Source organism: Aggregicoccus sp. 17bor-14, assembly GCF_009659535.1.
GTDB lineage: Bacteria > Myxococcota > Myxococcia > Myxococcales > Myxococcaceae > Aggregicoccus.
Genome location: NZ_VJZZ01000004.1, coordinates 114,242 through 171,245, shown reverse-complemented (window position 1 = coordinate 171,245; position 57,004 = coordinate 114,242). Strand labels below are relative to the sequence as shown.

General features: G+C 74.1%; 44 protein-coding genes and 1 tRNA gene (2 of these 45 cut by a window edge). 17 read left to right on the top strand and 28 right to left on the bottom strand.

The genetic code is table 11. The annotated features are described in order from the left end of the window. The 4 genes in view from FGE12_RS09445 to FGE12_RS09430 are tightly spaced (at most 53 nt apart) and all read left to right on the top strand, a layout consistent with a single transcriptional unit that may run on beyond the window. On the top strand, positions 1–2,579 hold the 3' portion of the coding sequence (locus FGE12_RS09445) for a methyltransferase domain-containing protein (protein WP_153866078.1). 2,332 nt of this gene lie to the left of the window's left edge; only the last 2,579 of its 4,911 coding nucleotides appear in the window; the start codon falls outside the window, past its left edge; it ends in the stop codon at positions 2,577–2,579. A 51-nt stretch (positions 2,580–2,630) separates the two neighbouring features. Next, on the top strand, positions 2,631–3,494 hold the full coding sequence (dapF, locus tag FGE12_RS09440; RefSeq protein WP_153866077.1) for a diaminopimelate epimerase: 864 nt from the start codon (positions 2,631–2,633) through the stop codon (positions 3,492–3,494). A gap of 53 nt (positions 3,495–3,547) precedes the next feature. Further along, the gene (locus FGE12_RS09435) at positions 3,548–5,398 is read left to right on the top strand and encodes a response regulator (RefSeq protein WP_194797737.1); all 1,851 of its coding nucleotides are present in this window, start codon (positions 3,548–3,550) and stop codon (positions 5,396–5,398) included. An 18-nt stretch (positions 5,399–5,416) separates the two neighbouring features. Continuing rightward, a complete protein-coding gene (locus tag FGE12_RS09430; protein ID WP_194797736.1) occupies positions 5,417–6,889 on the top strand; it encodes a DUF4388 domain-containing protein in 1,473 nt (490 codons plus the stop codon). Here FGE12_RS09430 and FGE12_RS09425 read toward each other — a convergent pair. From FGE12_RS09425 to FGE12_RS09400, 6 genes are all read right to left on the bottom strand, one after another. Beyond that, on the bottom strand, positions 6,846–7,574 hold the full coding sequence (locus FGE12_RS09425; protein WP_153866076.1) for a GDSL-type esterase/lipase family protein: 729 nt from the start codon (positions 7,572–7,574) through the stop codon (positions 6,846–6,848). The two genes, FGE12_RS09430 and FGE12_RS09425, sit on opposite strands and share 44 nt — an antisense overlap. 75 nt (positions 7,575–7,649) lie before the next feature. Continuing rightward, a complete protein-coding gene (locus FGE12_RS09420) occupies positions 7,650–9,638 on the bottom strand; it encodes a sulfatase-like hydrolase/transferase (protein ID WP_153866075.1) in 1,989 nt (662 codons plus the stop codon). Positions 9,639–9,722: 84 nt separating this feature from the next. Next, the gene (locus FGE12_RS09415; RefSeq protein ID WP_370458933.1) at positions 9,723–10,877 is read right to left on the bottom strand and encodes a serine hydrolase domain-containing protein; all 1,155 of its coding nucleotides are present in this window, start codon (positions 10,875–10,877) and stop codon (positions 9,723–9,725) included. A gap of 117 nt (positions 10,878–10,994) precedes the next feature. Continuing rightward, positions 10,995–11,360 carry a hypothetical protein gene (locus FGE12_RS09410; RefSeq protein WP_153866074.1) on the bottom strand — a complete coding sequence of 122 codons (366 nt, stop codon included), beginning with the start codon at positions 11,358–11,360 and terminating at the stop codon, positions 10,995–10,997. Positions 11,361–11,451: 91 nt separating this feature from the next. Then, on the bottom strand, positions 11,452–12,747 hold the full coding sequence (locus tag FGE12_RS09405; protein ID WP_153866073.1) for a pitrilysin family protein: 1,296 nt from the start codon (positions 12,745–12,747) through the stop codon (positions 11,452–11,454). Continuing rightward, the gene (locus FGE12_RS09400) at positions 12,744–14,300 is read right to left on the bottom strand and encodes a HAMP domain-containing sensor histidine kinase (RefSeq protein ID WP_153866072.1); all 1,557 of its coding nucleotides are present in this window, start codon (positions 14,298–14,300) and stop codon (positions 12,744–12,746) included. Before FGE12_RS09400 ends, FGE12_RS09405 begins: the two co-directional genes overlap by 4 nt. Positions 14,301–14,415: 115 nt before the next feature. On the opposite strand from FGE12_RS09400, the gene FGE12_RS09395 reads away from it, so the two are divergent. Beyond that, on the top strand, positions 14,416–15,954 hold the full coding sequence (locus FGE12_RS09395; RefSeq protein WP_194797735.1) for a kelch repeat-containing protein: 1,539 nt from the start codon (positions 14,416–14,418) through the stop codon (positions 15,952–15,954). A gap of 96 nt (positions 15,955–16,050) precedes the next feature. Here FGE12_RS09395 and FGE12_RS09390 read toward each other — a convergent pair whose 3' ends face one another. Continuing rightward, entirely contained in the window at positions 16,051–17,088 is a 1,038-nt protein-coding gene (locus FGE12_RS09390; RefSeq protein ID WP_228530685.1) for a cell envelope biogenesis protein TolA, read from the bottom strand. Between the two features lie 164 nt (positions 17,089–17,252). Between FGE12_RS09390 and FGE12_RS09385 the strand changes: the two genes are divergently transcribed. Both FGE12_RS09385 and epsD read left to right on the top strand, forming a co-directional pair. After that, positions 17,253–18,140 (top strand): 2-oxo acid dehydrogenase subunit E2, encoded by an 888-nt coding sequence (locus FGE12_RS09385; RefSeq protein WP_228530684.1) that lies wholly within the window; start codon positions 17,253–17,255, stop codon positions 18,138–18,140. 73 nt (positions 18,141–18,213) lie between these two features. Then, the gene (gene epsD / locus FGE12_RS09380; RefSeq protein ID WP_153866070.1) at positions 18,214–19,887 is read left to right on the top strand and encodes an exopolysaccharide biosynthesis glycosyltransferase EpsD; all 1,674 of its coding nucleotides are present in this window, start codon (positions 18,214–18,216) and stop codon (positions 19,885–19,887) included. A gap of 9 nt (positions 19,888–19,896) precedes the next feature. On the opposite strand, the gene FGE12_RS09375 is transcribed toward epsD, so the two are convergent. Together FGE12_RS09375 and FGE12_RS09370 are read right to left on the bottom strand one after the other, a co-directional pair. Beyond that, entirely contained in the window at positions 19,897–20,733 is an 837-nt protein-coding gene (locus FGE12_RS09375; RefSeq protein ID WP_153866069.1) for a DapH/DapD/GlmU-related protein, read from the bottom strand. Further along, the gene (locus FGE12_RS09370) at positions 20,730–23,186 is read right to left on the bottom strand and encodes an HAD-IIIC family phosphatase (protein WP_153866068.1); all 2,457 of its coding nucleotides are present in this window, start codon (positions 23,184–23,186) and stop codon (positions 20,730–20,732) included. The genes FGE12_RS09375 and FGE12_RS09370 overlap by 4 nt, the downstream gene beginning before the upstream one ends. A 154-nt stretch (positions 23,187–23,340) precedes the next feature. On the opposite strand from FGE12_RS09370, the gene FGE12_RS09365 reads away from it, so the two are divergent. Next, complete coding sequence (locus FGE12_RS09365; protein ID WP_194797734.1) at positions 23,341–24,906, top strand: flippase; 1,566 nt, start codon at positions 23,341–23,343, stop codon at positions 24,904–24,906. Between the two features lie 6 nt (positions 24,907–24,912). On the opposite strand, the gene FGE12_RS09360 is transcribed toward FGE12_RS09365, so the two are convergent. Then, positions 24,913–26,118 (bottom strand): cytochrome c peroxidase, encoded by a 1,206-nt coding sequence (locus FGE12_RS09360; RefSeq protein WP_153866066.1) that lies wholly within the window; start codon positions 26,116–26,118, stop codon positions 24,913–24,915. Between the two features lie 320 nt (positions 26,119–26,438). On the opposite strand from FGE12_RS09360, the gene FGE12_RS09355 reads away from it, so the two are divergent. Both FGE12_RS09355 and epsC read left to right on the top strand, forming a co-directional pair. Beyond that, positions 26,439–28,079, top strand: a complete 1,641-nt coding sequence (locus tag FGE12_RS09355) for a hypothetical protein (RefSeq protein WP_153866065.1) — start codon at positions 26,439–26,441, stop codon at positions 28,077–28,079. Between the two features lie 101 nt (positions 28,080–28,180). Further along, entirely contained in the window at positions 28,181–28,729 is a 549-nt protein-coding gene (gene epsC, locus FGE12_RS09350; RefSeq protein WP_153866064.1) for a serine O-acetyltransferase EpsC, read from the top strand. Between the two features lie 10 nt (positions 28,730–28,739). Here epsC and FGE12_RS09345 read toward each other — a convergent pair whose 3' ends face one another. The 12 genes from FGE12_RS09345 to FGE12_RS09290 all read right to left on the bottom strand — a co-directional run bounded on the left by FGE12_RS09345 (position 28,740) and on the right by FGE12_RS09290 (position 41,138). Beyond that, positions 28,740–29,549, bottom strand: coding sequence for a WecB/TagA/CpsF family glycosyltransferase (locus FGE12_RS09345; RefSeq protein ID WP_153866063.1), 810 nt, complete (start codon positions 29,547–29,549; stop codon positions 28,740–28,742). After that, positions 29,546–31,735: a glycoside hydrolase family 44 protein gene (locus tag FGE12_RS09340; protein WP_153866062.1), complete on the bottom strand. Its 2,190-nt coding sequence runs from the start codon at positions 31,733–31,735 to the stop codon at positions 29,546–29,548. Before FGE12_RS09340 ends, FGE12_RS09345 begins: the two co-directional genes overlap by 4 nt. After that, entirely contained in the window at positions 31,732–32,244 is a 513-nt protein-coding gene (locus FGE12_RS09335; protein ID WP_153866061.1) for a hypothetical protein, read from the bottom strand. The genes FGE12_RS09340 and FGE12_RS09335 overlap by 4 nt, the downstream gene beginning before the upstream one ends. Continuing rightward, a complete protein-coding gene (locus FGE12_RS09330; protein ID WP_194797784.1) occupies positions 32,241–33,419 on the bottom strand; it encodes a glycosyltransferase family 2 protein in 1,179 nt (392 codons plus the stop codon). The genes FGE12_RS09335 and FGE12_RS09330 overlap by 4 nt, the downstream gene beginning before the upstream one ends. A 38-nt stretch (positions 33,420–33,457) precedes the next feature. Continuing rightward, on the bottom strand, positions 33,458–35,011 hold the full coding sequence (locus FGE12_RS30905) for an O-antigen ligase family protein (protein ID WP_153866060.1): 1,554 nt from the start codon (positions 35,009–35,011) through the stop codon (positions 33,458–33,460). Beyond that, positions 35,008–36,465 carry a chain-length determining protein gene (locus FGE12_RS09320; protein ID WP_153866059.1) on the bottom strand — a complete coding sequence of 486 codons (1,458 nt, stop codon included), beginning with the start codon at positions 36,463–36,465 and terminating at the stop codon, positions 35,008–35,010. The genes FGE12_RS30905 and FGE12_RS09320 overlap by 4 nt, the downstream gene beginning before the upstream one ends. After that, positions 36,462–36,863 (bottom strand): response regulator, encoded by a 402-nt coding sequence (locus FGE12_RS09315; protein ID WP_153866058.1) that lies wholly within the window; start codon positions 36,861–36,863, stop codon positions 36,462–36,464. The genes FGE12_RS09320 and FGE12_RS09315 overlap by 4 nt, the downstream gene beginning before the upstream one ends. Before the next feature lie 20 nt (positions 36,864–36,883). Beyond that, the gene (locus tag FGE12_RS09310; RefSeq protein ID WP_153866057.1) at positions 36,884–37,054 is read right to left on the bottom strand and encodes a hypothetical protein; all 171 of its coding nucleotides are present in this window, start codon (positions 37,052–37,054) and stop codon (positions 36,884–36,886) included. A 3-nt stretch (positions 37,055–37,057) separates the two neighbouring features. Beyond that, the gene (locus FGE12_RS09305; protein ID WP_153866056.1) at positions 37,058–38,254 is read right to left on the bottom strand and encodes a hypothetical protein; all 1,197 of its coding nucleotides are present in this window, start codon (positions 38,252–38,254) and stop codon (positions 37,058–37,060) included. 2 nt (positions 38,255–38,256) lie between these two features. Further along, entirely contained in the window at positions 38,257–38,919 is a 663-nt protein-coding gene (locus tag FGE12_RS09300; protein ID WP_153866055.1) for a polysaccharide biosynthesis/export family protein, read from the bottom strand. A gap of 73 nt (positions 38,920–38,992) precedes the next feature. Then, entirely contained in the window at positions 38,993–40,390 is a 1,398-nt protein-coding gene (locus FGE12_RS09295) for a sugar transferase (protein WP_153866054.1), read from the bottom strand. Positions 40,391–40,694: 304 nt separating this feature from the next. Then, the gene (locus tag FGE12_RS09290; RefSeq protein WP_370458932.1) at positions 40,695–41,138 is read right to left on the bottom strand and encodes a hypothetical protein; all 444 of its coding nucleotides are present in this window, start codon (positions 41,136–41,138) and stop codon (positions 40,695–40,697) included. A 267-nt stretch (positions 41,139–41,405) separates the two neighbouring features. Between FGE12_RS09290 and fni the strand changes: the two genes are divergently transcribed. The 5 genes from fni (at position 41,406) to FGE12_RS09265 (ending at position 46,941) form a co-directional block, all read left to right on the top strand. Next, complete coding sequence (fni, locus tag FGE12_RS09285) at positions 41,406–42,464, top strand: type 2 isopentenyl-diphosphate Delta-isomerase (RefSeq protein ID WP_153866053.1); 1,059 nt, start codon at positions 41,406–41,408, stop codon at positions 42,462–42,464. A gap of 67 nt (positions 42,465–42,531) precedes the next feature. Then, a complete protein-coding gene (locus FGE12_RS09280) occupies positions 42,532–43,857 on the top strand; it encodes a hydroxymethylglutaryl-CoA reductase, degradative (RefSeq protein ID WP_153866052.1) in 1,326 nt (441 codons plus the stop codon). Positions 43,858–43,916: 59 nt separating this feature from the next. Then, the gene (mvk, locus tag FGE12_RS09275) at positions 43,917–44,876 is read left to right on the top strand and encodes a mevalonate kinase (protein WP_153866051.1); all 960 of its coding nucleotides are present in this window, start codon (positions 43,917–43,919) and stop codon (positions 44,874–44,876) included. Continuing rightward, the gene (gene mvaD, locus FGE12_RS09270) at positions 44,873–45,862 is read left to right on the top strand and encodes a diphosphomevalonate decarboxylase (protein WP_153866050.1); all 990 of its coding nucleotides are present in this window, start codon (positions 44,873–44,875) and stop codon (positions 45,860–45,862) included. Before mvk ends, mvaD begins: the two co-directional genes overlap by 4 nt. Continuing rightward, complete coding sequence (locus FGE12_RS09265) at positions 45,862–46,941, top strand: mevalonate kinase (RefSeq protein ID WP_153866049.1); 1,080 nt, start codon at positions 45,862–45,864, stop codon at positions 46,939–46,941. The genes mvaD and FGE12_RS09265 overlap by 1 nt, the downstream gene beginning before the upstream one ends. A gap of 15 nt (positions 46,942–46,956) precedes the next feature. Here FGE12_RS09265 and FGE12_RS09260 read toward each other — a convergent pair whose 3' ends face one another. From FGE12_RS09260 to FGE12_RS09250, 3 genes are all read right to left on the bottom strand, one after another. Beyond that, on the bottom strand, positions 46,957–49,488 hold the full coding sequence (locus FGE12_RS09260) for a S8 family serine peptidase (protein ID WP_153866048.1): 2,532 nt from the start codon (positions 49,486–49,488) through the stop codon (positions 46,957–46,959). A 334-nt stretch (positions 49,489–49,822) separates the two neighbouring features. After that, a complete protein-coding gene (locus FGE12_RS09255) occupies positions 49,823–51,010 on the bottom strand; it encodes an acyltransferase (protein ID WP_153866047.1) in 1,188 nt (395 codons plus the stop codon). 14 nt (positions 51,011–51,024) lie between these two features. After that, on the bottom strand, positions 51,025–52,422 hold the full coding sequence (locus tag FGE12_RS09250) for a BamA/TamA family outer membrane protein (RefSeq protein WP_228530683.1): 1,398 nt from the start codon (positions 52,420–52,422) through the stop codon (positions 51,025–51,027). A gap of 153 nt (positions 52,423–52,575) precedes the next feature. On the opposite strand from FGE12_RS09250, the gene FGE12_RS09245 reads away from it, so the two are divergent. Together FGE12_RS09245 and FGE12_RS09240 are read left to right on the top strand one after the other, a co-directional pair. Then, positions 52,576–54,150 carry an alkaline phosphatase family protein gene (locus tag FGE12_RS09245; protein WP_370458931.1) on the top strand — a complete coding sequence of 525 codons (1,575 nt, stop codon included), beginning with the start codon at positions 52,576–52,578 and terminating at the stop codon, positions 54,148–54,150. A 65-nt stretch (positions 54,151–54,215) separates the two neighbouring features. Then, positions 54,216–55,256: a lysylphosphatidylglycerol synthase transmembrane domain-containing protein gene (locus tag FGE12_RS09240; RefSeq protein ID WP_153866316.1), complete on the top strand. Its 1,041-nt coding sequence runs from the start codon at positions 54,216–54,218 to the stop codon at positions 55,254–55,256. A 50-nt stretch (positions 55,257–55,306) separates the two neighbouring features. On the opposite strand, the gene FGE12_RS09235 is transcribed toward FGE12_RS09240, so the two are convergent. The 3 genes from FGE12_RS09235 to hscA form a co-directional block, all read right to left on the bottom strand. After that, positions 55,307–55,390, bottom strand: a tRNA-Leu gene (locus FGE12_RS09235). Positions 55,391–55,470: 80 nt separating this feature from the next. Then, positions 55,471–55,848: a 2Fe-2S iron-sulfur cluster-binding protein gene (locus FGE12_RS09230; protein ID WP_194797733.1), complete on the bottom strand. Its 378-nt coding sequence runs from the start codon at positions 55,846–55,848 to the stop codon at positions 55,471–55,473. Positions 55,849–55,865: 17 nt separating this feature from the next. Continuing rightward, positions 55,866–57,004, bottom strand: partial view of a Fe-S protein assembly chaperone HscA gene (gene hscA, locus FGE12_RS09225; RefSeq protein ID WP_153866046.1) — the 3' portion only. The gene runs 712 nt beyond the window's last position; the window shows 1,139 of its 1,851 coding nt (coding positions 713–1,851); its start codon lies off the right edge, out of view; its stop codon occupies positions 55,866–55,868.

The following is a 57,004-nucleotide window of genomic DNA, read 5'->3' as shown; positions in this document are numbered from 1 at the left end:
TGCGCGAGGCCGAGGCGGCCTCCGCCCGCGCCGCGGATGCGCTGCAGCAGCGGCTGCAGAGCATGGACAGCGAGGTGGAGCAGCTGCAGGCGCAGCTCGCCGAGGCCCGCGCCTCGCACGCCCAGGCCCTGGCCGTGGCGGAGGCCGAGGCGCTGCGCCTGGGCGCCGCGCACACGGCGGCGGCGGGCGAGGCGGCGGCGCTGCGTGCGGAGCACGAGGCCCTCGCGGCGGCGCACGCGGTGGCCGAGCAGCAGCTCGCGCTCGCGCGCACCGAGGCGCAGGCGCAGGCGACGCGGCTCGAGGCGCTGAGCGCGGAGCTCGCCGCGCGCGAGCAGGCCGCGCGCGAGGCCGCCGAGCGCAGCGCCGTGGAGCTCGAGGCGGTGCGCGCCGAGGCGCAGCGCCTGCGCGAGCAGGAGGCGCACGCCCAGGCCGAGCACCGCGCTGCCCTCGAGCAGCTGCAGTCGGAGGCCGCAGGTCGGCTCACCGGCCTGGAGGCACAGGCGCTCGAGCGCGTGCGCAGCCTGGAGGCCACGCTCGCGCAGCGGGAGGCCGACCGCGCCGGGCTCGCCGCGCGGCTCGCGGAGGCCGAGGCGCAGCGCACCGCGCAGCGCGAGGAGGCGCAGCGCCAGACCGAGGCGCTCCAGCAGGCGCTGGACGCGGCGCTGGACCGGGCAGAGCAGACGGCGAACGCCCTCGAGGCCGCCCGCGCGCGCCAGGAGATGGAGGCGCAGGCCGCCCAGGCGTCGAGCGCCTCGCAGGCCGAGGCCCTGGAGGCGCTGCGCGCGGAGCTCGCGCAGGCCCGCTCAGAGTGGGGCAGCGAGCGCGAGGCACTCGCGGGCCAGGCCGGCGAGCTGGAGGCCGAGCGGGACGCGGCGCGCGCGCGGGTGGAGCAGCAGATGGCAGGGCGCGCCGAGCTCGAGCGGCGGCTGGAGGCGTTGGGCGCAGAGCTCTCCGAGGCGAAGGAGGCCCAGGCCGCGCTCGAGTCCCGCACGCGCGAGGCGCAGGCTGCCCTGCGCGCCGAGCTGGACGCCGCGCACGGCCGGGGAGGGGAGCTCGAGCAGGCGCTCGCCGCGGCGCGCGCGCAGGCGGCGCAGCTGCAGGAGGATGCGGGGGCCTCGCGTGAGACCCTCGGTGCCCAGCTCGCCGAGGCTCGCGCACGCGCGCAGCAGCTCGCCGAGGAGCATGCGGTGGCGCTGCAGACCGCGCAGCGGCACGCGCAGGAGACCGAGGCGCAGGGCGCGGCCGCGCGCGCGCAGCTCGAGGCGGAGCTCGCGCGGGCGAAGCAGGAGGCGGAGACGTCGCGCGCGCAGGAGGCGGCCGCTGCGGCCGCGCGGCTCGCCGAGGCCGAGTCCGCGACCCAGCAGCTGCGGGCGCAGCTCGCGCAGCTCGAGGCCGAGCGCACCCAGGCGGGGGCGCAGGTGGGCGAGCGCGAGGCGGCGCTTCGGCAGCTGCGCGAGGAGACGCAGCGCGCCGCGGCCGCGGCGGAGGCGGGCGCGCGCGCCCAGCTCGAGGCTGCCGAGACGGGTGCGCGCACGCGGCTCGAGGCGCTCGAGGAGGAGCGCCGCCAGGAGCGCGCGCAGCTGGAGGCGGCCCGCGCGTCGCTCGCCGGAGAGCTCGCGCGCCTTCGCACGGAGCTCGAGGCGGCGCAGGCGCGCGGCGAGCGGGCCGAGGGCGCGGAGCGCGAGCGGGCCGAGGCGCTGGCCGCGCTGCGCGCCGAGCTGGAGCAGGCGCGCGTGAAGGGCGAGCTCTCGGCGCTCGAGGCGCAGGGCCTGCGCACGAGCGCCGCCGAGGCGAAGGAGCGCGAGGCGCGGGCCGCGGCCTCGGTGAGTGAGCGGGACCAGAAGCTGGAGCTGCTGCAGCGCCGGCTCTCCGCGCAGGAGACGGAGCTCGCCGTGCTGCGCCGCTCCTCCCAGCGCGGCAGTCCCAACGCCGTGCAGCAGATCTACGAGCGGGCCAACGCCGAGCTCACCGCGGTGAAGAACGGGCTGAACAAGCGCGCTCCCGGCGAGCGCCCCGCTGCGCCCGCGAAGGCCGTGGCCCCGGTGCCGTCTCCGCAGTGGAACGACATGCTGGACGAGCTCTCCAGCGCGGACGTGCCCGCGGACCCCGCAGCGGCGAAGCCCGCCCCTCCGGCGCTCGCGCCCGAGGACCCCACCCCCACCGGTCTCGAGGTGGTGCACGTGGAGGACCTCCACGTGGACGTCGAGCCGGGCGGAGGCGGCGAGCCGCAGGAGCTCGCGGTGGACGTGGCCATGGAGGACGTGCCCCTGGGCGAGGTGGCCCTGGACGAGGTCGCGGTGGAGGAGGTGCCCACGGCGGGACTCGACGGGCTCGACGAGCTCGGCGGCCTGGGAGAGGGGGAGGAGATCGTCGTGGAGGAGGATGCGACGCTGCCCCCGCCTCCGCCCCCGAAGCGCCCCGCGCCCGCACCGGTGACCGCCGTGGCGCCTGCGCCTGCGCCGCTGCCGCCGCTCGCGCGGCCCTCGTCCGCGGCGCGGCCCGCCGCGACGGCCCGGCCCCAGGCAGCGCCCTCGGCGCCGCCCGTGCTCACCCCCGTGGCGCCCAAGAAGGTCCGCTAGGCCGCCAGGCCCGGGCCTTCGGGCGAGCGCAGCCGCCGCGGCGTCGCTAGGATGTGCGGCGTGAGCGAGCGCTTCTTCAAGTACCACGGGCTGGGCAACGACTTCGTCATCCTCGACCTGCGCCGCAGCGGGGGGAGCGCGGCGGACATCGATGCGGAGACCTCGCGCCTGCTGTGCGACCGGCGCCGCGGCATCGGCGCGGACGGGGTGCTCTCGCTGCTGCCCTCCGACCGGGCGAGCGCCCGCATGGTCGTGCACAACGCGGACGGGAGCATCGCCGAGATGTGCGGCAACGGCCTGCGCTGCGCGGTGAAGTACCTGGTGGACCACTCCGGCGAGCGCCCCGTCTCCCTCGACGTGGACACGGGCGCCGGCGTGCTGCGCTGCCACCCGGGCTACGGCCCCGCGGGGGTGGAGGAGGTGGACATCTCCATGGGCCCTGCGCGGCTCGTGGCGGCGAACCTGCCCTCCGGCGCGAGCGGGCGGCCCTTCCTCGGCGAGGAGCTGCCGGGACACCCCGGGGTGCTCGGCCATGCGGTGAGCATGGGCAACCCGCACCTGGTGCTGCTGGACCGTCCCCTGGAGGAGGCCGGGACGCTGGGCCCGGTGCTCGAGCACCACCCGGCCTTCCGCGAGCGCACCAACGTGGAGTTCGTGCGCGTGGAGCCGGACGGGCTCACGGTGGTGGTGTGGGAGCGCGGCTGCGGGCTCACCGAGGCCTGCGGCACGGGAGCCTGCGCGGCCACGGCGGCGGCGGTGCTCGCCGGGCGGCTCGCGCCGGACACCTGGCACCGGGTGACGCTGCCCGGGGGCCCGCTCGCCATCCGCGTCCCCGCGGACCTCTCGGACGTGCGGCTGCGCGGCCCCGTGAACGCGGTGTTCGAGGGCGTTGTTCCCCTGCCGAAGGGCCGCTAACCTCCGCGCCTCCCGCGTCGCTCCCCCCTCGCCCCCTCCCAGAGCCCTCGCCCGTGGCCGGCCCCATCCTCGTCGTCGACGACGACCCGTTCTTCCGCCAGCTGGTCTCCGACATCCTGGGCCGCCGGGGGCACCAGGTGCTCACCGCGGACAGCGCGCAGAGCGCGCTCGAGGAGGTGTCGCACACCGCCTTCGATCTCGTCCTCTCGGACGTGGTGATGCCCGGCGTGGACGGCTTCACGCTCACCGCGCGGCTGCGCGAGCGCGACCCGGACCAGGAGGTCATCCTCCTCAGCCAGCGCCAGGACGTGAAGGGCAGCCTCATGGCGCTGCGCGCCGGGGTGAGCGACTGCCTCACCAAGCCGGTGGACGAGGCGGACCTGGTGCTCGCGGTGGACCGGGCGCTCGAGCGCGCGTCCCTGCGCCGCGAGCGCGCGCGCCTGCGCGACGAGAACCTGGAGTTCGCGCGCTCGCAGAACCTGCAGCAGCGCTGCCTCGAGTTCCTCTCGCAGCCGGATCTGGAGTGGCTGCAGGAGCGCATCACCGCGGACCTGGGCTCGCTGTGCGATGCGCAGAGCGCCGCCCTGTGGGTGGCGGACGACCGGGGAGACCTCGCGCTGCGCGCCTACCGGGGCCTGCTGGACCGGCAGTTCCTCTCGGAGCGCATCGTGGCGGAAGGGCCGCTGGGCGCGCGCCTGCGCGAGGCGCAGCCCTGGGTGGCCCGCGACGAGCGCGCCCCGGTGCTCTACGTGCCCTTCATCGCGGGCGGGGAGATCATCGGGCTCGCGCAGCTCAGCGACCCGCTCTCCGGTGACTTCGGCAGCGAGCACCTGCGCACCGCGAAGACGCTGGGCGACTTCGCCGCGGTGGGGCTCAAGAACGGCCGGCGCCTGCTCGCGCTGCAGCGCCTGGGCCTGCGCGACCGCGACACCGCGGCGTACAACCTCAGCTACTTCACCGACTACGCCTCCAAGGAGATCTACAAGGCGCGCCGCTACGGCCGCACCTTCTCCCTCCTGGCCTTCAGCGTGGACAACCTGCCGCAGGTGCGCGTGCGGCTGGGCGCGCAGGAGGCCAAGCGCGCGGTGCGCGGCATCATCCGGGCGCTGAGCAAGATCGTGCGCGACTCGGACGTCATCGCCAAGGCGAGCGAGCAGGAGTTCTACGTGCTGCTGCCCGAGACGGACTTCTTCGGCGCGCTGATGTTCGTGCGCCGTGCCATGGCGGCGGTGGCCGAGGAGCCGGAGGCGCAGGAGGTGGAGGCGCGCCTGCCGCTCGCGCTCACCGCCGGGGCGAGCACCTTCCCCAAGGACGGGGAGGACTTCGACGAGCTGATGCACCGCTGCCGCCGCCGCATGGACGAGCGGCGCGCGAGCCTGCAGCGCCGCCTGCTGCTGGACGGGCTGCCCTTCTGGGACGAGGTGGAGCTCTTGCTGGGCAACGCGCAGAGCGCGAAGCTGCCGGTGGACGAGCGCGCCGAGCCCAGCCGCCGCGGCAAGGTGAGCGACGTGCTCTTCGACGAGCTGCAGGCGGAGATCGCGCGCGAGCTGTTGCGCGATCCCGGCGCGCGCGGCCTGCTCTACGTGGGGGGCCCCGAGATCCGCGCGGACCTGCCCATCGCGCTGGGGCTGGAGACGGCGCCCCCGGACCTGGGCAGCCGCGTGTACCTGCTGGGCCGCCGCGCCGACCTCGAGTCGCATCCCGCGCTCACCCCCGTGTTCCTCGAGGGGGACGAGCGGGTGGGGCGCCACGAGTTCCTCTTCTGGCTCTCCGAGAGCGCCGCCTACGCGCTCATCCAGCGGCGCGGCCGCGGGGCCACCTGGGGCTTCCACTCCTCGGACACCGCGGTGGTGGACGGGCTCATCTTCAAACTGCAGGCCGAGTACGACCTGCAGCCCCTGTAGCCAGGAGCGAGCGCCCCCGTGCCCCCGGTCCGCAAGATCCTCATCGCCGACCCCGAGCTGGACTCGGTGCGCAGCCTCAGCCGCGCCCTGCGCCAGCGCGGCTACCAGGTGCACTACGCGCCGGACGGCAGCCGCGCGCTCGAGGTGGCCGTGCTGCGCCACCCGGACCTGGTCCTCTTCGACGAGGCGTGCAAGCTGCTCGAGGCGCGCACCTTCATCCAGATTTTGCGCACCAACCCCCGCACCGACGACATCCCGGTGGTGCTCACCACCGCGCAGGTGGACGCGGACCAGGCGCGCGGCCTGCGCGACGGCTTCCTCAAGAAGCCCTTCAACCTGGACGAGGTGCTCGCGCGCATCGAGCACGTGTTCCGCCGCAACGAGGCCGCCAAGGACCTGCGCGCCGAGACCGAGGAGATCGAGGGCTCGCTCTCTCAGCTGGGCATCCCGGACCTGATGCAGATCCTCGGGATGAACAAGCGCTCCGGGAGGCTCGCGCTGGTGCGCGGCTCCGAGCGCGGCGAGATCTCCATGAGCGAGGGGCGCCCGGTGAACGCGCGCCTGGGCAAGGTGGAGGGCGAGAAGGCCCTGTTCCGGATGATTGCGTGGACGGAGGGCACCTTCACCTTCACCCCGGGACCGGTGAGCGGCAAGCCGCGCATCCAGCGCGCCATCGACGACGCGCTGCTGGAGGGCTTCCGGCAGGCGGACGAGGTGAACCGGCTGCTGCCCACGCTGCCGCCGCGCCACACGCGCCTCGTGCTCGCCCCCGAGGCGGACCTGCCCAAGGATCAGCACCCGGTGACGGCCCAGGTGGTGGAGCTGCTGCGCCAGCCGCGCTCGCTCGGCGAGGTGCTGGACCTCGCGCCCGCGCTGGACCTGGAGGTGCTCGGCGCCCTCAGCACGCTGCTGCAGAAGGACGTCGCGCGGGTGGCCGAGGGCGAGAGCGAGGACGGAGGCCCCTTGCTCGAGCCCGCGGAGCTGCACGCGCTGCGCAGCCGCGTGCTGCGCGGCCGCGCGCCGGTGCGCATGGTGGCCGCGAAGGTGTTCGTGTGCGGCGGCGGCGCCTCCGCGGCGCGCCGGCTCCTGCACCGGCTGCCGCACCTCGAGCCGGTGGCCGCCGAGCCCAGCGCGGTGAAGAGCGGCTTCGGCACGCTGGGGCGGCTGGAGCTCAGCGAGGTGCTGCGCATCGACTTCTGCGTGCTACCCCCGGCCGAGGCCGCGCGCCCCCTGTGGCACCCCTTCAGCGCGGGCGCGGTGGGAGCGCTGGTGCTGGACGCGAGCGAGGCCGCGGTGCGGCTCGCGCGCTTCCTCGCCTGGGAGGTGCGCGTGCCGGTGGCCGTGGTGGGCAGCGCCGTGCCGCAGGCACTCCAGGCCGCGCCCGCCGGCGCCGTCGCCGCGGGCGACGACGTGGTGGAGGCGCTGCGCATGCTGCTGGTTCAGGCGATCAACCCTCCCGGCGCGAGCGGAGCTGGCGCCACGCACCCGTGAGCGTGGTCCAGTGCGCTCCGCGGGCGGAGAGCCGTGAGAGCAGCGGGCGGTGGTGGCGGCCGAGGTCCGCGCTGCGGGCGAGCAGGGCGGACCAGATGGCGTAGGCGCGCGGGGTGAGGTGCAGCCCGTCGCGCGACAGCCGCGCATCGAGCTCGCCGTGCGCCTCCGAGAGCAGGTCGTGCAGGTCGAGGTAGGTCGCGCCGAGCTCGGCCGCGAGCGGCCTGAGGCGCGCGTTGAGCTGGCGCACCGGCTCGTTGAGGTGGGCGTACGGCGCGCGCGCGGGGAGCAGGCTCTGGACCCACAGGCGCACGTCCGGGTAGCTCGCGCGCAGCGCCTGCAGCAGGTCGCGGAAGCGCGCGAGCGCGCCCTCCACGTCGTCCGGCCGGTCACCCAGGTCGTTGACGCCCGCGAGCACGAACACGTCCGAGGGGGCCGGCGCGAGCAGCTCCGGGGAGATGCGCGCGAGCAGCCCGCGGCCCTGCGTGCCACCTAGGTGATCCGAGTTGATGCCGCGGTTGACCACGCAGCGCTCCGGGAAGGCGCGCTGCACGGCGAAGGCCTCGGTGAGCGAGTCACCCAGGAAGACGACCTGCGTGCCCTCCCGGCGGGAGAGAGCGGCGTTCTCCTGCCGGAACTGCTCGAGCCGGCGATCGTGATGGGCGTGCCACTCTGTATTGGAAATCATGGAGTGCGCGTTTTCGCGCACCGCACGTCTCCCTGCCAAGCCGGGCCCCCCGCCGGCGCGTGAGCGCCCGCGCCGCTACAGCTGGTCGGCCGCGCGCGGCTCGCCCCGCGACGGGCTCTGCGGCGGCCCGTCCGCCTGGAGCGCCGCGCGCAGGTGGCGAAGCTTCAGCCGCGCCTCGAAGTCCTGCACCGCCGGGCCCTGCGCCGCGAGCGCCTCGGGCAGCGAGTCCAGCGGCGTGAAGAGGTCCGCCGTCACCGTGTAGCCGTGAAGGCTGCCGTCGTTCGCGTTGTGCTCGAGCGCGTACCCGTTGTCGATGAGCCCGCTGCGGTTGCTCGCGCCCAGCCCCAGGTACAGGGTGCGCCGCTCCACCTGCGGCGCGAGCAGGTCGCGCCCCTGCCAGCCCGCCGGCTGAGGCAGGCCGAAGAGCGAGGCGAGGGTCGGGGCCACGTCGAGGTGGTTCGTGAAGAGCGCCTCGCGCTGGGGCTGGCGCAGCAGCTCGGGGGCCCAGACGAGGAAGGGCGTGCGGAACTCGGCGTCGCTGAAGTCCAGCCCGTGGCCCGCGGCGCCGCCGGGGCCGAGCACGGTCTCGCCGTGGTCCGAGACCACGACCACCACCGTCCGCCGCTCGAGCTCGAGCCGCCGCAGCACCTCGAGCAGCTGCGCCACCTGCTGGTCCGTGTAGGAGAGCGCGTTGCGGTAGTTGTCCTCCACGCCGTAGCCGGCGAAGCGCCGGGCGGCGAGCGGGGCATGGTACGGGTGGTGCGGCGTGATGGGGTTGTAGATGGCGAAGAAGGGCCCGCCCCGGTGCTCGGCGAGCCACGCGCTCAGCGCCTCGACCGTCTGCGACTCCTGCACGCCCCACGAGTGGACCGGATGCTCGGGCCGCTGCAGCTGCTCGCCGCCGGCCAGCGTGTCCACGCCCTTGTGCTCGAAGAGCCAGCCGAGGTCCGCGAAGTAGAAGAAGGCCGAGCAGAACAGCGCCGTGTCGTAGCCTGCCGCCTTGAAGCTCTCGAGGAGCGAGGCGGAAGGCGGCGGCCGCCCGTAGAGCGTGCGCCCGTCGAAGTCCGCGAAGGGCAGGTAGGCCGAGTAGTACAGCGAGTACTGCGCGGTGAGTGTGAAGGGGGCGGTGGTGAAGTGGTGCTCGTAGCGCAGCCCCTCGGCGCCCAGGCCCGCGAGCGTGGGGGCGGTCTGCGCATCCACGTACCGCGCCGCCGTGGACTCCAGCACCACCAGCAGCAGGTTGTAGCCCGCCGCCTTCCCCCGGAGCTCCGGGTGGCCCGGCTCGTGGCCCGGCGCGAGGTGGGAGGAGAGGTCGAGCGCCGCGCCCCCGTGCCCCTCCAGCCGCCGCTCCGAGGCCTCCAGCTCGCGCAGCACGTCGTGCGCGCTGGCGGGCCGCCGCGGCAGCGAGCGCGCCAGCTCCACCAGCGGGTTGGTCTTCAGGCCGAAGGCGTACACGTTGCGAAAGAGCAGCTGCGCAGCGCCGCCGCCGGCCGCACCCAGCCCGAGCACCAGCGCCCCGGCCCCCACCGCCCCGAGCCGGCGCAGCGCCGGGCCCAGCACGCGTGGGGCGAGCAGCACCGCCAGCAGCGCGGCGGCGGTGACGGCGAGCAGCAGGGCGTCCACCGAGGCGAGCACGGAGTCGCGCAGCGCCCCCACTCCGGACGAAGCCAGCGCGAGCAGCCCGAAGCTCAGGGGCCGCCCATAGGCCTGGTTCACCTTGAAGCTCACACACCCCACCAGCGCGGCCGCGGCGAAGGGCGCTGCGCCCAGCGCCCCTGCGAGGCGCTGTCCCCCGCGCCGTCCCCAGGCAGCCAGCGGCAGCACCGCCGCGAGCGCCACGACGAAGACGGCCGCGGCGGCGAGCAGGTCCGCCCCGGCCAGCGCGGGCACCCGGTGGGGGGCGACCCCGGCGAGTGCATCCACCCCCCGCGCCGCGTACCAACGCACCAGCCCCACCTTCAGCAGCACGAAGACGCCGCTGAGCGCGAGTGCGCGGGCCGCGAGGCTCCGCGCGAGCTCCTGAAGGGCGGAGCGCGGCGCAGGCGTGTCGGTGCCTCTTTCCATGGAGGCGGACAACTATGCCAGTGCCGCAATTCCGGCAATGTGGGTCAGAGCCGACACGGGGATTCCCCGCACCGGGGAGTGCGCTCAGGGCGCGGGCTGCAGGGCCTCGCGCAGCAGCGGGCGCAGCTGCTCCTCGAGGAACACCGAGAAGCTCCCCACGCCCTCGTTGTCGTCCGTCTCCAGCTGCATGCCGAGGATGGCGTAGTAGTTGCCCACGCGGTCCACCCACGGGTCGAAGCCGAAGGCGCCCGGTGAAGAGACCACGGGGCAGCCCGTGGCGGGGGTGCCGCACTCGAGCCAGTTGCCCAGGCCGTAGCGGTAGGGGAGGCCGTGGTCCTGCATCGGCGAGGCGACGATGCGCGCGTCCGGGTAGGGCTCGCGCGCCTGCGTGTCGAAGAGCGCGGGGTCGGCGAGCGGGCCCGTCGGGAGCTGGCCCTTGTGGAACACCACCGAGAGCAGCCGCGCGTACTCGTCCACCGTCGCGCGCAGGCCGCCCGCCACCAGGGGATTGAGCGTGCCGGAGGCCTGGCGCGGGAAGGTGAAGTACGCGAGCTCCGCGCTCGTGAGGCCCAGCGGCACCTTCAGCTGCTCCTCGAAGAGCTGCGCCCAGCGCTTGCGTGTCACGGTCTCGGCCATGGCGGCAGCCACCTGCAGGTGCCCGCTGCCGTACTCGAACTGGGCGCCCGGCGTGCCGGTGAGCCCCGCGGCGCCGATGGCGTCCGCGCAGGCGCGCAGCGTGGTGGCCGGGTTGAGGGTGCAGTTGGGAGCCGCCTGCAGCCCCGAGGTGAAGGAGAGCAGCTGGCGCAGGGTCACCGCGCCCTCGGGTCCCGTCCACCCGAGCACGCTGCCCGTGGTCGAGTCGAGCGAGAGCACGCCCGCGTCCACCAGGCGCAGCAGCACCACGGCCGAGACGAGCTTGCTCGCGGAGGCCACCGCCACGCGCCGGTCCGGAGCGAAGTCGCCGTAGGACTTCACGAAGACGCGGTGGTCCTGCGCGTCGTACACCGCGAGCGTCGCCCCGGGCACCCCTGCGTCCGCCACGGCCGCCGCCACCAGCGCGTCCACGGCATCGAAGCGGCCGGCGCTCCCGGCGTCCGGGTCCCCTGCGTCCGGCGCGCCTGCGTCGGGCAGCCCCGGCGGCGTTCCGGAGTCCGGCGCGGGGGGCTCGGAGCCTCCAGAGCCGCTGCACGCACAGAGCAGGAGGACGGCGAGGGGGAGCCAGGGGCGGCGGACGGACACGGACGACCTCCGGGAGCGCAGGGGCTGCGGCTGCGCTTGCGAACCCGGCAGCCTCGCGCAAGTTGCGCGGGGCCTCACCTTTTCCGCGCTCGACGAGAGCCGCGACCGGAGCCGCGCTCAGGCCGCGTCGGTCTCGGCGCTCGGGAGCAGCTGCACCCCGGCGAGCGCCTCGCGCACGCCCGGGAGCTCCTGCAGCAGCTCGAACTCCGCGTCCATCAGGTGGCTCACGCGCCGGCCCTGGATGCGCTCCATCTGCAGCTCGATGCGGCACTCTCCGCTCGCCGTGGAGACGCGGCTCACCCGCGGCCGCAGCCCCTCCGCGAACGAGGCGAGGATGTCCTGCTGCAGGCTGCGCAGCCGCCGGCTCAGCTTCAGCGCGCTGCGGCCCTCCGGCGTGTCGAAGGTATGGAAGTGCCGGTTGCGCGAGAGGGGGCGCGCGGGGTCATGTAGCCTCTGCACGAGGCGCCGGACGAAGGGATCCATCGGAGAGGGGACCATAACACCCCGGGTCCCCCATCTCATGGCTGCGCAGGCCCGGCAGGGACCTGCGCGGCCCGCCTGCCTGGCCGCAGCCTCAGGGGGCTTCGGGCAGCCCCTCGGCGGCGGCCACCACGCGCTCGAGCGCCTTGACGCCCTTGCGCTGGCCCACGGCCACCACGGTGAGGTTCTCGCGGTGGAAGTAGCGGCGCGCCGCCTCGCGCACGCTGTGCGGGGTCTGCGCATCCACCGCCCGCACGCGCTGCTCGAAGGTCTCCGGCGGGCGGAACAGCTCGGTGCCGCCGAACCAGCCGGCGAGCTCGCCCGGGGAGTCCTGGCTGAAGTCCAGCAGCAGGCGGTGGCGGCGCTTCGCGCGCGCGAGCTCCTCGTCGCTCACCACCTCGTCGCAGAGCGTGCCCAGCGTGCGCAGCGCCTCGGCCACCACGAGCGAGGCCTTGTCCGGCGCGCTCGCCGCGTCGATCTCGAAGAAGCCGGCGTCGTGGAAGGTCTCGAGCGAGGCGTGCACGGAGTAGGCGAGGCCGCGCTTCTCCACGATCTCGTGCGGCAGCCGCGAGCTGAGCCCGTCGTCGAGCAGCCGGCGCAAGAGCCCCAGCGGCGCGAAGTCCGGGTGGTGCTCGGGCACGGTGGGGAAGTTGAGGCGGAAGTCCGTCTGCGCCTCGTCGTGCGCCACGAAGTGGAAGCGGGGCCCGCGCGTGGGCGCGGGCGGCGGCAGCTCCGTGCTCGCGGGGCCGCGGGGCACGCCCGCGAAGGCCTTCTCGGCGAGCTGCAGCATGTCCGCGTGGCGCACCGGCCCCGCCACCGTGAACACCAGGTTGCCGGTGACGTAGTGGCGGTGGAAGTGCTCCACCACCTGCCGGTGGGTGAGCGCCTTCACCGACTCCACCGTGCCCGCGATCTTCAGCGCGAGCGGGTGGTCTGCGAAGAGCAGCTGCTTGGAGAGGTTGTCCAGGTCGATGTCCCGGCCCTTCTCGTCCACCTCGTCGAGCATCTCCTCGAGGATGATCTGCCGCTCGACCTCCATGTCGGTGAGCCGGGGGCGGGTGAGCATGTCGCCCAGCACGTCCACCGCCACGTCCAGGTGCGCGGGGTGCAAGGGGGTGTAGTAGTAGCCGTGGTCGCGGGTGGTGACGCCGTTGAGGTTGCCGCCCACCTCCTCCACCAGGGCGTTCATCCGCACGCTGTCCGGGTAGCGCTCGGAGCCGCGGAAGAAGAGGTGCTCGAGGAAGTGGCTCACCCCGTTGTTGGCGGGGGTCTCGTGGCGGCTGCCGGTGCGGACGTAGACCGCGAGCAGCGCGGTGTGGAGGTGGGGCGTCTCGACGGTGACGACGCGCAGCCCCGAGGGCAGCACGTCACGGTGGGTCACGAAGCTCATGCGCGCGGCAGCCTTAACACGAAGGTGGTGCCGGCGCCGGGGCTGCTGTGGCAGGTGAGCGAGCCGCCGTGCGCCTGCAGGATCTGCTGGCTCACCGCCAGCCCCAGCCCCGTGCCCTGCGCCTTCGTGGAGAAGAAGGGCTCGAAGATGCGCGCGCGCACCGCCTCGCTCATCCCGTGGCCCGTGTCCTCGAACACCGCCTCCACCCACGCGCCGTCGCCGTCCGTGCCGGGCGTGCCCTCGCGCGCGCTCACCGTGAGCCGCCCTCCCGCGGGCATCGCCTCGCGCGCGTTGCGCAGCAGGTTGAGGAAGACCTGGCGCAGCTGCGCCTCGTCCGCGAGCACCGGGGGCAGCTCGGCGGGAAGCGCGCGCACCACCTGCACGCCCGCGCGCTCCAGCTCCTCGCGCGAGAAGTCCAGCACGCCCCCGAGCAGCTCGCCCAGGTCCTCGGCCGTGAGGCTCGCGCGCGGCGGACGCGCGAGGCGCAGGTACTGCTCGGTCACCTCGGTGAGCCGGTCCACCTCGCGCGTCACCGCGCCGAGGATGTCGCGCGCCTCGCGGGCCTCGGCCTCGGTGGTGAAGGGGGCGCGCGCCACCGCCTCCTCCAGGAGCTCCACGTTGAGCCCGATGGAGGAGAGGGGGTTTCTGACCTCGTGGGCGATCTGCGCGCTGATGCGCCCCACGGCCGCGAGCTGCTCGGCGCGCAGGAGCAGCTCCTGGTTCGCGCGCAGCTCCTGCTCGCGCGCGCGCAGGCTCTTGGCCATGGCGTCGAACTCGCGCGCGAGCACCGCCACCTCGTCCTGGCCGCGCACGCCCAGCTGCGCGCTGTAGTCGCCGCGCCCGATGCGGATGACGCCCTCGATGAGCGTGCGCATGGGGCGCAGGCTGCGCGCGGCGGCCACCGTCGCCCCGAGCCCCACGCCCACCGCGAGCAGCGAGAGCGTGATGATGTACAGGCCGGTGCGCCGCTCGCGCTCCTCGGCCTTCTGCACGCGCTCGCGGATGCGGTTGTCCAGCGCGGCGCGCAGGTAGCGGATGTCGCGCCCGATGGAGGTCTCCTGCTGGCGCAGCTCCGCGGTCGCCCGCACCACGCTGCCCGGCTCACCCCCGGCGAGCGCGAGGTACACCGCGTCCGCCGCGCGGCCGTAGGCGCGCTCGCGCGAGGCGAGGTCTGCGAAGCGCCACACCAGCTCCTGCACGAAGGGCAGCTCGGAGGAGGGCGCGAAGCCGTACACCTGCCGGGCCTGCGCGCTCGCCGCCGAGAGCCGCTCCCCGATGAGCGGCGGGTAGTACAGGCGGGTGAGCCGGATGAGCGCGCGGCGCGTCTCGGGGGTCTGCTCCTCGAGCAGCCGCGCGGTGTCCTTCTCCTGGTTCGTGTGGAAGGTCTCGAGCGCCGCGGCGTCCTGGGACAGCTGCAGGTAGCCCTGGCTCACCAGGCGGATCTCCAGCCGGTTGCGGTGCAGCTCCGCCACGCTGAACAGGGACACCGCCCCGAAGGTGACGAGCACCGCCGCGTAGCCGAGGAAGATGCGGGAGGCGAGGGAGAGCTTCATCGCGAGCGCGCAGGATCGCAGCGCCGGCGCCACAAGGCCAGCGCCGCGGCAGCCGGACAGCGCGCCCCGCTCCGCCCCCCGACACTGGCCCCGGGCTGCTAGGGTGGCGCCCCCGATGTGGCCCGCCTCCGTCCGCCTCCGCCTGCTCGCCGCCGCCCTCGTGCTGACGCTCCCCGCGGGGTGCTCCCTCTTCGAGAGCGAGGGGACGCGCCTGCCGCTGCAGCTCGTCACCCGCGCCTGCGCGGGAACGCCTCCGCTCGAGGGGGCCACGCACCTGCGCCTGCGCGTCACCGGCGAGGGCATGGCCCCGCTCGAGCGCCTGGTGCCGGTGGGCTCTCCGCCCGAGGCGCTCGAGGGCGTGCCCCCGGGCCCCGCGCGCGTGCTCGAGGTGCGCGCCTACCAGAACCGGCCCGAGGAGGGCGGGCGCGTGGTGGCGCTCGGGCGCACCGCGCCCTTCGACGTCGCCGGGGGAGCCGCCCCCTCGCAGCGCGTGGTGGTGCGGCGGGTGAATGCCTTCACCCCGGTGAGCGACGTGGAGCACCCGGAGACCTGCGGCGCGCTCGCCGCGCCGCGCGCGGGCCACAGCGCCACGCTGCTGCAGGACGGCCGGGTGCTCGTGGCGGGGGGCTTCGCGCTGCAGGCCGGCGCGCGCGTCGCCCTCTCGAGCGCCGAGCTCTACGCGCCGGACACGGGCACGCTCTCCGCAGCGCCGGACCTGGGCAGCGCGCGCGCCTTCCACTCCGCCTCGCTCCTGCCCAGCGGCAGCGTGCTGCTCGCCGGCGGAGAGAATGCGGCCGGGCCGCTCGCGGACGCGCTGCGGGTGGACCTCGCGCAGGGGGGCGTGGCGAGCTTCCCGCTCGAGCGCGCGCGCAGCCAGCACGCGGCCGCGGTGGACAGCGCGGGGCACGTGCTGCTCGCGGGCGGGGTGGGGGAGGGCGGAGGCGTGGTGGCGCCGGCCGAGGCGCGCGTGCAGGACGGCGCCGCTGCGGCGCCGGTGGCCGTGCCGCTGCCGCGCCTCGGCGCGAGCGCGCTGCGCACCCCCGGAGACGGGCTCGCCGTGGTGGGCGGCTCGGACGGCAGCGCGCTCGTCCAGGACGTGGTGCTGCTGCGCTTCGGCGCTGCGGGCTTCGAGAGCGCGGGGCCCCCTGCGCGCCTGCTGCAGGGGCGGCGCGCGGCGGCCGTGGCGCCCTGGGCGGGCGGCGCGAGCGCCCTGGTGCTGGGCGGCTTCGACACGCCCACCGAGTCCCCCACGACGCAGCGGGCCCTGGCCACGAGCGAGCTGGTGGCGCTCACGCCGGGGGCCCGCGCGACGCCAGGCCCCAACGTGGGCGCGCGCGCGGACGCGTGCGCCGTGGCGCTGCCGGACGGCCGCGTGCTCGCCGCGGGAGGCCGCACGGGCGAGCCCGGCACCCTCCCGCAGAGCAGCGACGCGGCGGAGCTCATCGTCCCGCCCGCCGCGGACGCGAGCACGCCGCTGCCCGTGGTGCTGGGGCTCGCGCGGCTCGAGGCCGGCCGCTGGGCGCACACCTGCACCTTGCTCGCGGACGGCACCGTGCTCGTGGTGGGCGGCCTGAAGGAGGCGCCGGGCGAGGTGGGCGTGGTGCGGGAGGTGCTCGGGGACGTGCTCGTGTTCACGCCGGCGCCGGTGGACTGAAGAAGAAGAAGAGGGACGCCCGGGCCCCTGCAGGTCCGTGGCGTCCCTCGTGCTGCGGAGCCCCAGGAAGCCCCACGAGCCCCGGGGCGCGGGGCGTTACGCGCTGGGCTTGTCCTCGCCCGGGGCGGCCTCGCCGGTGCCCGCGGCCTCGGCGCTCGCGGCGAGCGCCGCCTTGCGCTCGGCCTCGGCGGCGGCCGCCGCCTGCGCGGCCTCCTCGCTCTTGCGGTCGCTCGCGGCGATCTCGTCCGGGGTGAGCTCGGTGCGCTCCGCCACGCTGCCGGTGCGCTTCTCGAGGTCCTTGATCGCGCGGCGCACGAGGTCGCGCTCGAGCAGGGTGCGGTTGAGCCGCTTCTCGAGCGCCTTGAACTTGTCCTTCACCAGGTCCAGCTCGGCGCGGGTCGCGGTGTAGAGGCGGGCCTGGGTGTCCGCGCGCGAGCGGGTCTTCTTGAGGTTCGCCTCGAGCTCGGCGGCGCGGCTGCGCTCCTTGTTCGCGGTGTGCTCGAGCCGCTCCATGCGCTCGCGGTCCGCGTCCGTCAGCTCGCGGAAGCGCCGGGGCGCGGGCGCCGCGGCGGGGGCGGCGGCAGCGGTCCCCTCGCCGGACACCGGCACGGCCGCCGCGACGACGAGCGTCTCGGCGGGCGCGGCGATCTGGGCCGCGGGGGCGGCAGGGGTCGCAGCCGCGGGCGCGGCGGGGGCTGCCGGAGCGCGGCGCGCGGGGCGCCCGCCCTCGTTGAGGCTCTTGAGGCGATCGATCTCGGCGAAGGCGCCCGCGAGCTCCGCGCGCACCACCTCGAGCTGCTGGCTCGCGCTGCGCTCCACCTCGGCGCGCGCGCGCTGCAGCTCCTTGTCGCCCCTGTCGCCGTCCTTCAGCTCGAACAGCTTGCGCTTGGCCTCCTTCAGCTGGCCCTTGAGCTCGTTGAGCTGCCCGCGCTGCTCGTCCAGCTCGCGGCGCTTGCGCTCCAGCTCGGCCTCCGCGTGGGCGCGCGCCTTGCTCTCGGTCTCGAGCTGCGGGGTGCGGGGAGCGGCAGGAGCCGCGTGGCTCCCGGCGCGCTTGTTGCCGAACAGCAGCATGCCGAGGGTGACGGCGAAGCCGATGCTCACCAGGAAGAGGAGCACGATCAGATATGCCTGCAAGGAACGACCTCCAAACGGGTCCGAAAAGCGCCGCAGCGTAACGTCCGAGCGGGGGGCGTCAAGGGCAGCGGTGGCCCTTCGCAGAGGGGCGCGGCCCTGCCGCCGAGCGGCCGGGCGAGGGGCGGGGTGCCCGAAAGCGCTTGGGCGCGCCGCCCGGAGCCGCGATGCTCCGGCGCATGGGCAAGCACCTGGAGCTCGTGCCCCAGCGAAGGGTGTCCAGCTTCCGCAAGCTGGCGATCGGCAGCTGGCGCACCGCGCACGATCCCACGGTGTACGGCACGCTGACGGTGCGCGTGGACGCGGCGCTCGCCTTCACCGAGGCCTTCCGCGCCCGCACGGGCGTGGCGCTGCAGCTCTCGCACCTGGTGGTGCGCGCGCTCGGCGAGGCGCTGCGCCGCTGCCCCGAGGCAAACGCCGTGCTGCGCTTCAACCGCATCTACCTGCGCCAGCAGGTGGACGTGAGCCTGCTGGTGGTGGACGGGGAGGGGCCCGAGGCGGAGCTGGTGCCGGCGAAGCTCGAGCGCGTGGACGGGCTCTCGCTGGAGGAGGTCGCCCGGGGATTGGAGGCGGCGGCCCTGCGCGTGCGCACCCGCGCGGATGCGGCGCTCGAGCGCGAGCGCCACCTGCTCTCGCGCGTGCCCTTCCTGCTGCTGCGCCCCTGGAGCCGGCTCGCCGCGCTGCTGCAGCACACGCTGAACCTGGACCTGCGGGCGCTGGGCCTGCCGCGCGACCCCTTCGGCTCGGCCGCGGTGGTGGACGTGGGCGCGCTGGGGCTGGACACCGCGTACCTGCCGCTGGTGCCGCACGCGCGCGTGCCCATCGTGGTGGCGCTGGGCGCCGTGCGCGAGGTGCCGCTCGCGCTGCCCGGAGGCGCGGTGGGCGTGGGGCGGGTGATGAACGTGAACGCCTCCTTCGACCACCGCTTCATCGACGGCTACCACGCCGCCCAGCTCGCCCGCTGCGTGCAGGCCCTGCTCGAGGAGCCCGGCGCACTGCCACCACTGGACGCTGGCGCTCCCACCCGCTCGCACCTGGACCCCGAGTTGCGATAGGAAGGGCGGGAAGCAGGGCCGTGGCGGCGTCTTTTTCCGCTGCGGGTGCAAAAATCACCGAGGAGCTGCCGGGATGAGTCGCAAGCACCGCGAGGGGGGCCGCGCTAGGGGGCCGGGCGTGGCGGAGTCGGGCACGCCCGAGCTGAGCGTGGTCATGGCCACGTACAACCGCCTGCCGCTGCTCTTGCGGCTGCTCGAGCAGCTGGGGCGCCAGAGCCTCGCGCCCTCGCGCTTCGAGGTGGTGGTGGTGGACGACGGCTCGCGCGAGCGCGTGGTGCCGGCGCTGCAGGCGCGCGCGTGGCCCTTCCACCTCGAGGTGGTGGAGCAGGAGAACGCGGGGCCCGCGGCGGCGCGGCAGGCGGGCGTGCAGCGCGCGCGCGCGGAGCTGCTGGTCATCGTGGACGACGACATGCAGGTGGCCGAGGACTTCCTCGCGCAGCACCTGGCGCTGCACCCCGAGGGCTCGCGCAACGTGGCGCTGGGACTCATCCGCCCGGACGAGAACCTCGGCCGGATGCCGCTCTTCGAGCGCTACCACTCGCGCATGCTGGAGATGTTCGTGAGCGACGTGCGCGAGGGGCGCCTCGTGCCGCGCGGGGACCACCTGTACACGGGCAACGTGTCGCTGCGGCGCGAGGACTTCCTCGCCGCCGGCGGCTTCGACCGCTCGCTCAAGCGTTCCGAGGACGTGGAGCTCGGCATCCGCCTCGAGAAGCTGGGCTGCCGCATCGTGTTCTCCGAGCTGCCCTACGTCATCCATGGCTCGGACCACACGAAGCTGGACACCTGGCTGAAGCGGGCGCTGCACTACGGCGTCTTCGACCTGCGCATCGCGCGCAAGCACCCGGACGTGCAGAACGCGAGCCCCTGGCGCTTCCTCGGGATGGTGAACCCGCTCTCGCGCCCGCTGCTGGGGCTCGCGCTGGTGGCGCCGCGCATCTCGCAGGGGCTCGCCGCGGTGGCCATCCGCACGGGGCTGGCGGTGGACCGGCTGGGACAGGAGCGGCTCGCCATCGCCGCGGCCACGCTGGTGTACGGCATGGAGTACTACCGCGGCGTGCGCGAGGAGACCGGCGGCGCGTGGCCCGCGCTCAAGGAGTACCTGGGCTACCTCGCGCGCTGGGGCGGGGAGGGTGGGGGCGCGGCGCTCGCGGAGCTGGTGCACGGCATCGAGGCGGACCACGCCGCCATCCGCACCGCCGAGGCGAAGTACCACGGCGAGCTGGTGCCGCCCGGGCGCCTGCCGGTGGACGCGGTGCAGAAGGTGGGCTTCCAGATCCTCATCCAGTACCGCGTGATGCGCTTCTTCCGCCGCGTGGGGCTCACCTTCGCGGCCAAGGCGAGCTCGCGCCTCATCCGCCACCTCTACGGCTCGGACATCCACTGGGACGCGGACATCGCCCCGGGCTGCATCGTGGTGCACGGGATGGGGATGGCGATCAACGGCGCGGCGCGCATCGGCCCCGGCGCGGTGCTCAGCCAGCAGGTGACGGTGGGCGAGAGCCGCGACCCGGTGACGGGCGCCATCGGCTCGCCGGTGCTCGAGGCCCACGTGCACGTGGGCCCGGGCGCGCGGCTGCTCGGCCCCATCACGGTCGGCGAGGGCTCGAAGATCATGGCCAACGCCGTGGTGCTGCAGTCGGTGCCCGCGGGCTCCATCGTGGAGACGCCGGCGAGCGCCGTGCGCCCGCGCAAGCGCGGCCAGAGCAGCACGGGCCCCGGGGCCGCGAAGCCCTCGGGCACCTAGCCCACCCGCTCAGGCGGCGTGCGCGCCCTTGCGGCGCGCGAGCGCTGCCTCGAGCGTCGCGCCCAGCTCGGCGAGCGTGCGCGAGCGCGCCATCTCGTCCTCGGAGAGGGACACCCCGAAGGCGTCCTCCAGCGCGAGCAGCAGCTTGAGCGAGCCGAGCGAGTCCCAGCCGCGCACCTGGCCCGGGCCCGCCTCCGGGGGCGGCACCTGCGGCAGGCCGAAGGTGCGCTGCACCACCTGGCCCACGCGCGCGAGTACGCTGCCCTGCGCCTCGGCTGGGCCCTGCGGCGCTGCGCCGGGTGCCTCGCCCACGCGGCGCAGCACCCGCGCCGGCACGCCGCCCACCACGGTGTGGGGCGGCACCTCGCCGGACACCACGCTGCCCGCCTCCACCTCCGCGCCCTCGCCGATGACGGTGCCGCGCAGCACCGTCACCCGGGCGCCGATGCGCACCCCGTGGCCGATGAGGATGGGCTGGCCCTCGGGCATCACGTCGCGGTGCACGGCGTCGTGGAAGTCGGTGTCCATCACCATCACGAAGGCGCCCACCTGCACGCGGTTGCCCACCTGCACGTGCGCGTGCGCGGCGATGGCCGCGCCGTGGCCGATGGAGACGTCGTGGCCGATCTCCAGCCGCCCGCGCGGCCCCGTGACCAGGTGCGACTGCACGGGCGAGGACTCGAGCAGGAAGCGGTCGCCCACCTCCATGTGCCCGCGGTTCTCCACGTGCGCGCTCCCGTGCACGCGCGGGCGCAGGCCCACCCGGTCGCAGGCGCGCAGCTGCAGCGCGCCGTGTGCTGCAGGCATGAGCCCGGCCAGCAGGCCCGCGAAGCCCGGGCGCTTCAAGGCGCCTCCTCGAGCTGGATGAAGCCGGGCACGGGGTAGGGGGCGCTCGCGTCCCAGCGGAAGCGCTCGCCCTCGCGGGTGAAGCCCGAGCCCTCCCAGAAGGTGAGGCAGGGCTTGTTCTTCTTCGTGGGCAGGAAGTCCGCCACCACCTCGCTCAGGCCCTGGGTGCGCGCGTACGCGACCACCAGGGCCGCCATCGTCTCCTCCACCTTGCGGCCCATCACCCGGCAGCTGAGCACGAAGTCCACGACGCGGGCGCGCGTGCCCTCCACCTCCACGCTGACCAGGCCGGTGAGGCCCGCGTCGCCGAAGCGGTCGGACACGTGCACCGCCCACAGCCGGTGCCCGGGCGCGCTCGCCCACGCCTGCAGCTCGGGCTCGGTGAGCCGGCGCGTGGAGAGGTTCATCTGGTTCGTCTTGTTGAGCAGCTGGGTGCTGCGCTGCAGGTTGCTCGCGCTCAAGGGCTCCGCCTTCACCTGGATGCCCAGGCTCTGCAGCCACGCGTCCAGCGAGCCCACCTGCTCCTTGAGCGCGTCGCGCTGGCGCTCCGAGCCGTACATCTGCGTGCGCTCCAGGTCCTCCTTGCTGATGGCCGGCGCATCGAAGCAGCGCAGGGAGAGCAGCGCGCTCGTGTAGAGCAGCTTGTCCTCGGGCCACTCGGGCACCAAGACCTCGGGCAGCGCCTCGCGCACGCGCGCGCGCTCCACGGGGTTGTCGTCCAGGAAGACCACGGACTGCAGGCCCAGGTTCAGCTCCGCCGCGAGGTCCGCGATGTTGCGCGCCTTGTCCTGCCAGTTGATGCGCCAGCCCACGAAGTCCTCGGGCTTGAGCACCATCTCGGGGTGGCTGCGGATGGCCTCCAGGGCCACCGACTCCTCGTTCTTGCTCGCGATGGCCAGCACGATGCCGCGGCGGGTGAGCGCCTTGAGGTGGTGCTGGAAGTCCACGAAGGACTCGCCCACGCTGTCGTGGCCGCCCAGGCGCAGGTTCTGCCAGCCCTGGTCCCCCACGATGCCGCCCCACAGGGTGTCGTCCAGGTCCACCACCACCAGCTTGCGCGCCCCGCCGGTGAGCCCGCGCACCGCCGCCTTGAGGTCCTTCACCGCCTCGGCGAACACGTCGCTGTGGAAGGCCACCTTGCCCAGGTACCAGAGCTTCGGGTTGAGCGCGTTCCGGCCCACCGCCTGCACCCAGCGCTCCGCGTCCAGCACGTGCACGTTGGAGGCGCGCGCCAGGTTCTCCATCAGCCGCAGGTTCGCCCGGGTCAGCGCGTGGCGCAGGCCCGGCCCCTCGCGCGTGTCCAGCAGGCCCAGGCCGCGGTTGTGCGCGGGCAGCACCCAGGTGGGCACGAAGGCGAAGCGGCAGCCCTTCACCCCCTGCGTGAGCAGGGCGCAGAAGGCGTCCACCTCCTCCAGCAGGCGCTCGGGCGCCACGGGCTTGAAGGCGAGCAGCTCGGCGAAGCTGGGCAGCACCGCCTCGGGCCGCGTCCACACCAGGGCGAAGTCCGGCGCGCTCCTCGCTCCCGAGCCCAGCTCCATCAGCGTGGGCATCACCTGGCCGAAGGGGGCCACCTCCAGCGCGAGCCCCGGCGCCTCGAGGTCCTGCTCCAGCTGCTGCGCGAGCTCGTCGATGGTGAAGTCCGAGATGGCGAGGCCGCGCAGCGCCACCGCGGGGCGCACGGCGTCTGCCGCCTCGGACGCCGCGGGCAGGCGCTGGGCCGCGGCGGCGAGGCGCGCGCCCGCGCTGGGCCCGGTGGGCCCGGTGGGCCCGGTGACCTCGGTGGGCCCGGTGAGCTCCGCGGCTCCGGCGGGTGCGCCCGCCTCCAGCCGCCGCAGCACGCGCGCGGGGATGCCGCCGGCGATGACGCCAGCGGGAATCGCGCCCGAGACGACCGAGCCCGCGGTGATGACCGAGCCGTCCCCGATGCTCGCGCCCGGCAGCACCGTCACGCGACCCGCGAGCCACACGTCGTGGCCCACGCTGATGGGCTGGGCGGGCAGGGGCGCGTCCGCGGAAGGGGAAGCGTCCGCGGTGCCCGTGTCCGAGAGGATGCAGTAGGGCCCGATGCGCGCGCGGTCTCCCACGCTCACGCGCGCGTGCGCGCTGAGCAGGGTGCCGAAGTTGATGTCCGCGCGGTTCCCGATCTCCAGCACGCCCCCGGGCGCGGTGCTCAGCTGCACCGGGCTGAAGGCGCAGTTGAGGTTGAGGTCGTCCCCGATGTGGAGCTCGCCCTGGTTCACGATCACCGGCCGCCCCTGCGTGCGGGCGCGCGCGCCCACCTGCGTGCACTCGCGCAGGTAGAAGGGCGCCGAGGTGGAGGCGGTGAGGAAGCGCACCCCCTTGCTCACCTTCTGCGAGAGCGGAAGCTCCGCGTCACGGCCGAGGCTGCGCAGCAGCTTGTCGACCAGGGGGGAGCGGGGCAGCAGGGCCTCGGCGATACCTTTGACGTTCATGGGGCGGATGGCTCAGGGCGGCGCCCGGCGCGAGCGCGCAGCGCCAGGGGCGGATGTAGGTCTTGTAGCATTTCAGCGTGGGCGCTTTGAAGCCCCTGAGACTTCGACCCCGGGTCCGACGGCACCCGGAGACCCTGGCGCCAGGTGTGTAGGAATGCGCTCGCGTGGTATGGCACCCGAGCCCATGTCCGCCGCCGCTCCGCCCGATGCCGCCGTCGCCGTCGCCGTCGCCGCTCCCGCCCCCACCAACAGCCGGGTGGTCGCGGCGCGAAACGCGTTGAAGCTCGGGGCCTCGCTGCTGGGCACCTGGGCGGTGGCCCTGGTCATCCGCATCGCGCTGCCGCGCCACCTGGGCCCCGAGCTGTTCGGCACCCTGAACCTCGCGGACACGCTCGCGGCCACCTACTTCATCCTGCTCACCCTGGGGGTGGACACCTACATCCAGAAGGAGATCTCGGTGCGCCCGGCGCACGCCTCGGACTTCTTCGGGGGGCTGCTGGTGGCGCGCGCGCTCTTGAGCGCGCCGGTGTTCGCCGCGCTCGCGCTCTCCATCGGGCGCGCGGGGGCACCCGCGGGCACCGAGCCGGTGGTGGTGCTCTTCGGGGTCGCGTACCTGTGCGTCAGCGTGAGCAACTCGCTCGCGGCGCTGCTGCAGGCGCACGGCACGGTGGGGCGGCTCGCGGTCATCAACGTGGGCGCGAAGCTGATCTGGGCGGTGGGCGTGGGGCTGGGCATCGTGCTGCACGCCCCGCTCTGGGTGCTCGCCTCCAGCTTCCTGCTCTCCGAGGCGCTGCGCGTGGTGCTGCTGTGGCCCATCGCGCAGCGCGAGCTGGACCTGACGCTGCGCGTGGACGCGGCCGCCACGCGCGAGGTGCTGCGCGCCTGCATCCCCTTCTTCGTGAACGGGGTGGCCGTCACGCTCTGCTCCAAGGTGGACGTGACCATGCTCGGCTTCCTCACGCGCGACGCGCAGGAGATCGGCTGGTACAGCGCCTCGAACAACCTGGCGAGCCTCGCGATGCTGCTCTCGCCGCTGGTCAACTGGGTGGTGATGCCGCTGCTGTCGCGCGCGCGCGCCGAGAGCCACGAGGCCTTCGTGCAGGTGCTGCGCCGCTCGGTGGCAGGCGTCATCACCGCCACGCTGCCCATCATGCTGCTCATCGGCCTGGGGGCGGACCTCCTGGTGCGCCGCGTGTTCGGCGAGGCCTACGCGCCCGCCGTGCACAGCCTGCGGGTGCTGGTGCTGCTCTTCGCCTTCACCTACCTGGCCATCCTGCTCTCCATGGCGCTGATCACGGAGAACCGCGGCTGGACGCTGACCTCGGTGTCCATCACCGGTGTCATCCTCAACCCGCTCATCGCGCTGGTGGCGGTGCCCCTGTGCGCGCGCCACTTCGGTCCGGGCGGCGCGGGCGTGGGCTCGGCGGTGGGCGTGGTGGGCATGGAGATCTGCGTCACCGCGATGCTGATGTGGACGGTGGGGCGCGAGCTGCTCGACCGCTCCACGCTGCTCACCATCGGGCGCTCGCTCGCGGTGTGCGCGGCGGTGATCCTGCTGCACCGCCTGCTCGCGCCGCTGGGGCCGTGGCGGCTCGCGGTGGACGCGCTCGCGTACCTGCCGCTCGCCTGGGCCTTCGGCGCCGTGCGCCCGCGCGAGCTGATCCACTTCGTGCGCGAGGTGCTGGGGCAGCGGGCCGCGCGCCGCGCCCAGTCGGCCTAGCTCCCGCTAGCCCTCGGGCCAGTTGTTCCAGGGGGCGGCCGGGTACTGCCCCTCGAGCGAGCGCAGGAAGGCGAGCAGCGCCTCGCGCTCGTCCGCGGAGAGCGTGCGCGGCTGCAGCAGCGGGCTCACCTCGCCCACGAAACCGCCGGCGCCGCGGCCCCCGCCCTGGAGGTGGAAGTCCACCACCTCCTCGAGCGTCGCGAAGCGGCCGTTGTGCCCGTAGGGCGCGCTGTCCTCGAGGTTGCGCAGGGACGGGGTGCGGAAGGCCCCCAGCGCCTCCGCGCCCGGCTGCGCCACGTAGTCCGCGCCCGAGGCGCCCGGCACCGGACCGTCCGCATAGGGTCCCAGCGCGTTGAAGGGGCTCGCGCCCGCGTGCGCGAGCCCGGCGCTGCGGCCCTCGTCCAGCGGCGCGCCCGCGAGCGCGGGGACGCCGAGGTTGTGGTAGCGCTCGTCGCTCAGCTGCGGGCCGGAGTGGCAGCTGCTGCAGCCCGCCTGCACGAACACCCGCAGGCCCTTGCGCTCCTGCTCGCCCAGGGCGGCCGCGTCGCCCGCGAGGTAGCGGTCCAGGGCGGACGGCCCCGCGGCGAGCTTGCGCAGGTACGCCTCGAGGGCCTTGCCCACGTTGGCGGCCACCCGGTTCACCGCGTCCTGGTCCGCGGGCGCCATCGCCTCCCACTCGGAGGAGCCGGGGCTGCCGCGCGCAGGGAAGCGCGCCGTGTCCCCGAGCGGCGGGAGCGCGCCGAAGGCCGGCTCGTAGCGCGGGCCGTAGTACTCCGCGATGCGGTGCGCGAGCTCGAGCCGCGTGAGGTTCATCTCCTTCGGGTTCTCGAGCGCGGTGAGCGGCTGCGACCAGAGCGAGTCCGCGCTGCCGTCCCACGTCTGCCAGCGCTGCCAGGCCGCGTTGAGCACGGTGGGCGTGTTGCGCGTCACGTCCTCGAGCCCGTGTGCCACGGGCAGGCCGTCCTGGAAGTGGCGCTCGGGGGCGTGGCAGGTGGCGCAGCGCACCTGCTGGTCCGAGGAGAAGCGCGCGTCGAAGAAGACGCGGAAGCCCAGCAGCGCCGCGGCCGGGTCCTCCGCGTGCGCGTTGCCGCGCGCGGCCGGCAGGGCCTCGGGCAGCCGCATCGCGCGCACCTCCGCGCACTGCTGCGCACCCAGCCCGGGGGCCTCGGGGCAGGGCTCGCTGCAGGCGCCGAGCGCGAGGAGCGCACTCACACCGAGCGCGAAGCGGCGGAGGCGGCGCGGGGGCAGGGAAGGGCAGGGAAATTCGAGCACGGGGCCTCGAACACGGGAGGAGGCCGGATGCTTTCCGAGCAGGAGCCGGTTCGGCAAGGGGTCCAATAGAACAATCACCCCCAGTCAAGGTAAGACGCGTCGCACACATGTACCTACGCCGACTCGAGTGCCCCTCCCCGACCCGCCCCAGCCCCCTCCCGTCCGCCCTGCGGCGCTGCGCGCTGGTCGCCTCACTTCTCGTCCTCGCCTGTAAGGGGGACCCGGGGGCCGGGCCGGGCGTCACCGAGCCGGAGGTGGGCGTGGACCCCCTGCCCGGCGCGCCCGAGGCGGTGCCCGCCACGGTGGCCGACAGCCCCACCGCGCCCCCGGGGGCGGACGGCGCGGCGCTGCCGTGGACCAGCGCCCCGCTCATGGAGGGGGTGCAGGTGCTCGCCAACTACGACAGCGCCCTGCTCGTGCTCCCCCTGGTGGACGGCGCACGCGACTACCGCGCCTTCGCCCTGGTGAACGGCGTGAAGGTGAGCGTGCCCGTCGCGGGTCAGGAGCAGGTGGACGGCGCGCTGGTGCACTGCGCGGGCTACCGCCAGCACAACGCGAAGGCGCAGGCCACGCTGGAGCTGCTGCGGCAGTTGGACGTGACGGCGCTCTCCGGCCCCACGCGCGTGGTGGTGGAGGCGGTGGACGCCGCGTGCCCCTTCCCGGGCGTCATCGGCTCGGAGCACGGCGTGGTGGACGTGACGAACAACGTGGAGGTGAAGGACGCGGCGAAGGGGCTCCACGAGGTGTACACGGCGGACGAGATCCGGACTCGCTACGGCAGCCTCATCGTGAACGGCCACGGCCCGGGCCCCCGCCCCGGCGCGCAGGCCGCGCCCGTGGCGCCCCGGGTGCTCGCGCGCACCACGCTGCTCATCACCCCGCGCGCGGCCCCCACCGCGCCGAGCGACTTCTTCGACGGCTTCACCGAGAACGATCAGCCGAAGCTGGTGGGCAGCGTGAAGGGCTACGACCGCGCGCAGAACCCGCGCCGGTACATGAACGCGAAGTGGAACTTCTACACCTACGGCTCCGAGCTCACCCAGTTCTTCGTCGACCGCGGGCAGCTGCACACGCTGATCGCGGACGTGGGGCAGGACGTGTTCGCCTCCAACATCGCCTACCCGAAGCACCCGGCGAAGCTCTACGACGAGGGCTACCTGCACGTCTCCTACGAGGTCGCGAGCGACGCCACCTCGCGCCGCTACTGGTGGATCTCGCTGTGCGGCGCGGCCACCGAGGGCGCCACGATGGAGGCGGACGGTGCGCTCAAGGGCAGCATCATCCAGACCCCCTTCTTCCACCAGGAGGACGGGCAGAACCCCAGCATCGAGCTGTGGAACTGCCTCCAGGTGTTCCCGCGCGACGGCTGGCCCTTCACCCTGGCGCCCAGCAACAAGCGCCCCGAGTCCGACATCCGCGTGATGGTGAACCTGGCCAACAAGCCCACGCGCAGCAGCGTGGTGAACGTGAGCCCGGACCAGTACCACGAGCCGAACATCGCCGCGCCCGGCTGGTTCCGCACGCAGGACGCGGCCGGCAAGCTGCTCGCGCCCATCCTGGACGACCAGATGCTCATCGCCCCGCGCGCCCGCTACGACCTGTACGTGCGCCGCGGCCGCGTGGTGCTCTACGTGAACGGCCAGCAGCGCCTCTGCAACGACTTCCCCTCGGTGAAGCTCACCATGGCGGAGGCGGCGGTGGGCTTCGGGCAGGTGCTCTACCACTCGGCCGGCGAGCGCATCGAGTTCTTCTCGGACAGCAACGACCGCACCGGCCAGCGCTACTACCTGCAGAACACGCCCTTCATGGACGAGCGCAGCTGGGACAACCTGGGGCTGCAGGAGAACGTGGCCGCCCCGCCCACCTTCGATCCCAGCGTCTGCTACACGTACAAGGGCTGAGCCTCCGAGCGCACTCCCTGGACGCCGCGTGCGCCCGGGGGGTACACCCGGAGCAGCCCGCGCGCGGGCGCTCGGGCCCGCGAAGGGCCGTGGAGATGCGCATGCTCAGGCAGCTGTACGAAGACGCGGTGCAGGTGGCGCAGTGCGAGGCCGGGGGCAGCCCGGACGCCCGCCAGGTGCTGCGCACCCTGGCCCTCTCGGACGGGTACACGGTGCTCGCGCTGCAGCGCGTGCGGGCCGCGGCGCGCCTGCTGCCGGGCGCGAACCGCATCCTGCGGCTCGCGCAGACGGCGCTCTACGGCATCGAGATCGGCAAGGACGTGACGCTGGGCAAGGGCGTGTACTTCGTGCACACGCTGGGCATCGTCATCGGCGGGGACGCGCGCATCGGCGACCGCGTGCGCTTCATGGGCAACAACACCGTGGGCACCGCGAAGGACAACGGCTACCCCACGCTCGAGGAGGACGTGGTGGTGGGCTGCGGGGCGCGCATCCTCGGCCCCATCCGCGTGGGGGCCCGCTCGGTCATCGGGGCCAACGCCGTGGTGCTGCACGACGTGCCCCCGGACAGCGTGGTGACGGGCATCCCGGCGAAGGCCCAGCCCAAGGGCGCGCGGGACCCCTACCGCACCGCGCGCTCGGGGACCTGAGCCCGCGTCCCTAGCGGGCGCGCCGCGACTCGCGCAGCGTGCGCAGCAGGATGCCCACGAATTTGGGGTCGTTCACCAGGTAGCGGCGCCACAGGCGGCGCGGCTCCTGCCCGAGCCGGTAGAGCCACTCCAGCCCCGCGCGCGACATCCAGGCCGGGGCGCGCTTCACCCGCCCCGCCACGAAGTCCAGCGAGGCGCCCACGGCCACCGCCACGGCCGGCGCGAGCTGGGCCGCGTGCGCGTGGATCCACAGCTCCTGCTTCGGCGAGCCGAAGGCCACGAGCACCAGGTCCGGCGCGGCGGCGCGCAGGCGCGCGAGCGCCTCGGCGCTCTCGTCGACGGCGCCGGGACGGGCGGCAATGCGCGGCGAGTCCACGCCCACGACCTTCAGTCCCAGCTCCCGCTCGAAGCGCTCGGCGGCCTCCTGGGCCACGCCGGGCCCCGCGCCTAGCAGGTACACGCGCCAGCCGCGCTCGGCGGCGCGCTGCATGAGCGGCCACACCAGGTCCGAGCCCGAGATCTTCTCCGGCAGGGGCGCGCCCAGCGCGCGCGAGGCCCAGAGCAGCGGCGTGCCGTCCACCAGCGAGAGGCTCACCTGCGCGTAGGCCTCGGCGAAGTGCGCGTCCGCGTCCACGTTCACCACGTGGTCCACGTTGGGGGTGAAGACACTGCCCCCCTGGCGTGCGGCCACCAGCGCCTCGATGCGCGCGAGCGCCTCGGGGAAGGTGACGGGATCGATCGTGAGCCGCCCGAGGCGCAGGCGCGGCGCCGCGGGAGCGGCAGGGGGAGGGGAGCGGAGGACCGGGGCGGGAGCGCTCATCGGGAGGTCTTGGGGCGGGCGCTCAGGGTGAGATCGAGCACCGTCATGGAGTAGGGGGGAAGGGTGACGTCGGGGCCGCTCGCGCCGGGGACCTCCGAGGCCGGCAGCTCGCGGAAGCCCGCCGCCTCACCGATGTAGCGGAAGGCGCGCTGCGCGCTCACGCTGCCGCAGGCGCCCAGGTCCAGGCGCCCGCGCGCGGGGCGCTCGGGGTCCAGGTTGAGCAGCACCGCCACCAGGTGCTCGCCGCTCTCGTCGCGCGAGGCGAAGAGCGAGGTGCTCGCGAGGCTCGAGCGCGCCGGCACGGAGAGGTCCTGGAAGCGGCCGCCCTTGCCGTCGAAGTTGCGGTAGGCGCGGAAGGCCCAGAAGGCGGGGGAGTTCTCCGGCGGGTAGGTCCAGTAGAAGGCGGCGTCCAGCCCGTACTGGCCGAAGCGTCCCAGGGCCTCCGCGAGCGCGAGCCCGCCGCTCATGTGCCCCTCGGCGCCGAAGTTGTACTCGCCGATGGAGAGCCCCACGCCGGGCGCGTTCTGGTCCACCCACTCGCGCATGCGCGGGATGAGCCGCACCGGCTCGCCGATCCACGACTCGTCCACGTAGGTGGGATCCCACAGCCCGCGCGTGGAGCGGATGCGCCGCTCGTTGGTGCCGGGGTCGGTCTGCCCGCCCGTGCCCACGCCGATGCCCTTGCCCTGCGGGTAGAAGTGCAGGTCCAGCACGTCCAGCACGCGCACGCCCGTCTGCCGCTCGCTCTCGCGCACCTTGCGCAGGAGCCAGGGCACCAGGGGCACGTTGCCGTGCGCGCGCCGGTCCGGGGCGAGCGTGTAGCTCACCTTCGCGTCCTTCGCCGAGTACAGGTAGTTGGACCAGCCCCACTCGGCCGGCCCCGCGATGACCGCGTCCGGGTCCGCGCGGCGCACCGCCGTGCCGTACGCGAGCGTGCGCTGCAGCAGCTCGTCGTAGGTGACCGGCTCGGGGTGCACGTCCCGGTGGGTCTCGCTCCAGAGCGCCGGCTCGTTGTCCAGGATGTACATGTGCACGCTGCGCGTGCCCTTCTCGGCGTCGCGCTTGCGGATGGCCTTCACCCAGCGGCCGATGAAGTCCGGGCCCGCCGGCACGCTGGTGAGCTCGGGAGGCCCCGGCGCGATGCGCTGGCCCTTGGTGTCCACGCCGTTGCCCGCGTCCGGCACGCTGGGGTCCACCGAGGCCTGCGCGCCGAAGGTGGCCACCGAGAACGCGTGCGAGCTCGTGTCCTTCGCGACCCAGCCGATGGTGGGCACCGTGAGGGCGGTCTGCACGCCCTTCTCGAGGTCCGCATCGAGGAAGCGCGTGTACGAGAAGTTGGGCACGTCCGTGTAGTTCACGTTGCGGAAGTACCAGTCGCTCGCGGTGTTCCAGGCGTTGCCCAGCTCCCAGTTGTAGCGGCTGGTGGCGTTGCCGCCCCAGCGGCGCATGGTGGCGCCCAGCTGCCACTGGTGGATGCTCTGAGCGTCGCGCATCTGGTCGTACGCGATGCCGTAGATGCCCGGCTTGATGCGCTGCGCGGGCGCGCGGCAGTCGAGGGAGAGCTGCACCTCGCGCGGGGCGGCCTGGGGGGCCGCGGCGACCTCGGGGCCGCCCGCGGGCGCGGTGGCGGTGAAGCCCACGCCGTCCACCTCCACGCGCTCGTTTCCCACCTGCTCGGCCGCGCGCAGCACGATGCGGTCGAAGGGGGCGCCCGCGGGGTTGAGCTCCTGCAGGGACAGCCACGCCTCGCTCCAGCCGTCCTTGCCGTCCAGGCGGTGGCGCGGCAGCACGCGCACGTGCGGGAAGTCCGCGCTGCCGCTGCCGTCCAGGCGCACCTCGAGGAAGTCGCCGAAGCCCCTGGGCGCGCGGTAGCGCAGCACCAGCCCCGCGGGCCGGGCGCCGTAGCCCGGCCGGGCGATGATCCACCCGCCCTTGTTGCTGAGGTCCAGGCGCGCGGGCGCGCCGGCCTTCAGCTCGCGCGGCGCCCAGCCGTAGTCCTGCCACTCGCCCTTGAGCCCGGACACGTAGAGGGGCTCGCTGGGGGCCGGCGCCGCCTGGGTGCGCTGGCCCGGCGCGCGCTCGGCCGCCACGGCGCTGCGCCCGCAGGCGAGCGCCAGCGCGAGCAGCACGAGCGCCCGCGCCGCGAGCAACGGGACCGCCCTGCCGCCGCTCGCCGCCGCCTTCATCGCGCCTCCACCGCCGGCACCGTCACGCAGCCGAGGATGCGCTGGCGCCCGAGCAGCTCCAGCGTGCGCTCCGCGCTCGCCACGTCCGCCTGGCCCAGCGTCACCGTGAGCAGCACCGCGTTGGCCGCGAGCGCGAGCGGGATGCCCACCTGGTTCTCCACCACCGCGTCCGCCGCCACCAGCACCATGCCCCCGTTGTCCACGTGGGTGCTCATGTCGATGATGAAGTGCGGCGCGCGCCCCAGCTCCGCGCCGCGCGCGTCGATGACCATGGGCGGGCTGCCGCGGTGCATGCGGGCGACCTCCGCCAGCGCGCGCGTGAGCTCGATGGAGGAGCCGCCCGGGTGGCTGGGCATCACCACCAGCGTGCTCCACGGCTCGCGCAGCAGCGTGAACCACAGCTGCTGCAGCTCGGGGCTGAGCCGGGGGTTGGCCTTCACGGCCGCCGCGAGCGCGAGCGGCTCGGAGCTCGCGGAGAGGGAGGACACGGCCTCGCGTCGCTTCATCATCGGGACTCCCCCTCGCGGGTCGTTCTCACCCACGCACCCTTCGGGTGCTGCGGGCGGCGCAGCAACAGCACCAGCTTCCAGAGCACGTACAGCGGCGCGCACGCCAGGTCCGCAAGGCCGCGCAGCCCCATTCCGGACAGCCACCAGCCGCGCAGCACGTACAGCGTGAGCATGGCCAGGACGGCGCCCCAGGCCCCGAGCGACAGCAGCGCGTGCCCGCCCGCGAGCGAGAGCGCGAGCGCGAGCGCCCCGAGGAGGAGCGCGGGCGCGGCGAGCCACGAGAGCGGCGGGACGAGGATGTCCAGGGCCAGGTCCACCAGCAGGCCCGAGCGCTGCGCGAGGCCGCGGCCGAGCAGCGGCAGCCCGTGCTGGCGCATCAGCTGCAGCCGCCCGCCCTCCCAGCGCCGGCGCTGCGAGCGCGAGCCCTGCTCACCGGCCACCATCTCTCCTAGCACCTTCACCTCGCCGGCGTAGTGCACGCGCTGCCCCGCGAGCCCCAGGCGAAGCCCGTACTCCACGTCCTCCACCACGGAGAAGGCGTCGTGCGGGACCTGGCGCAGCAGCGGGAGCGCGAAGCACATGCCGTTGCCGCGCAGGCCGCAGGAGAGCCCCAGGCGCTCGCGCGCACGGCTGCGCACGTCGTGGAACAGCGCGAAGGCGATGGTGAGCAGGCGCGTGCGCCAGGAGGCATCCGGGTTCTGCACGCCGTACTCTGCCTGCACCGCCCGTGCGCCCGCCTCCAGCCGCGCCGCGAAGGCGTGCAGCAGGCCCGCGGACACCACCGTGTCCGCGTCCACCACCACCACCGCGTCCGCCTGCGCCTCCTCCAGGCTCCGGGCGAAGGCGTACTCGAGCGCGTAGCCCTTGCCGCGGCGCTCGGCGTCGTGGCGCACCAGCACGTGCGCCCCGGCGGCGCGCGCACGCTCGGCGGTGGCGTCCGTGCAGTTGTCCGCCACGACGACGATGCGCCGCAGGGCGGCCGGGTAGTCGAGCGCGGAGAGGTTCGCCACGGTGCGCGCGATGCCCGCCTCCTCGTTGTGCGCGGGCACGACGAGGTCGAAGCGAAGCCGCGCAGGCGCGCGCGCGGGGACCGGCAGCCGGCCCGAGAGCAGGGTGAGCGCGAGCAGGTAGAGCGCGGCGAGCAGCGCCGGCACGGCGAGCAGCAGCAGCGCCATGTCCAGCAGCGGCAGCAGCGAGAGCAGGGTGGGGGACGTCACGCGAGCGACTCCTGGGAAGGGGCGCGGGAGGGAAGGGCGAGCGCGGGCGGGGCGGCGCGCACGCGGCGCTCGGGCCACGCGCCCACCGCCACCGCGAGCTTTCCCGCCACGCTGACGGCTGCGGCCGCGAGGAAGACGCCGGGCCAGCTCTGCAGGCCCATGTCGCCGTAGGCCTGGCAGACGAAGGCGAAGATGGCGGCGATGATGGTGAGCGCCGCGGTGCGGTCGCCGGGCCGGTGCGCGAAGCGGTAGCTGCGCACGGCGAGGAACACCGCCACCAGCAGGGGCGCCCACACGCAGGTGAAGCCCACCAGCCCCCCGAAGGCCCACAGCCCGAGCAGGCTGTTGTGGGGGATGAAGCGGTACTGCGGGAAGAACTGGGAGATGTCGTCCGCGCGCGACTGCTCGACGTACTCGTGCCCCAGCCCCGTGCCGATGAGCGGGTTCTGCTTGAGGGTGATGTACAGGTTGTAGTTCTCGATCTCGCGCGTGGCCGTGGAGCGGTCCGCGTCCGCGGACACGATGGACTTCACCGTCTGCGCCGGCTTGAAGATGCCCGCGCTCGAGTTCCAGCCCACCGCCAGGTAGAGCGGCACCAGGGGCACCATCAGCAGCACGGCGCGCGTGGCGAGCCGCTTCACCGCGTTCCAGGGCAACAGGAAGTAGAGCGTCGCGAGCGCGAGGACGATCTCCACGTACACGATGCGGCGGTTGTTCACGAACATGCCCACGGCAAGCACCGGCAGCACGCCGAGCACGCCGAGCCAGCCGGTGAGGTCGCGCCGCTCGTTCCAGCGCACGAGGAGCATCACCACCGCGGTGGCGTAGATCACCGAGTCCGAGTGCATGGTCGCGTGCTGCGGCCGGATGTTCAGGGGCCCGTAGATCACCTTGTAGATGTAGAGCCCCAGCAGGGCCTTCCACACCGCGCAGCCCACCAGGATGAGCGCGATGGCGCGGTGATCCTTCGGCCCGCGCATGGTCGCCTGGAAGAGGTAGGCGAGCAGCGGCAGGAACAGCATCTGGCGCATCTGCCACAGCGAGTTGCGGAAGTCGCCCCCGCGCCCGATGCCCCACAGCTCCATGAACACCACGCCCAGGATGGCGAGCAGCAGCACGGGACCCACGCAGCTCGCCGTCTGCACGCCGCGCGCCCCGTCCACGTCCTGGCGCATGGCCTTGCGGTAGAAGACGAGGAACAGCGCCCCGACGACGACGAGGTCCATGCCGCTGAAGCGCAGCGCCCCGATGCCGGTCACGTTGTTGAGGTTGTCGAAGAGGACCTGACCGAGCGGGTAGAGGGGCGTGGTGAAGCGCCCGTTGCCCGGGCGCTCGGAGGGGACCTCCAGCGCGAGCGCGAGCGCGAGCAGCACCAGCAGCGGCCCCCGCAGGGGCACCTTCCACAGCACCCAGAGCAGCCCGAGCCCCGCCACCGGCGCGAGCGCGAACAGGGGCTGGCCCCCGCCCACCACCAGCGCGGCGCAGGTCGCGAGCGTGAGCAGCACCACGAGCGCCGCGAAGCGCACCGGGTGGCTGGGCGCCTCACTCACCACCGCCGCAGCTCTCCGAGCACCGGCAGCCCCAGCGAGCGCTCCAGCTGCCAGCGCTCGAGGAGGCGGCGGCTGCGCAGGTCCGCGGCGATGCAGCAGAACAGCGCGAGCGCGAGCCCGCCCACGATGCCGCCCAGCACCATCACGATGGGGTTGGGCTTGAGCGCCTTCTTGGGCACCTGCGCGGGGTCGATGACGCTGTAGCGGTACTTGAAGGCCGCGCGCGCCGTGTCCAGCTCGATGCGGGCCGCGTCGATGCGGTCCAGCAGCTCCTCGTACTTGTTCGTGGCGATGCGCAGCCTCGACTGCGAGTACTCCTCGGTGTCCTTCGCGCTCAGGGTCGCGGGCGCGCGCTGCAGCTCTCCCTCGGGGCCGGCCACCGTGGGGCCGGTGGGCACGGCGCTCGAGGCGGGGACCAGGGCGTCCGGGTCTCTGCCTGCGCGCCGCGTGTACTCCTCGCGCAGCTCGCGCTCCTCGCGCCGCAGCGCGGACATCTGGGGCGAGTCGGTGTTGAGCGCCTCGATGCTCTCGCGGGTGCTCACGATGAGCGGGTGCGCGTCCGCGTAGGTGCGCCGCTGCTCGAGCAGCTGCGACTCGAGCTCCGCGAGCCGGCGGCGGCGGAAGTCCTCCAGGTCCGAGAGCGCGCGGCGCTTGGCGGCGAGCATCACCTTGAGCTGGGCGAGGTCCTGCTCGGCGGTGCGCGCGGCCGAGCCCTCCGGCGCTCGCGCGCGGGCGGCCACGGGCTTGCGCGCCTCGCGGCTGCGCTGCATGTCCTCCATCGTGTTCTCGATGCTCTCCTGCACGCTGCTCGCGTGCCCCTCGAGGATGGAGATGGCCTCGGCGATGGTGGAGATCTCCGAGGCGTGGCGCGCCTCGAGGAAGTTCTGCTGCGCGGCGCCGATGAGCCGGTACGCCATCTGCGCGTCCTGCCAGTCGATGGCGATGGTGACGGTGCCCTCGCCCGTCTGCACCGAGAGCTTCTTGCCCAGCAGCCCCACCAGCGCGTCCAGCTGGTCCTCCTCGTCCATGGGGCCGCGCACCATCTGGCTCACGCTGTCGCGCAGGCGCTGGATGGGCGCGCGGTGGGTGCGCCAGTGCTCGAGCAGGTTGGTCTGGCGGATGAGCGCCACCAGGTTGTCGCGGCGCATCACCGTCTCCGAGGCGGCGCGCGTGGGCGCGTCTGCGTCACCCGGCATGGAGCGGCGCGGGTTGCCCAGCGCGGCGATCACCTGGTTGCGCTGCGCGAGGATGCGCACCTCGGTGTGGAAGGTCTTGGGCATGGCCCAGAGCGCGGCCACCGCCGTGCCCAGCACCGCGAGGAACACGGCGGTGGCGAGCAGCTTGTGGCGCCCCGGCGCGCGCAGGGCGAAGCCCACGTAGTCGCGCAGGATCTGGTAGTCGAAGAGGTCCGCGGACTCGGAGGCGGCGGCGGAGGGCGGCGTGGAGGGCATCATGGGGCAGAGCGATCCGCGCGGGAGGGGGGCACCAGCGCCCGCACCTGCTCCGCGAAATGGGCCCGGGTGAAGGGCTTGGTCAGGTAGGCGGAGGCGCCGGCCTCCTCGGCGTGCGCGCGGTCCAGCGGGAGCGTGCGCGCGCTCACCACCATGATCGGCACCTCGCGGAACTCCGGGTGCTGCCGGATGAACTGGCAGACCTGGTAGCCGGAGAAGCGCGGCAGCATCAGGTCCAGGCACACCAGCGCCGGGGGCGCCGCGCCCAGCAGGCGGATCGCCTCCTGGCCGTCCGAGGCCTCCGCCACCTCGAAGTTCAGCTCCTCGAGGTAGACGCGCATCAGCTTGCGGATGGAGGGCGCGTCCTCGACGACGAGCGCGCGGGGGCGGGGACTGGACATGGCTTCACCACGAACCGGCATCAGGCAACCCGTGGGTAGACGAACAGGACCGCCAGCACGTACAGGACGTGGAAGGCGAGGATGAGCAGCACCAGCCGCTTGAGGCCGTACACGGCGCGCTTCTCGCGCGCGGCGAGCATCGCGAGCACGATGGGCACGACCACGATGGAGATGAGGATCACCTTGCCCATGGCCTAGAGCGCCTCGTGCGTGAGCAGGGTGAGGGTGAGGAAGGCGCCGGCGTCGAAGCGGCGCAGGGCCGTGCCGTCCGCGAGCGTGCGCCGGTCCCACGCGCCGCGCACGCCGGCCGAGAGCGCGAGCGCCTTGTCCTTCTGGAACGTGGCGCCGGCCTCCAGCGTGGCGAGCGTGTTGCCCTGGCCCGCCCCGGACTGCAGCGCGCGCGCCAGCCCCGCGCGCGAGCCCAGCTGCACCCAGGGGTGCGGAGACCAGGCGAGCGCGAGGTCTCCCTCGGCGCGGCCGTAGGCCTCGCCGCTCACCCGGTCGATGAAGGGCGCGTAGCGCGCGGCGGCGCGCAGGGTGAGCGGGTGCACGCTGAGCTGCGGCGCGTAGCCGAGCGAGGCCGCGGCCACCGGCAGCGCGCGCGTGCCCGCCGCGGGCTGCGCGGGACTCGTCGAGCGCAGCGCCGCGCCGCCCAGCGCGAGCTCCCCGTCCAGCGCGTGCGCGAGCTGGCGGCGCCAGCCCTGGGCGAGCGTCACGGTGAGGGCGCTCTCGTCGGTGGAGAAGGTGGTCTGGGTGGCGCTCGCCACGGTCTCCAGCTGGTCGCGCCGGGTGAGGTCGTGGCTGAGCCGCGCCTCGGCGGAGGGGCCGTGCTGCAAGGGCAGCGCCGCGCGCGCCTCCTCGGCGAGACTGCCGCTCACCTGGTAGCGCGCGCCCAGCGACAGGCGCGTGCGCAGGCTGAGCGCGCGGCTCCACGCGAGGCCGGTGTCCGTGGACAGGTAGCGCGGCACGGAGGTGAGCGGCCGCCCCTCGAGCCCGGGCGCTTCACCGTTGAGCGGATCCGCGGGATCGCTGGCGGAGAGCGGGTCGAACTGGTTCACGCCGTAGCTCACCTGCTCCACCGCGCGCAGCTGCGAGATGGGGCTCAGGGCCCAGGTGGCCTCGAGCGCGCCCACGTGCAGCACGTTGGGAGAGGTCACGGCGAGCCCCGGGGCTCCCGCATCGACCGAGATGAGCAGGCGCGGCGCGTAGCGCACCGCCAAGGTGAGCGTCTCGTGGGTGTGCTCGAGCGCGAGCGCCGGCACCAGCTCCAGGTCCGCGCCGCGCGAGCCCGAGGGGCGGCTGCGCAGCTCGGCGCGCAGGCCCGCCTCGTACGCGCTTCCCACGCTGCCGCTCGCGAGCGCGAGCGGCACGATCGCGAGCGGGGTCCACATGGCTACTCCACCACGACCACGTCGCCGCTCTGCAAGCGGAACGCGGCAGCCCTCCCCTCGGCCGTGGTGAGCGCCTCGTACTTGAAGCGGATGCGGCGCGGCGGGCTGCCCGGGCGCAGCACGAAGATGGCGTCATGGTCCGCGAAGGGGGTGAGCCCCCCGGCGCTCGCCAGCGCGGGCAGCACGCCGGGGTTGCTGCGCTCCACCTGCACCAGGCCCGGGCGCGCGACCTCGCCCATCACCGAGACGGTGAAGGGGCGCGGCTCCTCGAGCGCCACGGTGACCACGGGGTTGGCGAAGTAGTCCTTGAGCCGCGTCTGCAGCTGCTGCGCGAGCACCGGCGGCGTGTAGCCCACCACCTGCACGTCCTGCAGGAAGGGCAGGGAGATCTTGCCGTCCTCGCGCACCCGCGCCCGGGCGCTCATCCCCTCCTGGCCGAACACGCGCACGCTCAGGGTGTCCCCGCGCACGATCTGGTACTCGGAGGCCTCGGGCTCGGGCGCCACCTGGTCCACCCAGGTGTAGGCCCCCGCGTGCTTGCAGCCCGAGAGCAGCGCGAGCAGCCCGAGCGCGAGCCCGAATGCGCTCCGCGCACGGCCCTGGCTACGGCCCGGGCCCTTGCCCGCGCCATGCGCTGCCGTTCCCTGCTGCACCAACCTGCTCATGGGCTCCGCCCCCGAAAGAAAGATGCTGCCTCAGTACCACGCGCCCAGAGGGGGACGGAAGCCGCCCCGGGGTCTAGCTCGCCCCGCGTCCGGTAAGCACCACCGGAACTGTCTTCAAGATGAGACCGATGTCCTGGGAGAGGCTCCAGTGGTCGATGTACTGCATGTCCAGGTACATCCAGTCTTCGAAGGAGATCTGGTTGCGCCCGCTCACCTGCCAGATACAGGTGAGGCCGGGGCGCACCGAGAGCCGGCGGCGCTGCCAGGGCTCGTACTGGGCGACCTCCGCGGGCACCGGAGGGCGGGGACCCACCACGCTCATGTCGCCGCGCAGCACGTTGATGAGCTGGGGCAGCTCGTCGATGGAGTACTTGCGGATGAAGCGGCCGATGCCCGTGATGCGCGGGTCGTTCTTCATCTTGAAGACCGGGCCGGTCTGCTCGTTCTGAGCGGCGAGCCGCGCCTTGAGCTCCTCGGCGTTGACCACCATGGAGCGGAACTTGAGCATGTGGAAGGGGCGGCCGTGCACGCCGGCGCGCACCTGCTTGAAGAAGACGGGGCCGCGGCTGGTGAGCTTGATGGCCAGCGCCACCACCGCGAGCAGCGGCAGGAGCAGCCAGAGCGCGAGGCCCGAGGCCACGATGTCGAAGAGCCGCTTGAGCGCGTGCTGCGTGGGCTTGGTGTCGGACTGGGCGTAGTGCAGGTAGCCGTCCAGCACGGCGCGCGGGTCCGCGAGGCGCGCGCGGTCCAGGCGGAACTCGTACGCGGGCAGCGCGAAGGGCACGCCGTAGGTCTCGCAGGTGCGGATGGTGGCCTGCATCGCCTCGCCCTGACGGGTGGCGCTGCCGGCGATGTACACCTCCGCCACGGCCTTCTCGGCGAGGATGCGGCCGAGGTCCGTGCTGCTGCCCAGCACCGGCGCGCGCAGCAGCTGCGGCGCCACCGCCTCGCCCGGCAGGCTGAGGAAGCCGACCACCTGGCGGCGGCTGCCCGGGGTGGCGAGGTTGTCCGCGGTCGCCCGGCCCAGCGCGCCCACGCCCACCACCAGCACCTCGTCCAGCGGCGCCTCGCGCGCCCACAGCGGGCGGATGCCCAGCACGCGCACGCACAGCGTGACCGGCCAGAGGACCGCGAAGAAGATGCCCAGCGCGGGCAGCGACGCGGGCGGGGCCGCCAGGCTCCCCACCAGCAGCACCGTCGCCTCGGCGAGCGCGAGCACCGTCACCATGGCCGCGTCGTCCAGGCGATCACGCCCCATGCTGCGCGCGTAGTGGCGCAGCGCGATGCTCGTCACCACCCACACCCCGAGTGCGACCACCGCGAAGCTCACGGTGGCCGGCTCTGCGAGCGCGGCCGACAGGCTGCTGCCCGGCGTCGCGAGCACGATGGCGAAGAGCAGCGTCAGCACGTCGAGGATCAGATTGACCTTCGCGGCTGCACCCGGTGCGACGGTGCCAATGGACGACGACATACGTTCCCCCCCTTTGGAGTCCCGATCAGCCCGGGTTTCCCCTCTGTGTGTCGAAGTCAGACGTTTGCCGTACAGGCGTAATCGACTCACATTGGCGCCTGTGTAGCACCGTGCGCGTCGCGGTGGGAACGGGGGGGAGATGTAGATTCCCCAACGTCCTCGATAAATCTAATGCGCCCGGTAAGTGATGCTTTTTATGGCTTTGGCGGCTTTTTTGCGCCTCAATGATTGCGGGCAGGTAGCCGAGCCCCTGTCATCCGAGCCTCACGCGGTGTGAAGGCGCCGCCCGGGCACGCCGTGTGGACTAGAGGTAGAAGCGGTCCACGACGCCCGCGGTGCGCTGCAGGATGGCGCTCCAGCCCACCCAGCCGTCCACGCCCACCACGGGGCGCTGCGGGTCAGCGCCGACCGCGGCGAGCGAGCCGGTACAGGCGTGCACCGAGGCCCGGCCGGACTCGCGCACGTGCTCGAGCAGGGCGCGGCAGGTGGGCGCTCCGCGCGCCTCGAGCCGGTCCGCCACGTCCTCGTGCTCCGGGCCGAAGTCCGGCTCGTCCAGCGCGCCCCTCACGAAGCGCTCGAGCGCCCACCAGAAGAGGTAGAGCTCCACGGGGCGTCCGGCCGCCACGGCCGCTGCCGCGATGGAGAGCCCCTGGTGCACGCGATCGTAGTCGCCGCTGTGCAGGAAGACGGCGACCTTGCTGGCTGCGGCGGGGGGCGGGGACGGAGGCAGGGGAGTGCTCGCGGACACGCGCCCCTCTTAACACCGCGACTGCAGGCGCGGGGGGGACGCGCCGCAGGCCGCGGGACACGCCGGGGCAGGGCGGCGGACGAGCGCTGCGGCGAGCCCCATCCCTTTGGCTTGCACGCCCCTCCCTCGCTTGCTAGGAATCCCTCGGCCTATCAGGCACTTAGCCGCATCGCGCGGCCGCGTTCGACATCAGAGGGACAGACCCCGGACGGCCGGCGCCGCGCGAGCCCGAGGGGCGCGAGCGGGGCCCGGTGGGGACAGACGAGCATGGGTGAGGAGACCACAGCCAGGCGCAAGGACGCGCACCTCGACCTCTGCGCGAGCGGGGACGTGGAGCCGGCGCAGAACCGCACCCTGCTCGAGTGCGTGCACCTGGTCCACTGCGCCATGCCGGAGATGGCGGTGGAGGACGTGGACCTCTCCACGGAGTTCCTCGGCAAGCGCCTGCGCTCCCCGCTGCTCATCACCGGGATGACGGGCGGCACCGAGCGGGCGGGCCAGGTGAACCGGGACATGGCCGAGCTCGCCGAGCGCCACGGGCTCGCGTTCGGGGTGGGCAGCCAGCGCGCCATGAGCGAGGCGCCCGAGCGCGCCGCCTCCTACCAGGTGCGCAGCGTGGCCCCCACGGCGGTGGTGCTGGGCAACATCGGGCTCTACCAGGCGGTGCGGCTGGGCGTAGACGGGGTGCGGCGGCTGGGAGACAGCATCGGGGCGGACGGCATGGCCCTGCACCTCAACGCGGGCCAGGAGCTCACCCAGCCGGAGGGCGACCGGGACTTCCGCGGCGGCTACGAGATCGTGGGCCAGCTGGTGCGCGCCTTCGGTGACCGGCTCCTGGTGAAGGAGACGGGCTGCGGCATCGGCCCGGACGTGGCGCGCCGCCTCTGCGAGCTGGGCGTGCGCCACCTGGACGTCTCGGGGCTGGGCGGCACCAGCTGGGTGCGGGTGGAGCAGCTGCGCGCGGCCGGTCAGCTCGCCGAGCTGGGCGCGGCCTTCAGCGGCTGGGGCATCCCCACGGCCGCCGCCATCGCCAGCGTGCGCCGCGCGGTGGGACCGGAGCCGCGGCTCGTGGCGTCGGGCGGGCTGCGCACTGGCCTGGATCTCGCAAAGGTGCTCGCCCTGGGAGCGGACGTGGGCGGCATGGCGCTGCCGCTGTTCCGCGCCCAGCAGGCGGGAGGGCTCGCGGGGGCGGAAGCCGCCCTGCAGGTCATCCTCGCGGGCCTGCGCCAGGCCTTCGTGCTGACGGGTTGCAGAAGGCCAGCTGATCTGAGGGAGCGGCCGAGGGTGCTGACCGGTGAGTTGAAGGAGTGGCTCTCGGCGCTATAGAGAGGCGCCCGGCGCTGGCGTCCGTACAGTCCGTAGACCGCAGTGTGTAGAGGGTGGGAAGGAAACCATGTCTGACACCGTGACGTCCCGGCTCTCCGGGTTCCACAAGCTGCCGATGGACGAGCGGCTCGCCCAGCTCGGCCGGATGTTCCGGCTGACGCCGGAGGAGCTGGCGCAGCTTCAGGGAACGGAGGGCCTGGAGGCGACGCTCGCCAACCAGATGATCGAGAACGCGGTGGGGACCTTCTCCCTGCCGCTGGGGCTCGGTCTGAACATGAGCGTCAACGGGCGCGACTACATCGTGCCGATGGCGGTGGAGGAGCCCTCGGTGGTCGCGGCGGTGTCCTTCGCGGCCAAGATCGTGCGCGAGGCAGGCGGCTTCGTGGCCGAGGCCGACGAGTCGATGATGATCGGCCAGGTGCAGGTGACGCGCTACGGCGACCCCACCGAGGCCACGAAGAAGATCCTCGCGCACAAGGAGCACATCCTCGCGCTCGCCAACAGCTTCCACCCGCAGATGGTGCGGCGCGGCGGCGGGGCGAAGGACGTGGAGGTGCGCGTGCTGCCGGCGCCCGAGGGCCCGCGCGGCGAGCCGCTGCTCATCGTGCACGTGGTCATCGACACGCAGGAGGCGATGGGGGCCAACCTCATCAACACGGTGGCCGAGGGCGTGGCGCCCTTCATCGAGCAGATCACCGGCGGCAAGGTGTACCTGCGCATCCTCTCCAACCTCGCGGACCGCCGGCTCGCGCGCGCCACCTGCCGCATCCCGGTGCCGCTGCTCGCGGACTTCGACATGCCGGGCGAGGCCATCGCGGAGGGCATCGCGCAGGCGAGCCGCTTCGCGCAGGCGGACCCCTACCGCGCCGCCACGCACAACAAGGGCGTGATGAACGGCATCGACTCGGTGGCCATCGCCACCGGGCAGGACTGGCGCGCGATCGAGGCGGGGGCGCACGCCTTCGCCTGCCGCGACGGGCAGTACCGCCCGCTGTCCAACTGGTTCCTCGAGGAGGGGCACCTGGTGGGCCGCATCGAGCTGCCGCTCGCGCTGGGCACGGTGGGTGGCCCCATCAAGGTGCACCCCGGCGTGCAGGTGGCGCTCAAGCTGCTGCGCACCACGAGCGTGCGCGAGCTGTCCATGGTGTTCGCCGCGGTGGGGCTCGCGCAGAACTTCGCCGCCCTGCGCGCGCTGGGCAGCGTGGGCATCCAGAAGGGCCACATGGCCCTGCACGCGCGCTGCGTGGCCGTGACGGCGGGCGCGCGCGGCGACTGGGTGGAGAAGATCGCGAACCTGCTGGTGAAGGCGGGCCACGTGAAGGTGGAGAAGGCCCGCGAGATCATCGCCGCGCTGCCGGCCGAGGAGGCCGCGGCCGCCACCGGCACCGGGTGATTCCGGTCCCGATTCCGGTCCAACGCCTGCCGGGGATGGGGTAAAGGGCGCGGGTAGCCATGCGCACCCCTGCGAGCAGCGAGCCCCTCACGGCCTTCGGTCCCGGCAAGGTCATCCTGCTGGGAGAGCACAGCGTGGTGTACGGCCACCCCGCGCTCGCCGGCGCGCTCACCGTGGGGATGCAGGCGCGCGGGGTCCCCGCGCGCCGCACCCAGCTGGTGATGCCCGGGGAGCTCAGCCGCCCGCAGCGCGCGCTGCTCTCGCGCGCCTTCGCCCGCGCGGCGGCCGCCACGGGCAACCCTCCGGTGAAGGTGACGCTCGAGGCGGGGCTCCCCGTGTCCATGGGGCTCGGCTCCTCCGCGGCGCTCTCGGTCGCGTGCGCGCGGCTGCTGCTGCAGGCCGCGAGCGGCCGGGCGCCGGTGCCCGCGGAGGTCGCGCGCGTGGCGTGGGGCATGGAGCAGGAGTTCCACGGCACGCCCTCGGGGGTGGACCACACCTCGAGCGCGCTCGGCCAGCTGGTGCTCTTCCGCAAGCGGCCCGGGCTGGACGCGGGGCGCGCGCGCGTGGTCGCGAGCCCGCAGCCCCTGCGCGTGGTGGTGGCGCTGGTGGGCGTGCGCAGCCCCACGCGGGCCACCGTGGCCTCCCTGCGCGCGCGCCAGGCGCGCTGGCCCGCGCGCTACACGCGGCTGATGCGCGAGATGGGCCGGCTCGCCACCGAGGGCGCCGAGGCCGTGGAGGCCGGCGACCTCGAGGCGCTCGGCGACCTGATGAACGTGAACCAGGGGTTGCTCGCGGCGCTCGGGCTCTCCTCGCCCGCGCTGGAGGACGCCGTCTACCGCCTGCGCGCGCTGGGCGCCCTGGGCGCGAAGCTCACCGGAGCGGGCGGCGACGGCGGCGCCGTGATCGGCCTCTTCTCCGACCCCGCGCGGGCGCTCGCGCAGCTGCGGCGCGAGGGTGTCCGCTGCTTCGAGAGCCAGCTCGCTGGCCCCTCCCGACGCTCCCTTCGAGGCTCGCCATGAAAGCCACCGCCCTCGCGCATCCGAACATCGCCCTGGTGAAGTACTGGGGGAAGCGCGACGACGCGCTCATCCTTCCGCACCAGTCCAGCCTCTCGCTCACGCTCTCGCCGCTCTCCGTGCGCACCACGGTGGAGTTCGGGCAGGAGGGGACGGCCGACCAGGTGGAGATCAACCACCACGTGGCCAAGGGCAGCGCGCGCGACCGGGTGCTGCGGGTGCTGGACGCGGTGCGCGCGCAGGGCGGCGTGAAGGGGGCGGCCCGGGTGGTGAGCCGCGGCGACTTCCCGGAGGCGGCGGGGCTCGCGAGCAGCGCGGCAGGCTTCGCGGCGCTGGCGGTGGCGGCGCGCGCGGCGGCGGGGCTCCCGGCAGAGCCGCGCGCGGCGAGCCTGCTCGCGCGCCTGGGCAGCGGCAGCGCCTGCCGCAGCATCCAGGGCGGCTTCTGCAGCTGGCTGCGCGGCAGCCGCGCGGACGGCGAGGACAGCTACGCGGTGCAGGACTTCCCGGCCGCGCACTGGCCGGAGCTGCGCATGGTCGTGGCCATCGTGAGCCGCGACGAGAAGGACGTGAAGAGCCGCGACGGCATGAAGCACACCGTGGACAGCTCGCCCTACTACCCGGCCTGGTGCGCGGACGCGGAAGGGGAGCTCGCCCGCGCGCGCTCGCTCATCCAGGCGCGCGACCTCGAGGGACTGGGCGCGCTCGCCGAGCGCAACGCGTGGCGCATGCACGCGAGCGCGCTCGCCGCGGATCCGCCGCTCTGCTACCTGCTGCCGGGCACGCTCGCGCTGGTGGGCTCGCTCAAGGAGCAGCGCAAGAAGGGCGTGCCGGTGTGGTTCACGCTGGACGCCGGCCCCAACCCCGTCCTCATCACGGACGCGGCGCACGAGGTGGCCGCGGAGGCGCTCGCCCGCGCCTGCGGCGCCCAGGACGTGGTGCGCTGCGTGCCGGGCGGAGACGCCGAGCTGCTCTCCGAGCACCTCTTCTGATGGAGCGCGCCCTCTCGGCCCCCGGCAAGCTCTTCCTCAGCGGCGAGTACGCCGTGCTGTGGGGCGGCGTCGCCCGCGTGCTCGCGGTGGGCCCGCGCACCCACGCGCTCGTGCGCCGCCGCCAGGACACGCGCGTGCAGGTGGTGCTGGAGGAGGGGCGGCTGGAGGGGCGCGCCACGCCCTTCGGGGTCGCCTGGGAGGGCGCGGTGCCCGCGGGCTTCGCCTTCGTCGCGCGCACGCTGGACGAGGCCTTGCGCGCGCACGGCCGCGACGCGCTGGGCCTGCAGCTCGCGGTGGCTCCCTCTGCCGTGGGGGCGAACGGGCACAAGCTGGGCATGGGCGGCAGCGCCTGCGCCACGGTGCTCGCGGCGGAAGGGGCGCGCTCGGTGCTCTCCGAGCGCTTCGATGCGCTCAAGCTCGCGCTCGCCTCACACGCGGCGGGACAGGGCGGCAAGGGCAGCGGCGGGGACGTGGCGGCGAGCTTCGCGGGAGGCGTGCTGCGCTACCGCCGCTACGACGTGGCGGCGCTGCTCTCCGCGAGCAACTCCTCGCGCTACGGCGCCGCGCTGCTCGAGGCCCCGCCGGTGGACCTGTGGCGGCTGCCCGCGCCGCGCGTGGCGATGGCGTACGCCTTCACGGGCGCGTCGGCGAGCACGCGGGTGCTCATTACGCAGGTGGAGACGCAGCTCGAGGCCGAGGGCCGCGCGCGCTTCATGCAGCGCTCGGATGCGCTGGGGCTCGCGGTGGAGGAGGGGCTCGCGGGCGGAGACTTCCGCGCCTTCCGCGAGGCGGTGGAGGCCCAGCACGCGCTGCTGCTCGAGTTGGGCCCGCTGGAGACGGAAGGCATGCGCCGCGTGCTCGCGCTCGCGGGCAGCTACGGCTGCGCGGGGAAGCTCTCCGGCGCAGGCGGAGGCGACGGCTGCATCCTCTTCGCGCCCTCGCAGGAAGCGCGCGCGGAGCTGCTCGAGGGCCTCGCCGCGCGCGGCCTCTATGCCCTGCCGCTGGAGCCGGAGGCCGGCGTGCGCGGTGAGGCGCACGCCGACCCGCGGCTCACGCAGTGGCTCGAGGCCGCGGAGTAGCGGCCAGGGACGTGCCTAGTCGCCCGCGACGAAGTGCTCGCGGTAGTGCGTGAGCGCGTAGGCGAGCAGCGCGCGGGTGAGGGTGTCCGTCGGCTTCACCCGCGCGGTGAGCGTGGGCTGGAAGTCGAAGGGACCCTGCTCGAGAGAGTAGCTGGCCTGCAGAATGCCGCGGTCCAGCGCGAGCTGCACGTAGCCGCGCAGCGCGAGCGGGATCTGCGCGTTGTCGGCGAGCACCAGCGTCTGCCCCGAGTACTGCACCGTCACGGGGGAGCCGGCCTTGCTGCGCGCGAGCGTGTCCAGGCCGAGCGCGCGCACCAGGGCCACGGCCACGTCGAGCCGCGACACGTTGCTCTTCGGATTGAAGCTCGAGCCGCTCGCGCCCATCATCCCCGCGGGGCCGAAGTCCCAGTCGCGCAGCGTGGAGCCGCTCGCCGTCACCGCCTCGGCCACGGCCTCGTCCGCGCCGCTCAGGTCCGTGAAGCGCGGGCTCGCCGCGAGCGACTGGCGCAGCGCGGTGTTGAGCACCAGGTTGCGCGCGAGATCCATCCGCGTCACCGCGCGGTCCGGCCGGAAGGTGCCGTCCGCGAAGGTGTCCATGAGGCGGCCCTTCAGCGCGCTCTCGATCTCCGCCTGGGCGGGGTGGCCCTGGATGTCCGCCACGGGCTCCAGCGTGAAGCGCTGCTGGGTCACCGTGATGTCCACGGGACCGGGCGCCGCGGCGCCGCTGGTGGGCAGGCTCACGCCGGGCGCCGCGGCGAGGCTGCGCACGCCGCGCACCTCGAGCAGCCAGGTGCCCGCCTCGGGGTTCTTCACCACCACCTCGCGGCTCGGCGCATCGAGCACCGGCAGGGCGATGCCGGAGCTGTAGGTCGCGCCGCTGGGGCTGGTGAGCAGCAGGCCCACCGTGTTGCCCTCGCCGTCTTCGAGCGCCGTGTCGAAGGTGGCGAACACGTCCAGCACGTTCACGCCTGCCTCCACGGTGAGGGTGCGCGCGTTGGCGGAGCCCGCGCCGGGCAGGGCGAGCGGGCTGTAGTCCACGTGCAGGGCGAGCGGGGCTGGGCCGCTCACGGTGTAGCGCGCGTTGAAGGCCGGCACGCTGAAGCTGCCGTAGGCACGGGTGCGGTGCAGCACCTGGTCGATCGCCGCGTACACGTTCACGTAGCCGGCGCCCACCTCGAAGTCCTCGTAGCCCGGCATGCGGCTCGCGGTGCGGGTGAGGATGCCCTTGATGTCATCGGGCGTGAGGGTGGGGTCCGCCTCGAGCATCAGCGCGGCCACGCCGGCGATGTGGGGCGTGGCCATCGAGGTGCCGGAGATCTGCGTGTAGAAGGGCAGGTACGCGAGCGGCAGCTCGAGGTCGTCCGTCTGGCCATTGGCGAAGACGTTGGTGATGGAGCGCGTGCTCACGTAGGCGGCGCTGAACTTCTGGCTGATGGAGCTCACGGCCGGGTCGAACTCGCGCCCGGCACCGGGGGCGGTGATCGTCGGCGCATCGCCGTCATCGAGCGGGTCCGCGTTGCCCAGCCGCTGCGAGGCCGGGGTGCCGCGGCTGGAGAAGGAGGCGAGCCCGCCCTCCTTCGTCCCCGCCGCCACGCCGATGACCCAGGGCGCCTTCGCGTACGGGTTGAGCGTGTCCTTGCCCGGGCCGCTGTTGCCCGCGGCGAACACCACGGTGATGTTGCGGTCGTGCGCGAGCTTCGAGGCGAGCGCCACCGGGTCCTCCGGCTCGAAGGGGCCGCTGCCGCCGTAGCTGTTGGAGATGACGCGGATGCCGTAGCGGGCCTGGTTGGCGAGCGTGTACTCGAAGCCCCCCAGCGCGTTGAGCACGAAGAGCACCGCGCCCGAGCCCGTGCCGATGAGGCTCGCGCCCGGGGCCACGCCCGCGTAGCGGCCGCCGGAGTCCTGGCCCGTGCCGCCCACGATGCCCGCGCAGTGCGTGCCGTGGCCCACGTTGAGATCCGTGTCCGGCAGGTTCTCTACCGCGAGCAGCGGCGTGAAGCCCTCCTGGGTGCTCGTGTCGGTGAGGATCTGCACGTTCTGAACGACGTGGCTGCCCAGCTTGAGGTCGTCGTGGCGCGCGTCGATGCCGCTGTCGTTGATGACCACGCCGATGCCCCTGCCGGTGAAGGGTAGGCCGCCGTTCGCCCGCGTCATCTCCGCGTCCGAGCGCACGCGCTCCACGCCCGTGAGGGTGCGGATCTCCGCGTCGAAGTACTGCAGCCGCTCGTTGCTCCACACGCTGCGCACCGCCGGGTCTGCCGCGAGCCGGCGCACCTGGCCCGCGGTCGCCGGCAGCGCCACCATGCCCAGCGTGGGCAGCGTGGTGCCCGTCTTCAGGCCCAGCGCGCGCAGCAGGTCCAGGTGCTCGGGCAGGAGCCCCCGGGAGCCCTGGAAGGTGACGATCACCGTCCCCACGCTGACCTCGTCCGTCAGCGGGGCGAGCCGCCGCTGCAGCGCCTTGCCCACCGTGGCCGCTTCCGCCCCACTGCCTGCCAGCAGCAGGCCGAGCCCCGCTGCGCCGAACCACCGCTTCCATCCCTGTGCCATGACGTCTCCGTGCAGGTGCTGCGTTGCCTGCGCGCGCGTGCCCCGCTGAGAGGCCACACCCGCGCGCTGCACGTGCCTTGTCTGCACACACCTGCGCTGGATCTCTGCTGCGCAGCGGAAGCACGGAGGCGCTCGCCCGCTGTCCGCTGCGTGACGCCGCAGCGCTTCATGCGTGCGGCTCGCTACACCGCGCTGCGTCTCGCTGCGGACCGGGAGCCCTGCCCGGCTCCCGTGGAGCGTGGCGAACCGGAGGCAGGCTCATGCCCGGAGCGCTGCACGGCCGCGCTGCGCTGCGGCACGCCCGGGCTCAGCGAGAAGCAGCGCCGCGCCCGCGCTACGGCGCGGAGGCGATGCTGGCAACCTCGGCCGGCGTGGGCGGCGCGAGGTGCGAGGGGACGTAACGCTCGCGCAGCCGCATGAAGGGTTGCTCCACGAAGCGGTACAGCAGCCAGCCTCCGACGAGGCAGGCCGCAGCGATGAGCGCCACCTCTCCCGCCTTGCCCACCAGCGCCTCCGTTCCGAGCCGCCGGTGCAGCGCGAAGGCGATGGGCTTGTGGGTGAGGTAGATGGCGTAGGACCACGCCGCGAGGCGCTCCGCCCCGGGCACGCGCACGCGGTGGAGCAGGGAGCCGGGACACAGCGCCGCCACCACCAGCAGCGCGAACGCGCACGCGACGAGCGAGTAGCCGAAGCCGGTCATGAAGTAGCCGTAGCCGTAGCCCTCGAACTGGTAGCGCGTGAGCACGAGCGCGAGCGCCCCGGTCACCGCGAGCAGCCCGGCAGCGAGCAGCGCGCGGCGGTAGCGGGTGAGGCGCTGCCACAGCTGGGGGTGGAAGGTCTGCAGGAAGGCCACCGCCACCCCGGGCAGGAACTCGTCGAAGCGGCACAGCGAGGAGTAGTAGATGTTCGGGTGGTAGCCCTCGATGCCGCCTCCTGCCTCGCGGCCGTAGCGCACCCAGAGAAGTCTGCGCACCGCGATGCCGGCGGCCACGAGCCCGCCCATCAGCGCCCATGCCGCCCAGCGCGGGGGGCGCAGCTGCACGGCCGCGACGACCGCGAGCGGCAGCAGCACGTAGAACTGCTCCTCCACGCACAAGGACCACGCGTGCGAGAAGGCCGTGCCGGGCTCGAGCCCCAGGTTCTGCGTGAAGGTGAGGAAGCGCCACAGCGCGGGCGGCTCGCGGCCGCCGAGCACCGCCGGGAAGGCGAGGTAGAGCGCGAGCACCCCGTAGTAGTTGGGCAGCGTGCGCAGGAAGCGCCGTGCGTAGAAGCGCGGGATGGAGAGCCCCTGCGGCGCCGTGGCGCCCTTCATCAGCTGGCGGCCGATGAGGTAGCCGCTGAGCACGAAGAAGAGGTCCACCCCCGTCCAGCCCACGGTGCTCGCCCAGCCGAAGGTGGGCTCGCGGCTCACGAACACCTGGTAGTGGAAGGCGAAGACCAGCAGGATCGCCAGCGCGCGCAGCGTGTCGAGGCCGTGCAGGTGCTGCGGGGCAGGGGAGCTCTCGGTGCGGGGCGCGGTCATCGGGGCGCGCGAGCCTAGAACATCTGCCCCACGCTGAAGTAGAGCCCCTGACGCCCCGTCTCGGTGGAGAGCGCGTAGTCCATGCGCACCACCGCGGCGCGGCGCGCGAGCCGCAGCCCGCCGCCCACCCCCGGGTGCCACGCGTACCACTTGCCGTCCTGTGCGCCCGGGTGCCACACGCGGCCGAGGTCGAGGAAGCCCACCACTCCGAGCCGGTTCGCCTCGCCCAGCAGGTGGAACTCGGTGGCGTGCACGCGCAGCTCGGAGTTGCTGAAGGCCTTGATGTAGCCCGCGAAGCGGTTGCGCTCGATGCCGCGCACGCTCGTCATGCCGCCCACCCCCTCCGAGGAGGTGATGCCGCCGGTCTGCGCCCACTCGAAGAAGGGCACCTCGCCGAAGAGCACGTCGAGCGAGAGCCGCTGCGCGAAGAGCACCCGCGAGCTGATGCGCGCGTAGCGCCGCTCGCCCAGGGTGACGCCCGCGTAGTCGAAGCTGCTGCCGGTGGGCATCGCGCTGACGCGCACGCTCAGCTCCTCGACGCCGCCGCGCGTGGGGTCCACCTCGTTGTCGCGCGTGTCCCAGAGCAGGCCGGACAGCAGCTGCGCGCTGCAGCCGCCGTTGCTGCCGGGCGGCTGCGTCTCGCTCAGCACCGAGCCCTCGTACACGCGCACCTGCGTGGTGTGCCAGTTGTAGCCCACGTACGCCTGCAGCGGGCTCTGCTCCCCGAGCGGCTTGCCGCGCAGCCGCACCCACGCGCCCGGCGACAGGCGCGCGTAGTTGAAGCGCTGGTCGGTCATGTCGCCGCTGAACTGCGGCGCGGACTCGTTGCCCCCGCCGAAGTAGGGGCTGAGCGTCTCGCGGCGAAACTCCACCCGCGCCTCCACCCGAAGGGGGCCCAGCAGGCGCGGCCCGTCGTAGCGGATGAAGTGGCTCTGGCTGCCGCGCTGGGTGACGAACATCTGCAGGCCCAGCGCGTGGCGGTAGGGCGCGTAGCCCTCGCCGTACACGTACGCGCCGCCCACCACGCCGTAGCCCATGCCCTGGTCGGAGCTGAAGGACACGATCGGCAGCGCAAGCATGTCCACGCCGTGCTGGCGCACGCCCTCGCTGCGGTGCGCGCCTTCCGGCGCAACGGGCGGGGCGCCGGAGGGCACCGGGCGCACGGGCAGGAGCGCCGCCTGCGCACCTACCGTCGCCGCCTCGAGCGCGGCACCCGGCGCCGGGGCCGGAGTCACACCGAGAGTCGAAGCCAGTGCACCCTGGGCGAGCGCGGGAGGCTGCACCGCCGTCGGCTCGGCCCGGGCGACCCGCACCGGCGCCTCGGGCGCCTCGCGCGGTGCAGCCGGGGCGTGTCCGTCCCTCGAGGAGGCCGTCGTGGCGAGCGCGGCGAGCAGCACGAGGGAATAAGTCATCGCGGGCAAGGATAGGTCGACTTATCGGATCGGCAATGGGGGGTCACCGCGAGCCCGCTCCCTCGTACTCAACGCTTGGGAGGTGCGCGTGAGGACAGGTGGGTGGACATCCCGCCCGGCGATTCCCAATAGGAGGGGAGGAGGAGTGGCAGCGTGAGCGCAGCCCCGAGACCCGAGCCGGACAGCCAGGTGGCGGCCTGGGCGCGCGCGCGCGTCGAGCGGGTGCGCCGACATCTCACCCCGGTGCCCGCGGGCCCTCGCGCCGGGGCGCGCCGCCTGCTCCTGGTGCACCTGGACGGCGTGCCGCGCGCGGTGCTGGACACGGCGCTGCGCTCGGGGAGCATGCCCTTCCTCGCGGGACTGGTGCGCTCGGGCGCCTACCACCTGGAGCGCGCCTTCTGGGGAAGCCCCGCCGCCACCCCGGCCTTCCAGGCGGGGCTGCTCTACGGGCTGCGGCATCCGGATCTCCCGGGCTACTCCTGGTTCGACCGCGCGCTGGGACGCGAGGTCGCGATGAACCACCCGCAGGACACGCGCGCCATCGAGGCGCGGCTCGGGCGGCGCTCGAGCAGCCGGCTGCTGGAGGGTGGAGGCCACACCTACTTCAGCCTCTTTCGCGGGGACGCGGGCAACCAGCTGTGCATGAGCACGCTGGGCAGCGCCGAGCGGATGGCGCGCGGGCTGGTGCCGGAGTTTCGCGGCGTGCTCGCGGGCCGGCGCGACGGCGCGCTGCGGGCGGCAGGCACGCTCGCGCGCGAGACGGGGCGCGCGCTGGGTGAGGTGAGCCGCTGGGCGCGCGCGCTGGGGGACTGGCGCCACGAGCCGGGCTTCCTCGTCTCGCGCGTGCTCTTGCAGCGGCTGGGCTGGGGCTTCGCGCACACCAAGGCGGTGGTGGACATGGCGCGAGGCGTGCCGCTCATCTACCTCGTCTTCGGCAACTACGACGAGACGGCGCACCGGCGCGGGCCGCGCTCGCCGCTCGCGCTCGCGGAGCTGCAGTGCGTGGACGCCTCGCTCGCGGACCTGGACGCCGTGTCGCGCGCGCTCGAGCAGCCTTACGACATCGTCCTCGTCACCGACCACGGCCACGTGGAGGCCGAGCCGCTCGAGCAGCGCGGGGGCCGCCGGCTCGCGGCCGCGCTGCTCGAGGGCCCGCCGCGCAAGGTGCCGCCCGAGGTGGTGCGGGGGCTTCGCGACGGACGCCCCACGCCGGTGGACGTGCCGGGGCCGGTGCCCGGCGCGCCCGTGGTGGTGGAGGCGGGCAACTTCGCGCACGTGTACCTCGCGCGCGAGCCGCGGCCGATGGAGGCCGAGGTGCTGCTCGCCCACTTCCCCGAGGCGCTGGGCCGCGCGCTCGCGCACCCGGACCTGGCCATCGTCGTGCTGCGGCGGGGCGAGGGCTTCGTGGCGGTGGTGGGCGGCGGCGTGTACGGACCGGATGACGTCGCGCAGGCGCCCCTCTCCCCGGGCTTCTCGCGCGAGGCGCTGGCGGACCTGCTGCGCGAGCTGCCCCACATGCCCAACGCGGGAGACCTCATCCTCTACGGGCGCGAGGTGGGCGAGGACCGCACCGTGGGCTTCGCGTGGGAGTTCGGCTCGCACGGCGGGCTCACCCACACCGAGACGGACAGCCTGGTGTGCTGGCCCGCGCACGCGCCGCTGGACCTGCGCGCCTTGAGCCACGCGAGCCAGCTGCACGAGCGGCTGTGCGAGGTGTACCGGTGCTGAGCGCGGGCGCAGGTGCCCGCGGCCGCCGCCGTCCAGACGCGGGGGGCGCCGCGCTGAAGCTGCTCATGGGCGTGGTGGGCCTGGTGCTCTCCGCGGCGCTGCTCTCCACGGCCTTCTTCCAGTGGCACCTCTCGGGGCCGGGCCCGCACCTCGTGCCGCGCTTCTCCTTCCAGAAGTTCGTCGCGGACCTCCCCAACCACCTGAAGTGGCTGGTCCCGTTCATCCTGCTGCAGGCGGCGATCATCCCGCTGCGCGCGCTGCAGTGGCAGCGCACGCTGCGCCGGCCCGTGCCGCTGAAGGAGCGCTTCCACCTGGTGGGCATCGGCGCGTTCACCCACAACGCGGTGCCCGGCAAGCTGGGAGACCTGATGCGCTCCTTCCTGCTCTCGCGCACCGAGCGCATCCCCTTCGTGCAGTGCCTGGGCTCGGTGGCGGTGTGCAAGCTGCTCGAGTTCGCGAGCCTCATGCTCCTGGTGGCGCTCTCCTTCGCCGGGCCCTTCGGCGAGACGATGGCGCACTACCGCAACGCGCTGAGGGTGGCGGTGTCCGTGTGCGTCGGGCTGGTGGCGCTCGTGGTGCTGCTCGCGCACTACAGCGGCCACTTCTCCCGCGCGCTCGCGCGCCGCCACCGCTCGCCCCGGCTGCAGCACTTCCTCAGCCACCTGTACGACGGGCTGGGCACCGCGCGCAGCTTCCGGGGCATGGCGGTGGCGCTGCTCTTCAGCGTGGGGCCGGTGCTCGCGAGCGCGCTGGGCTACGGCCTCGGCCTGCACGGGCTGGGCATCCAGGGCGGGCTCTTCGCCGGCGCCGTGGTGCTGGGCGCCGTGTCGCTGGGCCAGTCCACCCCCGGGGTGCCCGCCGGCATGGGCATCTACTACTTCGTCACCAGCTGGGCGGCGCGCAGCCTCGGCGCCTCCGCCGAGGACGCGGCCGCCTACGCCACGCTCACCCACCTGGGGGTGGTCATCGCGCACGTGTCCCTGGGCGGCTGGTGCGTGCACAAGCGCGGCATCCGCCTGCGTGACCTGCGCCGGGGCGGCCGGCTCGCGCGCGACGCGGCGAGCGAGGTGGCCCACGTGGACGAGCCCTCACCCGCGAGCGCCTGAGCCCTGAAAAGCGAAAAGGGACCCGGCGAAATCGCCGGGTCCCTTCTCTGTGCCCAGGAGAGGACTCGAACCTCCATGCCCTTGCAGGCGCTAGACCCTGAATCTAGTGTGTCTACCAATTCCACCACCTGGGCAGGTGGGGTGAAGCGCGAAGCGGGGTCGGTGTATAGGGAAGCGCGCCCGCTCCGTCAAGCACTGTTGTGGGGCCGCCCGGCTACTTCTTGAGCGGCCACTTTCCCTCGGCCTCCAGCTGGTGCCGCAGCGCCGGGTTCTCGTCCATGAACGCGGTGAGGGACTCCTCGGTAATCTCCACCAGGAGCTCCTCATTCCCGGCCTCCGACTGGCAGGCGAGCCGCGAGTAGGGGCGCACGTCGAACGCCTGGTCCAGCCGGTCCATCTCCGCGTCGCTCTGCTCGCTCAGCGACTCCAGGCCCTTGCGCACCCACACGTGGCAGGTGGAGCAGGCGCACACCCCGCCGCAGCTGTGGCCCACCTGGGCGCCGCACTGCTCGGCGGCGTCCAGCAGGGTGGTGCCCGCGGGCACCTCCACCGTCACGTCGTTGAGGGGGCTCTTGAAATGGACCTTGGGCACGCTCGGGGCTCCTCGGCTCAGTACTCTTCGACAGAGTGGCCGCTCACGGCCTGGGTGAGGGCGCGGTTCATCACGCGCTCGATGAAGGGCTTGCTCGTCTCGTCCAGCGCGTGGACGCTCTCCTTGAGGGCCAGGTGATCCTGTCCCTTGGCCACCTCGCGCACGTGCGCCATGGCGGCGTCGATCTGCTGCCGCTCGTGGGGCTGAAGCAGGTCGCCGTGCTGGGAGAGCTGGCGCTCGGCCTCGGTGAGCACGCGCTCGGCGTCCACCCGCTGCTCGCGCAGCTGGCGCGCCTGGATGTCGTCCTCCGCGTGCTCGATGGAGTCGAGCAGCATGCGCTCGATCTCCTCGTCGGTGAGGCCGTGGCTGGGCTTCACCGTGATCGCCTGCGTGACGCCCGTGCTCTGCTCCTGCGCGCTCACGCTGAGGATGCCGTCCGCGTCCACCTGGAAGCGCACCTCGATGCGCGCCATGCCCGCGGGCATCGCGGGAATCCCCGAGAGGCGGAAGCGCGCGAGGCTGCGGCAGTCCTCGACCAGCTCGCGCTCCCCCTGCAGCACGTGCACGTCCAGGCCGGTCTGCGCGTCCTTGAAGGTGGTGAAGACCTGGGCCGCCGCGGTGGGGATGGTGCTGTTGCGCGGGATGACCTTCTCCACGATCCCGCCCATGGTCTCCAGCCCCAGCGAGAGCGGGATGACGTCCAGCAGCAGGACCTCGTCCGCGCGGTCCGCGTTGGTGAGCAGGTCCGCCTGCACCGCGGCGCCCAGCGCCACCACCTGGTCGGGGTCGATGTCCCCGAGCGGCTCCTTGCCGAACAGCTGCTTCACGAACGCGCGCACCGCGGGCACGCGGGTGCTGCCGCCCACGAGGATGACGCCGTCCAGCTCCGCCGGCGTGACGCCCGCGTCCTTGAGGGCGCGGCGGCACACCAGGCCCGTGCGCTGGATGTAGGGCTGGATCCACGCGTCCAGCTGTGCGCGCGTGATGCGCTGGCGGTGCCCGTCGCCGAGCGCAAGCTCCACCTCCTCCGCCTCGGTGAGCGCCTCCTTCGCGCTGCGCGCCGCCGCGAGCGCCTTGGAGACGAGGGCAGGGGAGGGCTTCTTCTCGCCCAGGGTCTCGAGCACGTGCTCGGCGATGGCGCGGTCGAAGTCGTCGC

Excerpts from the sequence above, each read along its gene's own strand:
- FGE12_RS09280 (WP_153866052.1), top strand. The coding sequence starts at position 42,532 with ATGTCTGACACCGTGACGTCCCGGCTCTCCGGGTTCCACAAGCTGCCG.
- FGE12_RS09305 (WP_153866056.1), bottom strand. The coding sequence starts at position 38,254 with ATGTGGACCCCGCTCGCGATCGTGCCGCTCGCGCTCGCGAGCGGCAGC.
- FGE12_RS09260 (WP_153866048.1), bottom strand. The coding sequence starts at position 49,488 with ATGGCACAGGGATGGAAGCGGTGGTTCGGCGCAGCGGGGCTCGGCCTG.
- FGE12_RS09240 (WP_153866316.1), top strand. The coding sequence starts at position 54,216 with ATGGGCGTGGTGGGCCTGGTGCTCTCCGCGGCGCTGCTCTCCACGGCC.
- FGE12_RS09400 (WP_153866072.1), bottom strand. The coding sequence starts at position 14,300 with ATGAAGCTCTCCCTCGCCTCCCGCATCTTCCTCGGCTACGCGGCGGTG.
- FGE12_RS09425 (WP_153866076.1), bottom strand. The coding sequence starts at position 7,574 with ATGATTTCCAATACAGAGTGGCACGCCCATCACGATCGCCGGCTCGAG.
- FGE12_RS09315 (WP_153866058.1), bottom strand. The coding sequence starts at position 36,863 with ATGTCCAGTCCCCGCCCCCGCGCGCTCGTCGTCGAGGACGCGCCCTCC.
- FGE12_RS09265 (WP_153866049.1), top strand. The coding sequence starts at position 45,862 with ATGGAGCGCGCCCTCTCGGCCCCCGGCAAGCTCTTCCTCAGCGGCGAG.
- FGE12_RS09295 (WP_153866054.1), bottom strand. The coding sequence starts at position 40,390 with ATGTCGTCGTCCATTGGCACCGTCGCACCGGGTGCAGCCGCGAAGGTC.
- FGE12_RS09345 (WP_153866063.1), bottom strand. The coding sequence starts at position 29,549 with ATGAGCGCTCCCGCCCCGGTCCTCCGCTCCCCTCCCCCTGCCGCTCCC.
- FGE12_RS09370 (WP_153866068.1), bottom strand. The coding sequence starts at position 23,186 with ATGAACGTCAAAGGTATCGCCGAGGCCCTGCTGCCCCGCTCCCCCCTG.
- FGE12_RS09420 (WP_153866075.1), bottom strand. The coding sequence starts at position 9,638 with ATGGAAAGAGGCACCGACACGCCTGCGCCGCGCTCCGCCCTTCAGGAG.
- dapF (WP_153866077.1), top strand. The coding sequence starts at position 2,631 with ATGTGCGGCGTGAGCGAGCGCTTCTTCAAGTACCACGGGCTGGGCAAC.
- FGE12_RS09365 (WP_194797734.1), top strand. The coding sequence starts at position 23,341 with ATGCGCTCGCGTGGTATGGCACCCGAGCCCATGTCCGCCGCCGCTCCG.
- FGE12_RS09340 (WP_153866062.1), bottom strand. The coding sequence starts at position 31,735 with ATGAAGGCGGCGGCGAGCGGCGGCAGGGCGGTCCCGTTGCTCGCGGCG.
- FGE12_RS09255 (WP_153866047.1), bottom strand. The coding sequence starts at position 51,010 with ATGACCGCGCCCCGCACCGAGAGCTCCCCTGCCCCGCAGCACCTGCAC.
- FGE12_RS09385 (WP_228530684.1), top strand. The coding sequence starts at position 17,253 with ATGCTCCGGCGCATGGGCAAGCACCTGGAGCTCGTGCCCCAGCGAAGG.
- FGE12_RS09395 (WP_194797735.1), top strand. The coding sequence starts at position 14,416 with ATGTGGCCCGCCTCCGTCCGCCTCCGCCTGCTCGCCGCCGCCCTCGTG.
- fni (WP_153866053.1), top strand. The coding sequence starts at position 41,406 with ATGGGTGAGGAGACCACAGCCAGGCGCAAGGACGCGCACCTCGACCTC.
- FGE12_RS09320 (WP_153866059.1), bottom strand. The coding sequence starts at position 36,465 with ATGATGCCCTCCACGCCGCCCTCCGCCGCCGCCTCCGAGTCCGCGGAC.
- FGE12_RS09310 (WP_153866057.1), bottom strand. The coding sequence starts at position 37,054 with ATGGGCAAGGTGATCCTCATCTCCATCGTGGTCGTGCCCATCGTGCTC.
- mvaD (WP_153866050.1), top strand. The coding sequence starts at position 44,873 with ATGAAAGCCACCGCCCTCGCGCATCCGAACATCGCCCTGGTGAAGTAC.
- mvk (WP_153866051.1), top strand. The coding sequence starts at position 43,917 with ATGCGCACCCCTGCGAGCAGCGAGCCCCTCACGGCCTTCGGTCCCGGC.
- FGE12_RS09300 (WP_153866055.1), bottom strand. The coding sequence starts at position 38,919 with ATGAGCAGGTTGGTGCAGCAGGGAACGGCAGCGCATGGCGCGGGCAAG.
- epsC (WP_153866064.1), top strand. The coding sequence starts at position 28,181 with ATGCTCAGGCAGCTGTACGAAGACGCGGTGCAGGTGGCGCAGTGCGAG.
- FGE12_RS09405 (WP_153866073.1), bottom strand. The coding sequence starts at position 12,747 with ATGAGCTTCGTGACCCACCGTGACGTGCTGCCCTCGGGGCTGCGCGTC.
- FGE12_RS09250 (WP_228530683.1), bottom strand. The coding sequence starts at position 52,422 with ATGACTTATTCCCTCGTGCTGCTCGCCGCGCTCGCCACGACGGCCTCC.
- FGE12_RS09330 (WP_194797784.1), bottom strand. The coding sequence starts at position 33,419 with ATGGCGCTGCTGCTGCTCGCCGTGCCGGCGCTGCTCGCCGCGCTCTAC.
- FGE12_RS09335 (WP_153866061.1), bottom strand. The coding sequence starts at position 32,244 with ATGATGAAGCGACGCGAGGCCGTGTCCTCCCTCTCCGCGAGCTCCGAG.
- epsD (WP_153866070.1), top strand. The coding sequence starts at position 18,214 with ATGAGTCGCAAGCACCGCGAGGGGGGCCGCGCTAGGGGGCCGGGCGTG.
- FGE12_RS09410 (WP_153866074.1), bottom strand. The coding sequence starts at position 11,360 with ATGGATCCCTTCGTCCGGCGCCTCGTGCAGAGGCTACATGACCCCGCG.